The sequence below is a fragment of the Methylobacterium sp. UNC378MF genome, from assembly GCF_900103195.1.
Classification (GTDB): Bacteria; Pseudomonadota; Alphaproteobacteria; order Rhizobiales; family Beijerinckiaceae; genus Methylobacterium.
In genome coordinates this window covers 112,330-170,000 of record NZ_FMWU01000012.1, presented here as the reverse complement: position 1 = coordinate 170,000, position 57,671 = coordinate 112,330, and the positions used below count along the sequence as shown (strand labels likewise).

At 69.9% G+C, this 57,671-nt stretch carries 48 protein-coding genes (1 of these 48 running past the window's edge); 20 read left to right on the top strand and 28 right to left on the bottom strand.

Features of this window, described 5'->3' with window-relative positions; translation table 11 throughout:
- Positions 1–5: 5 nt before the first annotated feature.
- The 4 genes from BLT59_RS14615 to BLT59_RS32155 all read right to left on the bottom strand — a co-directional run bounded on the left by BLT59_RS14615 (position 6) and on the right by BLT59_RS32155 (position 8,600).
- Positions 6–746 carry a Crp/Fnr family transcriptional regulator gene (locus BLT59_RS14615; protein WP_091781389.1) on the bottom strand — a complete coding sequence of 247 codons (741 nt, stop codon included), beginning with the start codon at positions 744–746 and terminating at the stop codon, positions 6–8.
- 555 nt (positions 747–1,301) lie between these two features.
- Positions 1,302–1,433: a hypothetical protein gene (locus tag BLT59_RS32160; RefSeq protein WP_280141057.1), complete on the bottom strand. Its 132-nt coding sequence runs from the start codon at positions 1,431–1,433 to the stop codon at positions 1,302–1,304.
- Positions 1,424–1,822, bottom strand: a complete 399-nt coding sequence (locus BLT59_RS14610) for a hypothetical protein (protein ID WP_091781288.1) — start codon at positions 1,820–1,822, stop codon at positions 1,424–1,426. Before BLT59_RS14610 ends, BLT59_RS32160 begins: the two co-directional genes overlap by 10 nt.
- Positions 1,823–2,270: 448 nt before the next feature.
- Positions 2,271–8,600: an autotransporter outer membrane beta-barrel domain-containing protein gene (locus BLT59_RS32155; RefSeq protein ID WP_091781284.1), complete on the bottom strand. Its 6,330-nt coding sequence runs from the start codon at positions 8,598–8,600 to the stop codon at positions 2,271–2,273.
- Positions 8,601–9,370: 770 nt separating this feature from the next.
- Between BLT59_RS32155 and BLT59_RS14600 the strand changes: the two genes are divergently transcribed.
- Entirely contained in the window at positions 9,371–10,072 is a 702-nt protein-coding gene (locus tag BLT59_RS14600; RefSeq protein ID WP_091781281.1) for a GntR family transcriptional regulator, read from the top strand.
- Between the two features lie 10 nt (positions 10,073–10,082).
- Here BLT59_RS14600 and BLT59_RS14595 read toward each other — a convergent pair whose 3' ends face one another.
- Entirely contained in the window at positions 10,083–10,499 is a 417-nt protein-coding gene (locus BLT59_RS14595) for a nuclear transport factor 2 family protein (protein WP_091781278.1), read from the bottom strand.
- A gap of 198 nt (positions 10,500–10,697) precedes the next feature.
- Here BLT59_RS14595 and BLT59_RS14590 point away from each other — a divergent pair, with 198 nt between their 5' ends.
- From BLT59_RS14590 to BLT59_RS14575, 4 genes are read left to right on the top strand one after another with little or no spacing between them, the layout of a single operon-like run.
- A complete protein-coding gene (locus tag BLT59_RS14590) occupies positions 10,698–11,879 on the top strand; it encodes an ABC transporter substrate-binding protein (protein ID WP_091781275.1) in 1,182 nt (393 codons plus the stop codon).
- A gap of 8 nt (positions 11,880–11,887) precedes the next feature.
- Complete coding sequence (locus tag BLT59_RS14585) at positions 11,888–12,757, top strand: branched-chain amino acid ABC transporter permease (protein WP_091781272.1); 870 nt, start codon at positions 11,888–11,890, stop codon at positions 12,755–12,757.
- Positions 12,758–12,761: 4 nt separating this feature from the next.
- Positions 12,762–15,230: a branched-chain amino acid ABC transporter ATP-binding protein/permease gene (locus BLT59_RS14580; RefSeq protein ID WP_091781269.1), complete on the top strand. Its 2,469-nt coding sequence runs from the start codon at positions 12,762–12,764 to the stop codon at positions 15,228–15,230.
- Between the two features lie 11 nt (positions 15,231–15,241).
- Entirely contained in the window at positions 15,242–16,132 is an 891-nt protein-coding gene (locus BLT59_RS14575) for a polysaccharide deacetylase family protein (protein ID WP_091781265.1), read from the top strand.
- 16 nt (positions 16,133–16,148) lie between these two features.
- Here BLT59_RS14575 and BLT59_RS14570 read toward each other — a convergent pair whose 3' ends face one another.
- The 5 genes from BLT59_RS14570 to solA form a co-directional block, all read right to left on the bottom strand.
- Complete coding sequence (locus tag BLT59_RS14570) at positions 16,149–16,928, bottom strand: amino acid ABC transporter ATP-binding protein (protein WP_091781261.1); 780 nt, start codon at positions 16,926–16,928, stop codon at positions 16,149–16,151.
- Between the two features lie 4 nt (positions 16,929–16,932).
- Positions 16,933–17,784 carry an amino acid ABC transporter permease gene (locus BLT59_RS14565; RefSeq protein ID WP_091781258.1) on the bottom strand — a complete coding sequence of 284 codons (852 nt, stop codon included), beginning with the start codon at positions 17,782–17,784 and terminating at the stop codon, positions 16,933–16,935.
- A complete protein-coding gene (locus tag BLT59_RS14560) occupies positions 17,781–18,530 on the bottom strand; it encodes an amino acid ABC transporter permease (protein ID WP_091781255.1) in 750 nt (249 codons plus the stop codon). The genes BLT59_RS14565 and BLT59_RS14560 overlap by 4 nt, the downstream gene beginning before the upstream one ends.
- 37 nt (positions 18,531–18,567) lie before the next feature.
- Positions 18,568–19,410: a transporter substrate-binding domain-containing protein gene (locus BLT59_RS14555; protein WP_091781252.1), complete on the bottom strand. Its 843-nt coding sequence runs from the start codon at positions 19,408–19,410 to the stop codon at positions 18,568–18,570.
- 71 nt (positions 19,411–19,481) lie between these two features.
- A complete protein-coding gene (gene solA, locus BLT59_RS14550; RefSeq protein ID WP_091781387.1) occupies positions 19,482–20,645 on the bottom strand; it encodes an N-methyl-L-tryptophan oxidase in 1,164 nt (387 codons plus the stop codon).
- 203 nt (positions 20,646–20,848) lie between these two features.
- Between solA and BLT59_RS14545 the strand changes: the two genes are divergently transcribed.
- Positions 20,849–21,805 carry a GlxA family transcriptional regulator gene (locus tag BLT59_RS14545; RefSeq protein ID WP_091781249.1) on the top strand — a complete coding sequence of 319 codons (957 nt, stop codon included), beginning with the start codon at positions 20,849–20,851 and terminating at the stop codon, positions 21,803–21,805.
- Positions 21,806–21,829: 24 nt separating this feature from the next.
- On the opposite strand, the gene eutC is transcribed toward BLT59_RS14545, so the two are convergent.
- The 13 genes from eutC to uraH all read right to left on the bottom strand — a co-directional run bounded on the left by eutC (position 21,830) and on the right by uraH (position 34,134).
- Positions 21,830–22,618: an ethanolamine ammonia-lyase subunit EutC gene (gene eutC / locus BLT59_RS14540; RefSeq protein WP_091781245.1), complete on the bottom strand. Its 789-nt coding sequence runs from the start codon at positions 22,616–22,618 to the stop codon at positions 21,830–21,832.
- Positions 22,615–24,018, bottom strand: a complete 1,404-nt coding sequence (locus BLT59_RS14535; protein WP_091781242.1) for an ethanolamine ammonia-lyase subunit EutB — start codon at positions 24,016–24,018, stop codon at positions 22,615–22,617. The genes eutC and BLT59_RS14535 overlap by 4 nt, the downstream gene beginning before the upstream one ends.
- Positions 24,019–24,187: 169 nt before the next feature.
- Positions 24,188–24,892, bottom strand: a complete 705-nt coding sequence (locus BLT59_RS14530; RefSeq protein WP_091781239.1) for a L,D-transpeptidase — start codon at positions 24,890–24,892, stop codon at positions 24,188–24,190.
- Between the two features lie 263 nt (positions 24,893–25,155).
- Complete coding sequence (locus tag BLT59_RS14525) at positions 25,156–25,917, bottom strand: SDR family NAD(P)-dependent oxidoreductase (protein WP_091781236.1); 762 nt, start codon at positions 25,915–25,917, stop codon at positions 25,156–25,158.
- Positions 25,918–25,938: 21 nt separating this feature from the next.
- Positions 25,939–26,931 (bottom strand): acetamidase/formamidase family protein, encoded by a 993-nt coding sequence (locus BLT59_RS14520; protein ID WP_091781233.1) that lies wholly within the window; start codon positions 26,929–26,931, stop codon positions 25,939–25,941.
- 33 nt (positions 26,932–26,964) lie between these two features.
- Entirely contained in the window at positions 26,965–27,675 is a 711-nt protein-coding gene (locus BLT59_RS14515; protein ID WP_091781230.1) for an ABC transporter ATP-binding protein, read from the bottom strand.
- A complete protein-coding gene (locus BLT59_RS14510) occupies positions 27,668–28,411 on the bottom strand; it encodes an ABC transporter ATP-binding protein (protein WP_091781385.1) in 744 nt (247 codons plus the stop codon). Before BLT59_RS14510 ends, BLT59_RS14515 begins: the two co-directional genes overlap by 8 nt.
- Positions 28,411–29,475, bottom strand: a complete 1,065-nt coding sequence (locus tag BLT59_RS14505; protein WP_175544016.1) for a branched-chain amino acid ABC transporter permease — start codon at positions 29,473–29,475, stop codon at positions 28,411–28,413. The genes BLT59_RS14510 and BLT59_RS14505 overlap by 1 nt, the downstream gene beginning before the upstream one ends.
- Before the next feature lie 4 nt (positions 29,476–29,479).
- The gene (locus BLT59_RS14500; RefSeq protein ID WP_091781226.1) at positions 29,480–30,352 is read right to left on the bottom strand and encodes an ABC transporter permease subunit; all 873 of its coding nucleotides are present in this window, start codon (positions 30,350–30,352) and stop codon (positions 29,480–29,482) included.
- Between the two features lie 103 nt (positions 30,353–30,455).
- Positions 30,456–31,655 (bottom strand): urea ABC transporter substrate-binding protein, encoded by a 1,200-nt coding sequence (locus BLT59_RS14495; protein ID WP_244513992.1) that lies wholly within the window; start codon positions 31,653–31,655, stop codon positions 30,456–30,458.
- Positions 31,656–31,739: 84 nt separating this feature from the next.
- Positions 31,740–32,381, bottom strand: coding sequence for an ANTAR domain-containing response regulator (locus BLT59_RS14490; RefSeq protein ID WP_091781219.1), 642 nt, complete (start codon positions 32,379–32,381; stop codon positions 31,740–31,742).
- Positions 32,378–33,532, bottom strand: a complete 1,155-nt coding sequence (locus BLT59_RS14485; protein ID WP_091781217.1) for a transporter substrate-binding domain-containing protein — start codon at positions 33,530–33,532, stop codon at positions 32,378–32,380. The genes BLT59_RS14490 and BLT59_RS14485 overlap by 4 nt, the downstream gene beginning before the upstream one ends.
- A 248-nt stretch (positions 33,533–33,780) precedes the next feature.
- Complete coding sequence (uraH, locus tag BLT59_RS14480) at positions 33,781–34,134, bottom strand: hydroxyisourate hydrolase (protein WP_091781214.1); 354 nt, start codon at positions 34,132–34,134, stop codon at positions 33,781–33,783.
- A gap of 347 nt (positions 34,135–34,481) precedes the next feature.
- On the opposite strand from uraH, the gene BLT59_RS14475 reads away from it, so the two are divergent.
- The 6 genes from BLT59_RS14475 (at position 34,482) to BLT59_RS14450 (ending at position 40,831) form a co-directional block, all read left to right on the top strand.
- On the top strand, positions 34,482–35,099 hold the full coding sequence (locus tag BLT59_RS14475; protein ID WP_091781212.1) for a glutathione S-transferase family protein: 618 nt from the start codon (positions 34,482–34,484) through the stop codon (positions 35,097–35,099).
- Positions 35,100–35,155: 56 nt separating this feature from the next.
- Positions 35,156–37,219, top strand: coding sequence for a 2Fe-2S iron-sulfur cluster-binding protein (locus BLT59_RS14470; RefSeq protein ID WP_091781381.1), 2,064 nt, complete (start codon positions 35,156–35,158; stop codon positions 37,217–37,219).
- Between the two features lie 135 nt (positions 37,220–37,354).
- Entirely contained in the window at positions 37,355–37,819 is a 465-nt protein-coding gene (locus BLT59_RS14465) for a nuclear transport factor 2 family protein (protein WP_091781209.1), read from the top strand.
- Positions 37,820–37,899: 80 nt separating this feature from the next.
- Positions 37,900–38,790: a LysR family transcriptional regulator gene (locus BLT59_RS14460; protein ID WP_091781206.1), complete on the top strand. Its 891-nt coding sequence runs from the start codon at positions 37,900–37,902 to the stop codon at positions 38,788–38,790.
- A gap of 338 nt (positions 38,791–39,128) precedes the next feature.
- Positions 39,129–40,277 (top strand): acyl-CoA dehydrogenase family protein, encoded by a 1,149-nt coding sequence (locus BLT59_RS14455; protein ID WP_091781203.1) that lies wholly within the window; start codon positions 39,129–39,131, stop codon positions 40,275–40,277.
- On the top strand, positions 40,274–40,831 hold the full coding sequence (locus tag BLT59_RS14450) for a cytochrome b (protein ID WP_091781200.1): 558 nt from the start codon (positions 40,274–40,276) through the stop codon (positions 40,829–40,831). Before BLT59_RS14455 ends, BLT59_RS14450 begins: the two co-directional genes overlap by 4 nt.
- Before the next feature lie 28 nt (positions 40,832–40,859).
- On the opposite strand, the gene BLT59_RS14445 is transcribed toward BLT59_RS14450, so the two are convergent.
- A complete protein-coding gene (locus BLT59_RS14445; protein ID WP_091781196.1) occupies positions 40,860–42,341 on the bottom strand; it encodes an HWE histidine kinase domain-containing protein in 1,482 nt (493 codons plus the stop codon).
- 136 nt (positions 42,342–42,477) lie between these two features.
- Positions 42,478–43,818: an LLM class flavin-dependent oxidoreductase gene (locus BLT59_RS14440; protein WP_091781379.1), complete on the bottom strand. Its 1,341-nt coding sequence runs from the start codon at positions 43,816–43,818 to the stop codon at positions 42,478–42,480.
- Positions 43,819–44,719: 901 nt separating this feature from the next.
- Between BLT59_RS14440 and BLT59_RS14435 the strand changes: the two genes are divergently transcribed.
- From BLT59_RS14435 to BLT59_RS14420, 4 genes are all read left to right on the top strand, one after another.
- Positions 44,720–45,700, top strand: a complete 981-nt coding sequence (locus BLT59_RS14435) for an aliphatic sulfonate ABC transporter substrate-binding protein (protein WP_175544015.1) — start codon at positions 44,720–44,722, stop codon at positions 45,698–45,700.
- 8 nt (positions 45,701–45,708) lie between these two features.
- Positions 45,709–46,488, top strand: coding sequence for an ABC transporter permease (locus BLT59_RS14430; RefSeq protein WP_244513986.1), 780 nt, complete (start codon positions 45,709–45,711; stop codon positions 46,486–46,488).
- 86 nt (positions 46,489–46,574) lie between these two features.
- Complete coding sequence (locus BLT59_RS14425) at positions 46,575–47,357, top strand: ABC transporter ATP-binding protein (protein WP_091781374.1); 783 nt, start codon at positions 46,575–46,577, stop codon at positions 47,355–47,357.
- A gap of 39 nt (positions 47,358–47,396) precedes the next feature.
- A complete protein-coding gene (locus BLT59_RS14420; protein ID WP_091781190.1) occupies positions 47,397–48,353 on the top strand; it encodes an aliphatic sulfonate ABC transporter substrate-binding protein in 957 nt (318 codons plus the stop codon).
- 15 nt (positions 48,354–48,368) lie between these two features.
- Here BLT59_RS14420 and BLT59_RS14415 read toward each other — a convergent pair whose 3' ends face one another.
- The 3 genes from BLT59_RS14415 to BLT59_RS14405 form a co-directional block, all read right to left on the bottom strand.
- A complete protein-coding gene (locus BLT59_RS14415) occupies positions 48,369–51,536 on the bottom strand; it encodes an efflux RND transporter permease subunit (protein WP_091781187.1) in 3,168 nt (1,055 codons plus the stop codon).
- Positions 51,529–52,638 (bottom strand): efflux RND transporter periplasmic adaptor subunit, encoded by a 1,110-nt coding sequence (locus BLT59_RS14410; protein WP_175544014.1) that lies wholly within the window; start codon positions 52,636–52,638, stop codon positions 51,529–51,531. Before BLT59_RS14410 ends, BLT59_RS14415 begins: the two co-directional genes overlap by 8 nt.
- A 194-nt stretch (positions 52,639–52,832) precedes the next feature.
- Positions 52,833–53,231, bottom strand: coding sequence for an exopolysaccharide production protein YjbE (locus BLT59_RS14405; protein ID WP_091781180.1), 399 nt, complete (start codon positions 53,229–53,231; stop codon positions 52,833–52,835).
- A gap of 454 nt (positions 53,232–53,685) precedes the next feature.
- Between BLT59_RS14405 and BLT59_RS14400 the strand changes: the two genes are divergently transcribed.
- The 4 genes from BLT59_RS14400 to BLT59_RS14385 all read left to right on the top strand — a co-directional run.
- Positions 53,686–55,167 carry an oligosaccharide flippase family protein gene (locus BLT59_RS14400; RefSeq protein ID WP_244513985.1) on the top strand — a complete coding sequence of 494 codons (1,482 nt, stop codon included), beginning with the start codon at positions 53,686–53,688 and terminating at the stop codon, positions 55,165–55,167.
- 166 nt (positions 55,168–55,333) lie between these two features.
- A complete protein-coding gene (locus BLT59_RS14395) occupies positions 55,334–56,227 on the top strand; it encodes a LysR family transcriptional regulator (RefSeq protein WP_091781174.1) in 894 nt (297 codons plus the stop codon).
- A gap of 164 nt (positions 56,228–56,391) precedes the next feature.
- Positions 56,392–57,207, top strand: coding sequence for a putative hydro-lyase (locus BLT59_RS14390; RefSeq protein ID WP_091781171.1), 816 nt, complete (start codon positions 56,392–56,394; stop codon positions 57,205–57,207).
- 43 nt (positions 57,208–57,250) lie between these two features.
- Positions 57,251–57,671 carry the start of an MFS transporter gene (locus BLT59_RS14385; RefSeq protein ID WP_091781168.1) on the top strand. Its footprint extends 851 nt past the window's final position, so the window shows 421 of its 1,272 coding nt (coding positions 1–421); the start codon lies at positions 57,251–57,253; the stop codon falls past the right edge of the window.

The following is a 57,671-nucleotide window of genomic DNA, read 5'->3' as shown; positions in this document are numbered from 1 at the left end:
TCACGTCAGCTCGCCGCCAAGCGTTCGAGCCGGGCCGCATCGAGCAAGCGCACGCCGCCCGGAACAAGCAGGATGCTGTGAGCCCGGTCGAGCCGCGACAACATGCGGCTGACGGTCTCGATGGTCAGCCCGAGGTAATCTGCCATGTCCTGACGGCCCATCGGCAACTCGACGGTGACGGAGTTGTGCCCGATGCGCGCGAACCGGTCCCGCAGAGACAGGAGGAAGGATGCAACCTTCTCCTCCGCCGTCCGCCGTCCCAGCAGCAGCATCTGGTCCTGGGCGAGCGTCAGCTCGTACCGGACGCGGGCGTGGAGGCTCTTCAACAGATGCGGCTTCGCCTCGGTGATGGCGGCGAAGTCCTCGCGACCGAAGCGGCAGGTTTTGACTTGGCCGAGCGCCTCCGCGGAGACCGAGTGGCGTTCCTGCAGAGCCAATCCCAAGAAATCTCCCGGCAGAGCGAAGCCCATGACCTGCCGCCTGCCATCGGGCAGCAGTCGCGTGAGCCTCAGGCATCCCTCGATGACGTTGAAGACGGCGCTTGCCGGCTCGTCCTGGCCGAAGAGGGTTTGGCCCTTGTCGAGCGTCAGATGCTGGCTGAGTCCTTCCAGCTGCTCCAGTTCAACCAGGGAAAGCACGGAGCACACGCTGATCGGGCGCACTTTGCAGTCGCCACATCCATTGTCCGAACGCCTGTGATGGCAGACATGCGCGTTTCTCTCGCACGCCCCGGTGTCAACCAGCATGTCGCTCCTCGCGAAATCGGGACGCGTCTCCGGGCACATCCCGTCGTCCCGGCCCGTCCGCAAAATGGATCGAGGCTGCTGCCGCGCATTGATCCAACGCAAAGGGCCCGACTCGATCGGCGCGAAACTGGCGTTCGGATCGAAGCGAGCGCCGCAAAAGGGGCCGTCTTCATTTTTCAGAGTGCGAATATGCTCTCTGCTCGGCAATCGGCACCATGAAATGCATATTGACGAATATTATCGATCATCTGCAGAATTCTAACGATAATTAGTCATTATACATCCATCAATATTCGCGGAATGCTTTAGCTCTGTAATATTCAAACAAATCAAACATCAAAAATAAGGAAATTTGCGGTCCATCGTGGATTTATGAATATGCTGTTATGATCAAAAATAATCGCACGCCGCAATCGTCCACCAGCGCGCAGATCTTGCGGCGGGGCAGACTTGCCACGCAGCCGTTTCCGGAACAGGCAAACAGGCCAGGCGAGCCTCATTTGGCGGGCAAGCTACGCTTTGAACTGACCGCCGTCGTGACCGAGCCGGCGGCGCTCACCACTCGTACGAGAAGCTGCCCTTGACGGCGCGGTCCTGCGCCCGGGGGCCGACTTGGCCGTCATAGGCGAGGCCCGCCCGCGCGCCCGGCTCCACCTGCCAGTCCAGGCCGGCCGGGATCAGCGACACGTCCCGATCCAGTGGCGCCCCCGCCGCCGAACACCAGCCGCACGGCCGGCGCCACGTTCCCGAATGCGCGCCGGTAAGTTCAGAGCTTTCCGGCCCGTCGCGTTGATTGTCCCGGCGTTGTTCACCGTGATGACGCCGGCCGTCGGGTTGACATCGATGCGTACCGCGTCGTTGTCCCTGGCCCGAATATACCCGCCCTTCTTGTTCTTCAGCGTCAGCGTGCGGGCATTGTCGCTTCCGGTGGCATCGATCGCGCGGCTGAGCGACTCAAGCATTCCGGAATTGGTGATCTTCAGATCGGTCGACACACCGGTCCAGTTGATCGCCGCCCCGCGCGTGACGGAGAGCTTGCCGCCGGCCTCGACCGTGACGGTGTCCGCGCCGGACACCGTCTTGGCTGCGGCGTCCAGCGTGCTGCCGGCACCGTGTAGTCGGCTGCAGGCAGAGGTCCCGAAGTCCCATCGACACCATGCGTGCTTGACGCAGAGGCTACCCGGCCGACGGTCTCGTTATTTCCGGCATCGTCCCGCCGTGGCGAAGCGACGGGTGTCGGAGCCACGCAAAGGGGCGGACCAGCTCGGCCGGTTCTTTCGCATCAGGGATGGCTTGACGCACGATCCCGCCGATCCGTGCCGCCGCAAAACCACCGCTTCAGCGACATCGATCAACGAGCGCCTCACCATCCGGCAAGACCGGCATTCACTCAAAAATTTCGAGACTATTTATCGCCTTGTCATCAGGACCAAGTATTTTCGCTCGCCATATTGTAGCGTACCGCGACCGTCGTTCGACGGGATCACTCGGGTGTGGCGTCAGAATCGTCGGCGTCCGTCCTCTTCAGAAGCGCAGCTGCATCCGGGCTGTTCCGGCATGCGAGACGAAGTGGTCTCCGACCTGGCCCTGATACTCACCGGTGACCTCGATGCCGCCGCCGAGGCTGATCTGGAAGCCCAGGCCGATCTCACCGAGGCGATCGGGGATCGCCGATTCCGTGGCGAACAAGCCGAGCGCGCCGGTGCCCTGGAAACTCGCCCTGCCGGTGAAATGGTCGTCCGACAGGAGCGTCACGCCCAAGGTGCCGTAGGGCCGGATCCAGCGGCCCTCGTCGAGGTCGATCCGGCCGCCGATCTCCAGCATCGGGCTGAACGCCACCAGCGTCTTGGCAACCGGCCGCATGTCGAGGTTGAAGCCGGGGGCGCCGGTCTCGGAATAGGCGGGGCTGTAGCTGTAGAGCAGGTCCAGATCCGCGTAGGGCTTGAGGTACCAGTCCCCGAACAGAACCTGATAGCTGGCTCTCATCCGGCCGCCCGCGGTGAGAATGCCGGACTTGCTGCGCGCCGTTGCGGTCGCGCCGCCAAAGTCGATCAGGCGCTTGTTGTCGGCCCAGGAATAGCCGAGGTTGGCCGATGCCGCGAGGAGCCAGGGGCCGATCTGGTGCTTCAGCGCCGCTGAGACATCGGCGGCATCGCTGGTCGTCCCGGTGATCCGGTCGGGGTCGCTCTGGAGGGCCCGGGTATAGGCTCCGGTGAGGCCGAAGAACCAATCCGGCGCGAACTCGGTCTGCAGTCCGCTCTGATAGCTGAGGGCGGTCTGATGGTAGCCGCCATCATCCGCGGTCGCGGACTGGGTCGTGTGAGCGCTGGTGATCCGTCCCCAGACGCATTCGCCCTCGCGGAGCAGCGTGCCGGTGCCGGTGAAGGCCGGACAACTCATGGCGCGCTGGAGGCCCTTTCGGGTGTCGAGCGTCCGGTCGGTCAGGATGTCTTGGTTGGATTCAGGCTTCAACTCGTCCAGGGCAGCCGCATAGGCCTTCTGGCTGTCGACCGAGAGGAAACGCGCGTAGAGGGTGCCCAGCTTGGTGGTGTTCCCGTCCCAGGCATCCTGCAGGCCCTGCGCGACGTTGCGCTGATCCGAGGTGAGCGTCACGCCCACCGGCGCCGTGAAATGGGCCTGCGGCACCAGAGCGATGCTGTCCCCTGTCGCGACGATCGCCCAGGAAATCGGGATCGCCCCCGAATGGATGCTGCCCCCGGTGGCGACGGCGCTGGCATCCACGATCTGACCGGCTCTGAGGAAAGTGTAGCGGCCGGGCGAGAGGCCGTCGATCAAATGCGGCTCGACCACGCCCTTCAGCGAGGCGGTGCCGGTGACGGTCAGCAGATCGTTGCGCAGGGCGGAGTCCGGCGCCAGGGGTGCGATGTCGACGAGCAGACGGCCATATTCCGTCTGCTCGAAATTGCCGGTCACCGTCGCCCGCGCGACGGTGCCGACGCCGCCGATGTCGAGGATGGCGCTGTTGCGCAGGCGGCCGCCGGCTCCCAGCGCGACCACGCCTTCGGGCCCGGTGCGCAGGATCGCCGACGTCGAACCGGCATTGTAGAGACCACCGTTGTTGAAGACGACGCTTCCGGTCTGGCCGCCAGTCAGGTCCACGTCGCCGACCACGGTCCCATGATTGTTGATCTCGCCGGCCGTGAACGCACCGACGATGGCCCGGCCGGAGGCCGCGCTGACCACGGCGCGCGCATCGATATCGATCGTGTTGTAGCGTCCCCCGTCGATGCGGATCGCCGCTCCGGTGCCGCTGCCGCCTGTGACGAGGCCGTTCACCCGGACGGTGATCGTGCCGCCCCGCTCCCGGTCGGGCTCGAGGCTGCCGTCGGTGCGCTGGACTCCGGACTGGGCGAAGATCGCGTTCGCGTCGAGACCCGACGCGATGATCGATCCGGACGACTCGATGGTGATGTCACCGCCTTTGCCCGTGGAGCCGAGGCGGCTCTGGCCTGAAGCCGCAGTGGCTGGGGCGGCCGGATCGAGGAGCAGGCCGCCGCCTGCGCCGAGGCTCTGGGCCAGGATTCCATGGGATTGGGTGCCCGTCGTGCGGATCGCGGCGCCGTCGTCCAGCGTCACGCGGATGGCCCCGCCGTCGCCGTTTGACCCGTCGCGAAGCACATAGGGGACGGCGTAGCCCATCACCTGATGCGCACCACCGTATCCGCCCCCGCCGCCGATGGATTGCAGCAACAGGGCCGGCGCCGCGTCGCCTGCGGTGAAGACTTGCGCGCCCGCGGTCAGGCTCACCGTGACCGGGCCGCCATTCCCTGAAGCGCCGCCGGCGCCACCGATCCCGAACGTATATCGGTGGCCGCCCGGCCCGGCGGCAACGGAGGCGAGTCCGCCGCCGCCGCCGATGCTCTGGGCCAGCATGCCGACGGCCCCGAACCCGGTCGTCGTGATCGAACCGGATTGCACGATTGTCACGTCGCCGCCGTTGCCCGCCATGCGTCCGGAGCCGCCGAGCGTCAGGCTGCCGGATTTCTTCGACACACCGGTCGGATCCCCCGGAGGAGCGATCCGCTCGATATCGAGTGCACCCAGCAGGGCGTCCGCCAAAGCCTGGGCGTCGCTCCTGGTATCCTTCTTGGACTGCCCCGTCCCGGCGGCCGCACGCCCGTCCTCCGCGGAGGGCGAGGCGGGCTCGGCCTCGGCCATGGCGGCGGACGGCGCGGAGAAGCTTCCCCCGCCGCCGCCGATGCTCTGCGCGACCACGGCATGCGCCTCGGTGCCCGTGGTGGTCACCGTTCCGCGGTTCTCGACCCGAACCGATCCGCCATTCGACCCAGCCCCCCCGGACCCGCCGACGGTCAGGTTCAGGGTCAGGCCCTTGTTCGTGTCGCTGCTGGCGATGGTGGCGGCGACCCCGTTGCCGCCCCCGCCGCCGATGCTCTGCGCGTACAGGCCGTAGGCGGCATCCTCCACAGTCGCGACGCTGCCGGTGTTCTGGATCTCGACCGCGCCGCCGGTATTGCCGCTGCCGCCCACGCCGCCGAGCGTCGCCGACAGGTTGGTCCGGTTGGTCGCCTCCGCGAAGGCGAGGCCGCCCTGGCCGCCGCCGCCGCCAATGCTCTGCGCCATGATGCCGTGCGAGCCGATGCCCCGCGTCGTGATGGTGCCGGCATTCTCGATGGTGACGGTGCCGCCGCTCCCGCCCTGAGCCCCGTCGCCGCCGAGCGCCAGGGTCGCCGAGACGTCCGGCAGCTTGGCGGCGCCCTTCTTCTGCGCGTCGAGATAGCTCGAGACGCTGCCGCTGTAGGATTTGAGCGCCTTGCCGAAATCCGAATTCTTGAGCTTGTCGGCCAGATTCTTGTACGTATCGCTGCTCTTGATGTCCTTCACGAATTGATCAAGGGCTTGCTTGTCTTCCTTATTACTCTTGTCCTTCGCCCACTTCTCGTATTCGGCGGCACCGATCGTATCCTTGATCTGGCGCCATATCGTGCCGATCGTGTCCGGGTCGGTATCGTCGCGCGCCGCGATGCTGCCGCCCATACCGCCGCCGCCGCCGATGCTCTGGGCGACGATGCCGTGCGACCCGTCGCCCACGGTCTTGATCACGCCGGTGGCGGCATTGGACACGGCCACGTTCCCGCCGCTGCCGCCGACGCCCCCTGTTCCGCCGAGCGTGAGGCTGACGGCGAGCTTGCCCACGGCCGATCCGGACACGTCGCCACCATTGCCGCCGCCGCCGCCGATGCTCTGCGCCTCGATGGCGTGGGCATTCGATCCGCCGGTTGCAATCGCGCCCCGGTTCGTGACCATGACCAGGCCGCCGCGGTTGCCGTTGCCCGTCCCGCCCCCGATCGTCTCGGTCACCGCGAGCGCGTCGGCGATTGGCAACTTGCCGATGAGGCCGTTCAGGGTCTTGTCGAAGGAGAAACCGGTGGCCGCGAGGGTTGAGGCATTGCCGCCGTTGCCGCCGCCGCCGCCGACGCTCTGGGCGAGGATGCCGGCGGCATAGGCGCCCCCCGTGGTGATGCTGCCGGCCTGCGAGACCGTCACCGCGCCGCCGACCCCGCCGCCGCCCGCGGTCCCGCCGATACCCCGCGACACGGTGATATTCTGGCGCAGGCTCACGCTGTTGCTGGTCGCGGTGGCGCCGCCGCCATTGCCGCCGCCCCCGCCGATGCTCTGAGCCTCGATGCCGATGGCGCCGTCCCCCGATGTGCGGACCACACCGCTATTCTCGGCCGTCACGGTGCCGCCGTTGCCGCCGCCGCCGCCCCTGCCGCCGAGCGTCGAGGATGCGGATACGGCCGTCTGGCCGGGCGGCGCGACCGCCAGCGCGTAGGCGGCCGCGTCGCCGCCGATACCGCCGCCGCCGCCGACACTGAGGGCGAGAAGGCCGACGGCAGAGTCCCCGTAGGTGGTGACCGAACCGGAATTGAGGATGCCCGCCGCGCCGCCGTTGCCGCCCCCACCGCCCGAGCCGCCGATCGCGGTCGAGAAGGCGAAGCTCGGCAGCGCCGTACCGCTCGGCGTGACGAAGGGTGCCGTGATGGCCTTTGCACTGGCGAGGCCGCCGACTCCGCCGCCGCCGCCGATACTGAGGACGGACAGGCCATTCGCCCCGAAACCCGCGGTCGTCACGGTCGTGCTGCTGTCGATCCGGGCCTCGCCGCCGTTTCCGCCCAGGCCGCCGCGCCCCCCGATCGCCCAGGAGGCCGAGAGTACAACCCCGGCCGCAACGCTCTTGACGTCGCCGCCCACGCCGCCGCCGCCGCCGACGCTCTGCACCAGCACGGCCGTCGACCCAGCGCCGCTCGTCTCGATCGCGCCAGATCTGCCGGTGAAGCGGGCAAGACCGCCATCGCCGCCGCCGCCACCGCTCCCGCCCAGACCCACAGAGAAGAATGCTCCAGCCGGGAGGGCGCCGCCGCCGCTGCCGCCGCTGCCGCCGATGCTCTGCGCCAGAGCGCCGAAAGCGGTGTCGCCCTCGGTCGTGATCCGGCCGCCTTCGTTGATGATTGCAGCCGCGCCGCCTGCGCCGCCGGTACCGCCGGTGCCACCGCTGCCGAACCAGTACGACAAGCCGCCGGCACCGCCACCGGCGGTCTTCGGCGCCACGTCGAGGGCCGAGACCGGCAGGGCCGAGAGGGCGCTGCCGCCGCCGATGCTCTGCGCGACAAGTCCGCTCGCCCCTGTACCGGACGTCGTGACGGTGCCGCCGTTGATCACCGTCACCGAACCGCCCGTGGCGGCAGAGCCGCCGGTGCCGCCGCCGAAGACGCCGCCGCCGCCCCTGCCGCCCGAGCCGCCAACCGATTGCGCGACGAGGCCGAGGGCGTAATCGCCCTCGGTGACGATCGTGCCGCTCTGGGTCACGGTGACCGCACCACCGTCTCCGCCCCGCGCACCCGGCCGGCCGCCGGCATCGGGCTGGCTCCCACCGTCTCCGCCGATGCTCTGGACCAGCGCGCCGAGGGCATAGTCGCCGGAGGTCCTGATCGTGCCGGATGTGTGGAGTTGCGCCGTGCCGCCCGCGCCACCCGCCGTCACGAAGGGGTTGCTGTAGAATGTGCCGCTGCCGCGAACGGAGCCTGCGCCGCCGAGGGATTCGACGATCACCGCCGTCGCGCCGGTGCCGTCGGTGACGACCTGCCCGGATCGCGTCACGGTGAGCGCGGCGGTGCCGCCGGCGCCGCCGGTCCGCGACGCAGTCTGGTCCGCGTCGGTTCCGCCGCCGCCAGCGGCACCGCCGGCCGCGCTCACCCGCACGCCCAGGAAGGCCTGTCCCTCCGTGGAGATCCTGGAAGACAGAACCAGGCTGGCCGACCCGGCATCGCCGCCACCGCCGACATCGTGCTGTCCGTCGCCCCCGCGGCCGCCATTGGAGTAGACCCAGAACCGGGGGATCGGCTGAAATTGGAGCTGGGCGCCGCGGTTGCGCGTGGTGTAGCCGACCTGCTCGCCCTGCCCGGAGACATCCTCCTCCAGCGTCACCGCGACGGCACCGCCATTTCCCCCTCGGGCGCCGGGGACGGAGGCCAGCCCGATGACGGCATCGCCGCGACCTCCAGCCCCGCCCACCGACCCGATCCGAATCGTCGCGGCAGGGTCGTTCCCGGCGGCCGCGGCATCAACACCGATCAAGGACAGGTCACCGCCGGTCTCGCCGGGCGTCGCGGCGATGTTCGAAGAGAACACGTTGGCTTTCCCATCCCGGCCGTTTGCACCGGTCACCACCTGGGGCTCGGGCCGCTCGGCGGCGCGCAGGGGCACGTCAGGGATGACCACCAGGGCGGTGATGGCCGCGACCAGAAGCCGTCCGCCCTTGCGAAGCTTCTGCTCACGGGTCGGGACACATGGCTGACTTGGAAAGCACGGCATCTAAAACGGGTCTCTTTGCGCGCTTCGACCCGGGCATGCACGCGGCTGTCAGCGAGCACGTCAGGATCGTCGGCGCCTGGGCGCGGGGCGGCGAGATCACACACCGTGCTGTAAATTTTCCTTTAGGATGGTTAATGAATTCTTTATGACGAGAATGCCCCGCGATGATCTCGCAGTTATTTTTTAATCGGGCATAAACAGGATCATAGAAGCAGCGTCTTGTCAGTATTGATTTTTACTTGGCGACACGCCTTGCATGAAATCCTGGAAAGCCACGTCTGTTTATTGTTTTCGATACCTGGGGCTTCCATCCGCACACCGCCGTTGGGGCAGGTTCCGTACTCCTCGATGTTGATGCCAAGACGCCGCCTTCGACGGGGCCCATCCGTACGCGCGCGGGCGCCTGTATTCGTGACGAGGCTCCCTTCGGCTCCGTGCCCCGCGGACTCGCGTTCACACCCGAAGGCGAGCATCTTGTGGTGGCGCGGCCGGACGGCACCTTCATTCTCCCCGTCCTTGGCACCTCCGGCGTCCAGTGCCTGCCGGTTCATGTGCGCAACGATCGGCGGACGGGCGGTTCGAGCAGAGCACCCGACCCAGCCGCCCGCTCTCGACCTGATGCAGGTGGCGTGACCGTTGCACCCCCGGTCCTGCGTCTGCAAAGAGCCCACCCGACACATCTCCGGACGCGTCGCGGCGGATCGCGGCCGAGGGAGGATCATGACGGACCAATCCGCAGAGGTATCGGCAATGGGCCGCGGACGTCGTCGATGAGGGCGATGGAGGACGGCGATCGCGTCGGCGCGATCTGCCAAGCCCTGCGCCGGGCCATCGTCGAGCGGGCGCTCGCCCCCGGTGACCGCCTCCCGGAAGACGCCCTCGGCGAGCGGTTCGGGGTGAGCCGCACCATCGCGCGGCAGGCCCTCCTGCGGCTGGCCGGCGAAGGCCTGGTCGACCTCCGCCGCAACCGCATCGCCGTCGTGGCGACGCCGAGCTGGGAGGAGGCGCGCGACACCTTCGACGTGCGCCTCGGCCTGGAGCGGCTGGTGGTGCGCCGCCTCGCGGGGCAGCTCAGCCCGGAGCAGCGTCAGGTTCTGCTGGACCAGATCGCCCGCGAGGAGGCGGCTCGGGGCGGGCCGGAGGCGCTCTCCATCCGGCTCGCCACGGAGTTCCACCTGATGCTGGCCGAGATGACCGGCAGCGCCGTGCTGACGCGCTACGTCGCAGAACTCGGCTATCGCTGCGCCCTGATCCTGTCCCTCTACAGCCGTCCGCATTCCTCGGATTGCGCCGTGAGCGAGCACCGCGACATCGTCGCCGCCCTGGTGGCGGGCGATGCCGAGCGCGCCGCCGCGCTCATGGATCACCACCTCGACGCGGTCGCCGAGCGGGCGCGCATCGTGCCCCCGACCCCGCGCGAGCGCGATCTCGGGCGCCTGCTGGCGCCCTACGTCGCGGGCGGCGGGGCCTGAGCCTTCGGCGTCAGGCCGTGAGGCCGTGCTTGGTCAGCAGGCGCTCGGCGCTGTCGTTCCAGACCTCCATGCCGACGATCAGCCCGTCGCGCACGGTGAAGCGGTCGACGTAGCGGTTGCCCTCGAACGGCGTGCCGTCCGGCCACGCGCCGTACAGGGTGCCGAGGCTGTAGACCGTGGTGACGCCGTCGCCCGGCACCACGTCCAGCCGCTCCATCCGCTTCTTCACCCAGGCGTAGCGCCCGGCATTGAAGGCCGTGACCTCCGACGGATGGTTGAAGACCCGCGCGCCGGTGAACACGATCCGGGTGCCCGGCGCCATGTAGCGCGCGGCCGTCTCGGGATCCGGGACCATCGAGGCCTCGAGATAGGCGGTGACGTTGGCGGCGTCGCACGCGGTCGCCGCGCGGTGGGTCTCATCGGTCATGGCAGGCCTCCTGTCGGCCCTAACGTGCCGCAAAAGCCCGGTCCGTGCATGCAGGAAGTGTATGCACTTTGGCACGAGATTGAGCACAAAATGCTCGCTGAGGTGCACGCACGGTGGGCCCCTGGGCGGCGAAGCATCGGGCTTTCAGTGGCATGGAGGTTGCGGTCGGCTGGGGCGCCCCGCCCTCGGAGACACGCCATGGCCTCCTTCCTGCCCCCGACCCTGCGCCGCATCGCGGTGACGACGAGCGCCCTGCTCGGCCTCGCGGTCTCGACCGCGCAGGCGGCCGACACCATCAAGATCGGCCTCGTGACCGCCCTCAGCGGCCAGTCCGCGAAATCCGGCGAGGCGATCTCCCGCGGGATGAGTCTCGCCATCGACGAGATCAACGCCAAGGGCGGCGTCCTCGGCCGCCCCCTCGAGCTCGTGGCCCGCGACGACGAGGCCAACCCGTCCAAGGGCGTGCTGGCGACCCGCGAGCTGATCCAGCGGGTCGGCGTGGTCGCGGTGGTCGGCGGCCTCGACACGCCGGTCTCGATGGCGATCGTGCCGATCGCCAACCAGATGAAGGTGCCGTTCATCGGCCCCTGGGCGGCCGGCACCGGCATCACCCGCAACGGCGCCGCCGACAACTACGCCTTCCGGGTCTCGGCGGTCGACGCCCTCGTCGACGAGGCGCTGGTCGCCTACGCGGTGAAGACCTACGGGGCGAAGAAGCCCGGCATGATCCTCGTCAACAACGCCTGGGGCGAGTCGAACCAGAAGGGCCTCAAGGACGCCCTGCAGGCGGCCAACCTCCCGGCGGCGGGCATCGAGAAGTACGAGGCCAACGACGTCGACATGGTGCCCCAGCTGTCCCGGCTGAAGGAGGCCGGGGCCGACGCGCTGTTCCTCGTCGGCAATGTCGGGCCCTCGGCCCAGGTGGTGAAGTCTCTCGACCGGATGGGCTGGTCGGTGCCGGTCGTCTCGCACTGGGGCCCGGCGGGCGGCCGCTTCGACGAGCTCGCCGGCCCCAGCGCCGGCAAGGTCCACTTCATCCAGACCTTCACCTTCGCGGGCAACGCGTCGCCGAAGGCGAGCGCGGTGCTCGACGCGCTCAAGGCCAAGTACCCGGCGATCAAGTCGATGGCCGACGTCACCCCCGCCGTCGGCATCGCCAACGCCTACGATGCGACGCACCTGCTGGCTCTGGCCATCCAGGCCGCCGGCTCCGCCGAGGGCCCGAAGGTCCGCGACGGCTTCTACAAGATCGGCACCTATCCGGGCCTGATCAAAACCTACGAGAAGCCCTTCGCCCCCGGCCAGCACGACGCGCTCGGCCCGAACGATTACGTGTTCACCCGCTTCAAGGACGGTGAGATCGTCGCGGTGACCAACTGAGCCCGGCGATGCTGACCTCCATCCTCGTCAGCGGCCTCGGCCTCGGCAGCATGTACGGGCTCGTGGCCCTGGGCTTCCACGTGACCTACGCGGTGTCGGGGACCGTGAACTTCGCGCAAGGAAGCGTCGTCACCCTCGGCGCGGTCCTGGCCTACGCGCTCGGCGTCACCCTCGGCTGGCCAATGCCGGCCGCGATCATCCTGGCGCTCGCCGGCTGCGCCCTGTTCGGCCTCGTGGTCGAGCGGGCGCTGGTCCGCCCGTTCGTGGCGCGCGGCTCGGACGCGTGGCTCCTGGCGACCGTGGCGGGCGGCATCGTCCTCGACAACACCGTGCTGTTCACCTTCGGCAAGGAGCCGCGAAGCCTCCCCTCCCCGCTCGCGACAAGGCCGGTGGAGGTCCTCGGGACCGGCATCTACCCGCTGCAGCTCGTGATCCCGGTGGTCGGGATCGCCCTCGCCTTCGCGATCCGCACGGTGTTCCGCCGGACCGATCTCGGACGCGTCCTGCTGGCGGTGGCGCAGAACGCCGACGCTGCCCGCCTGATGGGGATCGACGTGCGCCGCACCGTGGCCTGCGCCTTCGCGCTCTCGGCGGTGCTGGCCGGCATCGCCGGCCTCCTGATCGCGCCGCTCTTCTCGGTCTCGGCCGAGCTCGGCACGCTGTTCGGCCTCAAGGCCTTCGCGGTCGCGATCCTCGGCGGCATCGGCTCCGCCACCGGGGTGATCCTGGCGGGGCTGCTCTACGGCCTCGTCGAGGCCGGCGTCACCGCGACCCTCGGCTCGACTTACACGCAGCTCGTGGTGTTCTCGGTAATCATCCTGGCCCTCACCCTGCGCCCCGACGGCCTGCTCGGCCGCGCCGCGGTCAACAAGGTCTGACGCGATGCCGTACCTGCGCTCGGCCCCGGCGATGCGGCTCGGCATCGCCGGCCTCACCGCCGCCGCGCTCGGCCTCGTCGCGCTGACCGCCGGCTACAGCCACTTCGTGATCGCCCTCGTGGCGCTGACCACGGTGGCGGGCGTCGGCCTCAACGTGCTCCTCGGCCTGACCGGGCTGATCTCCTTCGGCCAGGCCGGCTTCTACGCGATCGGCGCCTACGCCAGCGCGATCCTGACGCTCCACGGCGTCAGCTTCTGGCTGGCGCTCCCGGCGGCGGCCCTGATCGCGGCGCTCGTCGGCGGCCTCGTGGCGGTGCCGGCGATGCGGGTGAAGGGCCCCTACCTCGCCATGCTGACGATCGCCTTCGGCTTCATCGTCGAGCACGGCCTGATCGAGGGCGGCGAGCTGACCGGCGGCCAGAACGGCCTCGTCGTCACCGACGCGCCGACGCTTTTCGGCGAGCCGCTCTCGTCGGCCGGCCTCGCGGTGCTGGCGGTGCTCGCGGCCGGGGCGAGCCTCGTCGGATTCGACCTCCTCGCCCGCAGCCGCCTCGGCCGGGCGATGCGCGCCGTGCGCGACGCCGACGTCGCCGCCGCGGCTTTGGGCTTCGACCCGGTCCGGGTGAAGACCCTGGCCTTCGCGATCTCCGCGGCCCTGACCGGCCTCGCGGGGGCAATCCTGCCGCCGCTGATGCTGTTCATCGCGCCGAGCTCGTTCCCGTTCTCGCAGTCGATCCTGTTCGTCCTGTCGGTGATCGTCGGCGGCGCCGGCACGGTGCTCGGCCCGCTCCTCGGGGCCCTCGTCACCGTGCTGCTGCCGGAGGCGCTGTCGGGACTCGCCGAGTACCGCCTGCTGTTCTTCGGCGTCGCGACGCTGGCGGTGCTCTGGCTGGTGCCCTCGGGGCTGGTCGGCAGCCTCGCCCGCCTGCTGCCCCGCGGTCGGGACGCACCGGCCGGCGCGGACGACGGGGACGCGTCGTTGCCCGGCACGGCGGCGCGCGAGGCCCTCGTCCTCGACGGGATCGGCATCCGCTTCGGCGGCATCACGGCGGCGGAGGGCGTCGACCTCACCGCCCGGCCAGCGGCCGTCACCAGCGTGATCGGCCCGAACGGCGCCGGCAAGACCACCCTGCTCAACATGGTTTCGGGCTTCTACCGCCCGAGCGCCGGGACGATCCGGCTCGGCAACCGCGACCTCGCCGGCCGGCCGGCCTACGTCGTCGCCCGCGCCGGCATCGCGCGCACCTACCAGACCACGCGCCTGTTCGGCTCGCTGCCGGTGGTCGACAACGTCGCCCTCGGCCTCGCGCCGGGCCGGCTCTGGCGCCGCGCGCGGACGCAGGACCGTCAGACGGCAGCGTCGCTCCTCGCCTTCGTCGGCTACCGCGGCGCCCTCGACCGCCCGGCCGCCGAGCTGCCCCATGTCGACCGGCGCCTCGTGGAGATCGCCCGGGCACTCGCCGGCAGCCCCGCGGTGCTGCTCCTCGACGAGCCCGCCGCCGGCCTGTCGCGGGCCGACACCGACCGGCTGGCCGGCCTGATCCGCCGGATCGCCGACCAGGGCGTCGCGGTGGTGCTGGTCGAGCACGACATGCCGCTGGTGATGGGCATCTCCGACCACATCCTCGTCATGGATGCCGGGCGCCCGATCGCGCGGGGCACCCCCGCCGAGATCCGGCGCGACCCGGCGGTGCTGCGCGCCTATCTCGGCGGCGCCGACACGCCGGCCCGGCCGCGGAGCGCGCCGTGGCAGGGCCCGGCGGACGCGATCCTCTCGGTCCTCGACCTGACCGCCGGCTACGGCGCCGCGCCGGTCCTCGATAGCGTCCATCTCGACGTGCGGCCGGGCGAGACCGTCGCCCTGCTGGGCGCGAACGGCGCCGGCAAGTCCACGGCCATGCGGGCGCTGTCGGGTCTGCTGCGCCCGGTCGCGGGATCGGTCGTGTTCGACGACCGGCGCATCGATGCGCTGCCCGCGCACCGGATCGCCCGCGGCGGCCTCGTCCTGGTGCCGGAGGGCCGGCAGGTCTTCCCGGAGCTCACCGTCGTCGAGAACATCCGCCTCGGCGCCTTCGGGCGCGGGACGCCGATCGACCCGGCCGAGGTCGAGCGCCTGCTCGACCGGTTCCCGCGGCTGCGCGACCGCTCGGCAAGCCGGGCGGGCCTGCTCTCCGGCGGCGAGCAGCAGATGCTGGCCATCGCCCGCGGGTTGATGGCGCACCCGCGCATCCTGCTCCTCGACGAGCCGTCGCTCGGCCTTGCCCCCGCGATGATCAACGCCCTCTACGCTACCGTGGCCGAGCTGCGCGACGAGGGCGTCACCATCCTGATCGTCGACCAGATGGCGGCGCTGGCCCTCACGGTCGCCGATCGCGGCTACGTGCTGGAACAGGGCCGGGTCGTCGCGCGCGGAACCGCCGCGGAACTGTCGGCGGACAAGGGGCTGGAAGCGGCCTATCTCGGTGCGGCGTAACGGGGGCACTCATGGACACGAATGCCGGACACGGCCGCTACGGCTACAGCGCCCTGCCCGACCGGCCGGTCTACGACTGGCCGGAGGGCAAGCGCCTCGCCGTCTATATCGGGCTGAATCTCGAGACCTTCGCGTTCGGCGAGGGCCTGGGCGCCGAGCTGGCGCCGGGTGGCCCGCAGCCGGACGTGCTCAACTACGCGTGGCGCGACTGGGGCAACCGGGTCGGCGCGTGGCGGATCGCCGAGATGCTGGACGAACTGGCGATGCCGGCGAGCGTGCTGGTCAACAGCAACCTCTACCGGGACTGCCCCGGGCTGATCGAGGCGTTCCGGGCGCGGGGCGACGAGATTGTCGGTCACGGGCGGACCAACGCCGAGCGGCAGGGCACGCTCGACGAGGCCGCCGAGCGGGCGCTGATCGCCGAGACGACGCAGGTGATCGCCGCGCAGGAGGGCCGCCCGCCGGCCGGCTGGCTCGGGCCGTGGATCTCGCAGTCGTGGGTGACGCCCGATCTCCTCGCCGAGGCCGGCTACCGCTACCTGCTCGACTGGGACCACGACGACCAACCGACCTGGTTCGCGACCCGCGGCGGCGGCCGGATCCTGACGGTGCCCTACCCGCAGGAACTCAACGACATCCCCGCGATCGTCGCCCGCAAGGAGACGGGCCGCCAGTTCGCCGACGCCATCGTCGACGCCTTCGACGAGATGCTGGAGCAGGCGCAGGCCGCACCCTTGGTCATGGGCATCGCGCTCCATCCCTACATCGTCGGGCGCCCGCACCGATTGCGGCCCCTGCGACGGGCGCTCCAGCACATCGTCGACCGGCGCGACGACATCTGGCTCACCACGGCCGGGGCGATCGCCGACCACATCGTGGCGCGGGAGGCCGGGCCGCGCTGACGCGGCTCCGGCGATCTCAGAGCACCTGCGACAGGAACCGGCGCGTGCGCTCGTCCCGGGCGGAGGCGAAGAAGGTCGCGGGCGGCCCGTGCTCGACGATCACGCCGCGGTCGGTGAAGTAGATGTGGTCGGCGACGTCGCGGGCGAAGTTCATCTCGTGCGTGACGAGCATGCAGGTCATGCCCTCCTCGGCGAGTTCCCGGATCGTCACCAGCACCTCCTTGACCGTCTCCGGATCGAGGGCGGCGGTGACCTCGTCGAACAGCATCACGTCCGGCCGCATCGCCAGTGAGCGGGCGATCGCCACGCGCTGCTGCTGGCCGCCGGACAACTCACCCGGATAGGCGTTCTCCTTGCCGGCCAGCCGGACCTTGGCGAGGAGCGCCCGCGCCCGGGCCTCGACCTCGCGCTTCTCCTGCCCGAGGACGTGGATGGGGGCCATCATCACGTTCTGCAGCGCGGTCTTGTGCGGGAACAGGTTGTACTGCTGGAACACCATGCCGACCTTGCGGCGCAGCGCCAGCTTGTCGAGCCGGGGATCGGTGACGTCGATCCCCTCGACCTCGATCGAGCCCGCGCTGACCGGCACCAGCGCGTTGACGCAGCGGATCAGCGTCGACTTGCCCGAGCCCGAGGGGCCGATGATGCACACTACCTCGCCCTTGCGGACGTCGAAGCTGATCCCCTTCAGCACCTCGAACGTCCCGAACGACTTGTGCACGTCGACGACGCGGACGATCGGCTGATCGGGGGTCCAGCTCGGGGACGGGGTGGCGGCCAGGGTCGCGCGCGTCATGGTCTCAGCGGGTCTCGAAGCGGCGTTCCAGGGCGGCGGTGAACCGGTCGATCGGGTAGCAGTAGAGGAAGAAGCAGAGCAGCGCGAAGCCGTAGAGCGGCGCGAACAGCTCGGGGCGGCCGCCCTCGGCGGCGTGCACCTGCGCGGTCAGCGTCAGCATCTCGGTGACGCCGACGATGGAGGCCTGCACGGTCGCCATCGCGATGAGCGAGTAGACGTTCATCCAGGGCGGCAGCATGCGCTTCGCGCACTGGGGCAGGATGATGCGCCACATCGTCTGGCGCCGGGTGAAGGCCAGGGATTCGGCGGCCTCCCACTGGGTGTTGGGCACCGAGCGCACCGCGCCGCGGACGATCTCGGCGACGTTGGCCATGACCGGCAGGCTGAAGCCGAAGGTCGCCTTGACCCAGTCGGGCAGCGGCACGCGGACACCGAACACGGTGATTTGGAACGGCACCAGGAACATCACGAAGAACAGCAGGACCAGCCAGGGCACGTTGCGGAAGACCTGCGTGGCGCACCACGCGAGGCGGGGCAGGACGCGCCCCTCCGCCAGCATGGCCAGACCGAGCCCGATGCCCGCCACCGTCCCGATCGCCATCGCCATCAGCGAGATCGCGACGTTGAAGGCGAAGCCCGTGAGCAGGAGGGGTGCCCACTTGATCACGACCTCCAGCGGCGACAGCGCGGCGGCCCCGCCCTGTGCCCAGGCCGGGACGGCGACGAGGCCGAGGCCGGCCAGCAGCCAGAGATGGGCCGGGCGCAGGTGCGCCGCCGCGCGGTCCTTCGGGAGCGCGAAGGGCAGGAGGACCGGCAGGGCGCCCGGCCGTCCTCCCCGCGGATCGGCAGCTTTCATCGGCCGTATCCCGGGATCCGCAGGGCGCGCTCCCAGCGGTGCATCATCCAGACGAGCACGCCGACGAGGACCGCGTAGGTCGCCAGCAGCACGAGCATCATCTCCAGGACGTTCTGCGACTCGGACCAGATCTGCTTGACCGCGTACAGGGTCTCCGGGACCGCGATGGCGTAGGCCAGCGTCGTGGTCTTCAGGAGGTTGATCAGGTTGTTGTTCAGGGCCGGCAGACAGACGCGCAGGGCCAGCGGCAGGACGACGTACCGGTAGGCCTTGAAGCGCGTGTAGCCCAGGGCCTCGGCGGCCTCGACCGTGGTCCGCGGCACCGCCTCGATGCCGGAGCGGAAGATCTCGACGTTGAACGCGCCCGCGAACAGCGACAGCGAGATGACCGCCCACTGGACGTTGTTGAGGATCGGGGCGCGCAGCCCGTCCGCCGTGCGGATGTCCGGCAGCAGCGTCCCGAGGCCGAAATAGAAGAAGAAGATCTGCACGAGCGGCGGCGTGTTGCGGAACACCACCACGAACCCGTTGACCAGCGCCCGCAGGACGCGCGACGGCCCGCTCTGCAGGAGCGCCCCGACCGCGCCGATTACGAGGCTCACCAGGATCGTGCTGATCCCGAGGAGCAGCGTCATCCGCAGGCCGGCCACGTAGCGGTCCCAGTCGTAGGGATCGTAGAAGACCGTGAAGTTGAAGCCCGTGGTCTCGTAGAGTTGCTGGAACCACGCCTGGATCGTGGCGATCATCGCGGGCGAACGCCCGGCTTCGTCGTGCAGGCGCGCATCAGTTGGTTGCGTTCTTGTACTTCTCGTGCATCGCCTTCGAGTAAGCGGTCGGCTCGATGCCCCACTTCTTCTCCTCGTTGACAATGAAGCCGGTCTTCATCCAGTCCTTGGTGGCGTCCTCGACCGCGGCCTGGAGCGTGGTGTTGCCCTGCGCCACCGCCATCATCCACGGGGCGTCGAGGATGCCCTTGAGCGGCAGCGCGTAATTGGCCTTCCAGTCGTCGTCGAGCAGCTTACCCTGCAGCATGCTCTGGTCGTAGACATAGCCGATGCAGTTGCCCTGCTTGAGCGCGAAGAGCGGCTTCTCGGACCCGTCGAAGGCGACGATCTCGGCGCCGTAGGTCCGCGCGACGTCCTTGTTGTACCAGGCCCCTGACGTGGCGCAGAGCGGCTTGCCCTTCAGCTGCGCCCAGTCGGTGATGCCCGAGTTCTTGGGCAGCAGGACGTTCACGAAGTCGGAATAGTAGTTCGGGTCGATCGCCTGCACGACGCGGCGGCGCTCCGGCTTGTCCGACAGGGTAGCGATCAGCAGGTCGACCTTGCCCTGCTGCAGGAACTCGATCCGGTTGGCCGAGACGACCGGCACGAGCTCCAGCTTCACGCCCAGCCGTTTGGCGAGGTCGGCGGCGAGGTCGGGCTCCAGGCCGATGATCGCCCCGCTCGGGTCGCGGAAGCCGAACGGCTTGTAATCCGCCTTCACGCCGACGATCAGCGTCCCGCGCTTCTTGATCGCGTCGACGCCGTCGGCGGCCGCGGCCCGGCCGGGCAGCGCGACGGCCGAGAGCGCCGCGAGCGCGGCCATCGCACCGGTGGTCAGAAGGGTGCGGATCGTGAGGCGCATCGGTACTTTCCTGCTCGGGTCGGCTGATCTTGGCATGGTTTCAAGCAATCCACGAGCCATTAGCCGGCGCATCAACTGAAACGTGCCAGTGCGAAGGGCCTGAGATCGACCGTGACGCCCGTCCCGGCCAGATCCGCCGCGACGGCCTCGCCGATGCCGGCCGAGTGCTTGAAGCCGTGCCCCGAACAGGCGGAGACCACCGTGACCCGGTCCATCGCGGGATGCCGGTCGATGATGAAGCCGCGGTCGGGGGTCACCGTGTAGACGCAGGCCGCGGCCTGGACGACCTCCGGGGTCGCGCCGGCCAGCCGGTTCGCGACGCGCAGCCGGTACATTTCGTCGGATTCGGAGGGATCGACGCGACGCGCCACCCCGTTGGCGGTGGTGGTGGTGTCGTACTGCTCCGTCGCGACCTTGATGGAGCCGTCGAGCGGCGGGAAGCCGTAGAGGTATTCGGTGTCGCTCGTCCCGTACATCCAGATGAAGACCGGCGAATGCGGCCCGTAGGCGGTGTCATCCGCCAGCGCATACCAGTGCAGGAGCTGACGGCGGACGGTCAGCAGCCGGTCGAACGGGCTCCCGAGCAGCGGCGCCGTCCAGGCGCCCGCGGCCACGACGGCGCGGTGGGCCAGGATGGTCCCCTCCGCCGTCTCGATGCGGACGCCACTCCCGTCCTGCTGCAGCCCGACCACCGCGCAGTTCGTGCGGATCTCGGCACCCGCGGCCCCCGCGCGACCGAGCTGGGCCGCGAGGCAGCGCTCCGGAAAGACGTAGCCGCCGCCCGGCTCGTAATAGGCCTTCTCGTCGCCCGCGAGGTTCAGGAATTGCGGGAACCGGCGAGCCACGTCCGCGCCGGTGAGCACCTCGTGGACGATGCCGGCCCCCTCCGCGGCGCTGATGGAGCGTCCGACGAAGTCCGGCTTGCCGTGATGCGAGGAGACGCCGTGGCCCGGGGCCATGACGAGGGCGCCGCAGGCGTTCAGCAGGGTCTCGCCCGTCTCGGCCTCCAGCTCGCGCCAGATGCGGTGCGAGGCGGTGACGAAGGGCACGTAGTCGGCGCCCTCGCCGACCGCCTGCCGGGTGATCCGCGTCTCGCCGTGGCTGGACCCGAGCGCGTGGGGCGGGGCGAAGCGGTCGAGCCCGATCACCGCGACGCCCCGCTTCGCCAGCTGGTAGAGCGCGGCGCTGCCCATCGCGCCGAGTCCCAGGACGGCGACGTCGTAGCGGCGGCTCACGGCCGGCACTCCCGCTGGCTCACGAGACGGGACGCCGCCGCAGCGCGGCAGGGGAGCAGATCGGCAGGTCGAGGCATCCGGATGCGGTCTCGCGCGGCACGGGATAACGGCACACAGAATGATGGATGCCGGGCGGCAGGTTTGACTGTTACGGACGGTTTCCTGCACGTTTGAGCCATCGGGTGGCGGAGGGCGCGGGTGAGATGGATGCGGAGACCGGGGACCGGCCGCAGGAGATCGGTTTCATCCTCGTGCCCGGCTTCGCGCTGCTATCCTTCGCCTCGGGCTGCGAGCCGTTCCGCGCGGCCAACGAGCTCGCGGGGCGGCCGCTTTACCGCCTGCGCTATTTCGGCGAGGCGGAGGGCCGGGTGGCCGCCTCATCGGGTGCGGAGGTCCCCACCGAGGCGCTGCCGCGCCTGCGCGGCCACCTCCACACCCTCTTCGTCTGCGCGGGCGGCGAGCCGACCGAGTGGGACAGGCCTGAGATCCACGCGACCCTGCGGCGGATGGCCCGGCTCGGCGTCCGCATCGGCGGCATCTCGGGCGGTCCCTACCTGATGGCCGCGGCGGGCCTGCTGGCCGATCGCGCGTTCACGCTCCACTGGGAGTATGCCGGCGCCACGCTCGAGACCTTCCCGGAGGCGCGCCTGAGCCGCGCGCGCTACGTCGCCGACGGCGATCGCCTGACCTGCGGCGGCGGCGTCGCGCCGCTGGAGATGGCCCACGCTCTCATCGCCGAGCGCATGGGCGAGGCCTTCGCCCGCCGGGTGTCCGACTGGTTTCTCCACACCGCCATCGGCGCCGCCGACGACCCGCAGCGGGCCTCCGCGGTCGAGCGCTACGGGGTCCACCATCCGGCCCTGCTGGCGGTGCTGGAGACGATGGAGAAGACCGTGGAGGCTCCGCTCGGCCGCCTCGCCATGGCGCGCCTCGCGGCGATCAGCCCGCGCCACCTCGACCGGCTGTTCCTCGACAAGCTCGGGCTGAGCTTCTCGGCGCAGTACAGGGCTATCCGCCTCGCCCACGGACGGCGCCTGCTGCGCCAGAGCCCGCTCAGGATCGGGGAGATCGCGACGGCATGCGGCTTCTCGAGCGCCGCCCATTTCGCGCGCTGCTACCGGTCCCAGTTCGGCTGCAGCCCGTCCGCGGAGCGAGCGTGACGTCCGCCCGGGCAGTCCGAGCGGTCAGTTCCGGGCGCCCGGGAGAGCCGTCGGATCGGCGGGATCCTCCCGGCGCAGCGCGACGCCGCTGGTGCCCTGGACCAGCATCGCCCGCAGCAGCGCCTCCATCTGCCCGGCGGCCGCCTCGACCGCCAGGCCGTCCTGCCGGATGTTCGAGATGCAGTTGCGCCGCGAGTCGGGCAGGCCCGGCTCCGGGCCGAACGTGACGTAGCAGCCCAGGCTGTCCGAGGCCGACAGGCCCGGACGCTCCCCGATCAGCACCACGACGCAGCGCGCCCCGAGCCGCGCCCCGATCGGATCGCCGATCGCCACACGCCCCTGGCTCGCGACCACCACGGGCGCCAGCCTCCAGCCGGCCCGCCGCACCCGTGCCGCCAGCGCCGCGGCCGCCGGGACCGCGTTCAGCGCGACCGCCGTCGCCGACAGCCCGTCCGCGATCACGATGGCGACGTCGAAGCCCTGCCCGTGCCCGTCGAGCCCGGCGAGCAGCGCCGCGGACTCCGCATCGAGGCTGCGGCCCCGGTCCGGTCGACGCAGGTACTCCGCCCGGTCGGACACGGCCGAGCGGACCTCCACCGAGTCCAGGCCCTGCGCCCGCAGCCCTTCGCGGATCGCGGCCACGTCGAGGGGCGTCCACACCGCCTCGCGGGCGCGGGCATGGTCGAGGCCGAAGGCGAGCGCCGCGCCGGTCGGGAGGCCGGCGCCGTGCGCGCCCAGCGCGATGCGCGCCTGGGTCAGCCCGCGCAGGTCACGCAGCGTCGGGGGCCCTGGGCGGGCCGGCTCTTCGCTCACGCCGCTCTCCCCGGCAGGAGCCGGGACGCCTCGGCCAGCGCCGGGGGCAGCGCGCCCGTCGCGCTGGCCAGCCGGCCCTGCGCGTCCGTGATCCGCACATCCCGCAGCCACGCCTCGAATTCCGGGGCCGGACGGCGACCCAGGGTCTCGCGGGCGAAGACCGCGTCGTGGTGGGAGAGCGACTGGTAGTTCAGCATCACGTCGTCCGCCCCCGGCACGGTGATGACGAAGTTGACGCCGGCCGCGCACAGCAGGGTCAGAAGCGCGTCCATGTCCTCGCCGTCGGCATCGGCGTGGTTGGTGTAGCAGACGTCCACGCCCATCGGCAGGCCGAGAAGCTTGCCGCAGAAATGGTCCTCCAGCCCGGCGCGGATGATCTGCTTGCCGTTGTAGAGGTACTCGGGGCCGATGAAGCCGACGACCGTGTTGACGAGGAGCGGGTCGAACTCTCGCGCCACCGCGTAGGCGCGCGCCTCCATGGTCTGCTGGTCGACGCCCCAGTGGGCGTCCGCGGAGAGGGCCGAGCCCTGGCCGGTCTCGAAGTACATGAACTGACCGCCCGCCGGGCAGCGGCCGAGCGCGCGCGCCGCCTCGGCGGCCTCGCGCAGGACGGCGAGGTCGACGCCGAAGCCGGCATTGGCCTTCTGCGAGCCCGCCACCGACTGGAACACGAGGTCGACGGGCGCGCCCCGGGCCATGGCCTCGATCGCCACCGTGACGTGGCCGAGGCAGCAATGCTGGGTCGGCACGTCGAGACGCAGCCGCAGGGTCTCCAGCAGCTCGACGATGCGGATGTAGTCCGGCAGGGAATCGGTGGCCGGGTTCACGCCGATCACCGCGTCGCCCGAGCCCATCAGCAGGCCGTCGAGGGCCGAGATCAGGATGCCCTCGGACGAATCGGTCGGATGGTTCGGTTGGTTGCGTGTCGCGAGCCGGCCTGGCAGGCCGATCGTCGAGCGGAAGCGCGTCACCACCGGCCGCTTGGCGGCGACCGCGACGAGGTCCTGCAGCCGGCAGATCTTCGAGACCGCCGCGACCATCTCGGGCGTGAGTCCGGGCGATAGGGCGGCGAGCGCCTGCGCGTCGGCAGCGGGCGAGAGCAGCCACTCGCGGAAGGCGCCGACCGTGAGGGATGACACCGGCGCGAAGGCACCCGCATCGTGTCGGCGGGCGATCAGGTCCGAGACCTCGTCCTCATCGGAGGGGATCAGCTCCTCGGCCAGGAAGGTCCTCAGCGGCAGGTCGGCGAGGGCAATCTGCGCGGCCAGACGCTCCACCGGGCCCTCCGCGCAGAGGCCGGCGAGCTGGTCGCCCGAACGCTCCGGTGTCGCCTTGGCGAGCAGGCTGCGCAGGTCGGGAAAGGTGAAGCGTGTGCCTTCGATCGTCGTCGCGTAGGCCATGGCGGTCGCTCCCGGCGCGCTGTCGGACGTCAGGTAACCCGATCCTGCCGGATTTCGAGGCCGCCAGGGAGCGGGACCGGCGCAATCGGGGCGCAGTCGGCGAAACCGCCGCCCTCCGTCCGGGATCGTGCGCCGCCTCGCCTGCTTCGGGCGCGGCGCATGCCCGTCCTCAGGCCGGCAGCACCACCACCTTCGTCTTCACCGGGGTCCGAGCGTAGAGATGGATCATGTCCTGGCTGAGCAAGCCGACGCAGCCGCTGGTGATGCCCGTGCCGATCGATTCGGCGTCGCTGCTGGCGTAGATCGTATAGAGCGTGTAGGCGCCGTTCTGGTAGAGGTGGAGCGTGCGGGCGCCGAGCGGGTTGTCGAGGCCGCCGGGCATGCCGCGGGCGTATTTCGCGGCCTCGGGCTGGCGCCGGATCATCTCCTTGGGCGGCGTCCAGGTCGCCCATTCGGACTTGCGGCCGACATAGGCGTCGCCGTTCCACAGGAAGCCCTGGCGGCCGACATTGGCGCCGTAGCGCGTGGCGGTGCCGTCACCCTCGATGCGGTAGACGTAGTAATTGGCGGGATCGACCACGATCGTGCCTGGGGCTTCCGACGAGGCGTACTGGACGGTCCGCCGATAGTATTTCGGGTTGACCTTGCTGACGTCGACCGCCGGGATCGGGAACTTCTCGTTCGGCATCGGCCCGTAGGTCTTGGCCGCCTCGGCCATGAGCAGGGTGTCGGTCGTCCCGCACCCGCCAAGCGAGAGGGCGCCGATCCCGAGGGCCGAGCCGGCCAGGAATGACCGGCGGCTGAGAAGCTCCGCCTCGCGCCCGGGGCGCCCGCGCTCGTCGAGCCCGCCGGCCTTGCGATCGTCCGTCATCATCGCCCTGGACTTCCCTGTCCTGCAGCCTGGCGCGACCGCGCGGCGTGCCTGCGTCGCACGAACGGCCAAGCTTGAGAGTGCCGCGCGCCAGCGTGCCTGGCAAGCTTGTCTCTACAAAGCCGAGAGCAGCCGAAATGCGTCGCAAATGTGGTCGATTCTCGCGATCTCCAGACTTCGTCGCCGAACATTTGTGGCGAATGCGCTGGGCGTGCTGTGGCTGCCTGCGCGGGCGTCCCGGCGCAATCCGGGGCCGGCAGGCGGAGTCAGAACTGCACGCCGCGGGTCAGGCTGCCGTCCACCACGAGGTTGGTGCCGGTGATGAAACTCGCGGCCGGACTGGCCAGGAAGACGGCCGCGCGGGCCACTTCCTCCGGTCGCGCCATCCGTCCAGTCGGGTTCAGCCGGAGCGCCTCGGCGAACAGCGCCGGGTTGCCGGTCTCGATCTGGTGCCAGACGCCGCCCGCGAAGTAGGTGTTGCCGGGCGAGACCGAGTTGGACCGGATGTTCCGGGGCGCCAGCTGGAACGCCAGGCCCTGCGCGTAGTGGATCAGCGCTGCCTTGAAGGCACCGTAGGGACCGGCCGCGAAGTCGATCTCGCGCCCGGAGACGCTGGAGATGACGACGATCGCGCCGGCCTCGGAGCGCTCGAGATACGGCATGGCCGCCTCGACCGCCGAGACGGTGCCCATCATGTCGACCGCGAAGCCGCTGCGCCACGCCGCCTCGTCGCTGCCGACCGCCAGCGCGCTCACGTTCAGCACCACGATGTCGAGGCCGCCCAGCTCCTCCGCGGCCTCGGCGACCCAGCCGCGCAGGGCGGCGGAATCGGCGACGTCGACGGCGCGCCCGGTCGCCGCCACGCCCCTGGCGCGCAGGGCCTCCACCTTGGCGGCGACCTCCGCTCCGTTGCGGGCGCAGAGGGCGACCGCCGCCCCCTCGTCGGCCAGCAGGTCGACGATCGCCGCGCCGATCCCCTTGGTGCCGCCGGTCACCAGCGCCCGGCGGCCTCTGAGCCCGAGATCCATGCCATCCTCCTCCGTCGCCGATCAGGCGTGGGCGATCGCCTTCGTGATCGAGGCGCCGAGCGTGTATTTCGGATCGACCATGTTACCGAGCCGCACGCGCCCGCACTGCGTGAGCAGCATGTAGGCGTCGATCTCGTCGAAGCCGAAATCGGCCGCGAGCCAGCGGACCAGCTCGCGGTAGGCGATGCGCGCGGCGTCCTCCATCGGTCGGGACGAGCCGATCGTCATGTAGAAGTCGGCGGTCTCGAGCCGCGGCCAGCGGAAGGTCCAGCCCTTGATCAGGTCGATCTGCACCGTCGTGTGGGTCGGGTGCTCCACCGCGACGCCGCAGAGCTCGCCGTCGCCCTGCGCGGCGTGGCAGTCGCCGAGATAGAGGAGCGCGCCCTTGGCATTCACCGGCAAATAGATCACCGCGCCGACGCCGACGTCCGGCAGGTCCATGTTGCCGCCGTAATAGTCCGGCTGCAGCGACGAGATCGCCTCGATCTCCGGCGAGGTGCCGATCGTGCCGATGAACGGCTGGTAGGGCAGCGTGATCCGGTCGTTCCAGCGCACGCCGTTCTCGGCCGTGACCTCGAGCTTGCGCACCCGCTCGGGCAGGGACGGGTTGAGGAGCGCGGTGTCGCCGGTGGCGACGAGGCCGCCGAATTCCGGCATGATCAGCGTCGTGCCGCAGGGCTGCGGGCCGCGCGGCCGGATCGAGCGGATCGCCACCGCGAGGCAGTCGCCCTTCTCGGCGCCGTTGACGTAGATCGGCCCGTTCTGCGGGTTGAGGTAGGGGAAGTTCAGGATCTGCGTCGGGCTGTCGGTCTCGTGGCGGATCTTGCCCTCGAAGGCGTCATGCGTCTCGACGGTGACGACCGCGCCCGGATCGACGGTCAGCACCGGCTCCGCGAAGGGCCCGTAGACGTAGTGGTAGCGGCCCTGCTCGGCCTCGGTAATCGTGTGCTCCAGGCCGGGCTTGCCGCCGGCGACGCCCTTGCGGGCCATGATGGACTGGTCGAGCCACTGCATGGTCGTCTCTCCCTTGGTTGTCGGACTGTGGTGTCAGACGGCGAGGTGGCGCCGCACGAGGTCGCGGTCGTCGAGGTCCCGGGCCGTCAGCTCCGCGACGATCCGGCCCTTGTCCATGACGTAGCTGCGCTGGGCCATGGCGCGGATCAGGTCGAGGTTCTGCTCCACGAACACGATCGTCACCCCGGTGCGATGGTTGAGATCGACCAGGGTACGGCCGATCTGCTGCACCACCGAGGGCTGGATGCCCTCGGAGGGCTCGTCGAGCAGGATCAGCGCGGGTCCGCCGACGAGGACGCGGCCGATGGCGAGCTGCTGCTGCTGGCCGCCCGAGAGCGTCCCGGCCCGCTGCCCGCGCCGCTCCCGCAGGATCGGGAACGGCCCGAAGGCGCGCTCGTAATCCGGCCGCTCGCCCTTCGGCAGCAGCGACGCGCCGACCGTCAGGTTGTCGGCGACGCTCATGCGCGGGAAGACGTCGCGGCCCTGGGGCACGTAGCCGATGCCCAGGCGGGCGCGCCGGTGGGCGGCGAGCCCCTCCACGGCCGCGCCCCGGAACGCGATGCCGCCCGCGGAGGCGGGCAAGAGCCCGACGAGGCTGCGCATCAGCGTCGACTTGCCGACGCCGTTGCGGCCGATCACCGCCACGATCTCGCCGGGCCGGACCGCGAGGTCGACACCCTGCAGCACGGGCTTGCCGCCGTAGCCGGCGCGCAGGCCGGTCGTCGCGAGGAGCGGCTCAGGCATCGGCGACGCTCCGCAGCGGCGGCGCGTCCGCCTCCCCGAGATAGATCGCGGCGACCCGCTCATCCGCGATGATCGCGTCGGTGGTGCCCTGGGCGAAGATGCGCCCGACATGGAGCACGGTCACCCGCTGGGCGATCTGCCGGACGAAGGCCATGTCGTGCTCGATGGCCAGCACCGCGACGCCGTCGCGGTTGAGCGCCTGCACCATTTCGCCGGTGGCGAAGGTCTCATCCGGCGACATCCCGGCGGTGGGCTCGTCGAGGAGGAGCAGGCGCGGCTTGAGGCTGATCGCCATGCCGATCTCCAGCCACTGCTTCTGCCCGTGGCTGAGGTTGCCGGCGCGGTCGGAGGCCGCCGCGGTGAGGTTGAGGAAGGCGAGCAGCCGGCGGATCTCGGCGCCGAGCGAGGCGCCCTCCAGGTGGTGCTGCAGGGCGATCTCCAGGTTGTGGGCGACCGACAGGCTCGGGAAGATGCCCGGCACCTGGAACTTGACGCTCATGCCCCGCCGGATCCGCGCGAAGGGCTTGAGCGCAGTGATGTCCTCGCCGGCGTAGAGGATCTGCCCGCGCTCCGGCGTGTACTCGCCGAGCAGCAGGCGGAAGAAGGTGCTCTTGCCGGCGCCGTTCGGCCCGATCAGGCAGTGGATCTCCCCAGGCGCCAGGGCGAAGTTCACGTCGTTGGTGACGTGGAGACCGCCGAAATGCTTGCTGAGAGCGCGGGTCTCGAGGAGCGGAATCATCGGCTCGCCTCCCGGCGGCGCAGGCGGCCGAGCCCGCGCAGGCCCGCCACCACGAGGCCGTCCGGCGCCGCCAGCACCACCACGACGAGGAGCAGGCCCATCACCACCAGGGCGTACTGGCTGCCGTAGATCGTCAGCGCCTGGAAGCCGCCGAGGACCAAGAGCGTGCCGATGAGCGTGGCCGTCAGGTCGCCGCGGCCGCCGACTGCGACCCAGATCACCGGCAGCGCGGCGGCGGTGAGCCCCATGCTGGAGGGCGTGATGTACTGGCCCCAGGCCGTGTAGAGGGTGCCGCTCAGCCCCGCGAGGGCCGAGCCGATCACGAAGGCGGCGAGCTGGTAGCGCCGCACGTCGTAGCCGAGCATCTCGGCCCGCTCCGGGTTCTCGCGGATCGCCACCAGCACGTTGCCGAACCGGGCGTTCACCAGGATGCGCAGCGCGAGGTAGACGACGATCAGGAGAGCCAGCAGCCCGTAGTAGAGGGCGACGTCGGGAAACAGCACGACGTCGCCGTCGAACCACGGCACGGTCAGGGGCGGCATGCCGCTCATGCCGTTGTAGCCGTTGAGGCGCGCCGCCCCGATCTTCCAGTCCGGGCCGGCGGTCTGCGCCATGAAGCGCTCCAGGGCGAGCGTCACCGACAGGGTGATGATGCCGAGGAAGACGCCGCCGATGCGGCCGAAGAACAGGAAGTAGCCGAGGAGCGCCGCCATCACGGCCGAGAGGGCCACGGCCAGCACCAGCGCCGCCAGGGTGAAGCCGTAGGCGGCGCCGACATTGAGGGTGAGCACGCCGTAGGCGTAGCCCGACAGGCCGAAGAAGGCGGTCTGGCCGAAGCTGAGCGCGCCGCCGTAGCCCCAGATCAGGCACAGGCCGAGCGCCATGAAGACCCAGCAGAAGAAGTAGGCGGTGTTGCCGACCGTGTAGCCGTCCGCGAACCACGGGTAGGCGATGGCGGCGGCGACCACGAGGGCGAAGGCGGTCCAGAAGGCCGGGCCGCGCCCCAGGGTCTGCGGGCCTTCAAGGCGCCGGAGGAGGGTCATCGCCAGAGTCACCGCCATGGCCTCAGGCCCGCTCGCGCAGGATCAGGCCCGAGATGCCCCGCGGGAGCACCCGGATCACCAGGATCACCGCGACGAGGAGGCCGATCTGCCCGAAGAGCTGGCCCTGCCACGTGGTGAGCAGCGCCCGCACCGTGCCGAGCACGAGGGCCGCGGGCGCCGTGCCGAGGAAGATGTCGGCGCCCCCCACGACCACGGTGACGAAGGCCTCCATGATGAAGGTCGTCCCCATGGTCGGCACGATGGTCATGGTCGGCGCGTAGAGCCCGCCCGCGAGACCCGCCAACGCCGCGCCGAGGCCGAAGGTCAGGGCGTAGACCGTCCGGGTATCGACCCCGAGTGCCTCCGCCATGTGCGGCACCTGGATGGTGGCGCGGGCGAGGGTCCCGAAGCGGGTGGCGTTGAAGGCGAGGTAGAGCCCGGCCAGCACCGCGACGGCGGCGACCATCAGCACCACGCGGTAGGTCGAGTAGGAGTAGCCGCCGACCGTGAAGCTGCCGAGCGGCGTGCCGATCCCCGGCATGCTGGAGCCGAGCAGGATCAGCGTGCCCTGCGTCGCCGCGAGGCTGATGCCCCAGGTCGCCACGATCGTGTCGAGGGGCCGCCCGTAGAGGTGGCGGATGACGAGGCGCTCCATGACCATGCCGACGGCCCCGGCCGCGAGCGCGCCGGCAAGGATCCCCAGCGGCAGCGGCAGCCCCGCCCGCGTGCTCGCGGCCGTGACGTAGGCGCCGCACATGATCAGCTCGCCGTGCGCGAGGTTGATCACGCCCATCATGCCGAACACCACCGCGAGGCCGCAGGCGGAGAGGACCAGGAACGAGAACGCGTCGCCGATCTGGTAGAGGAACGTGAAGGCGTGAGTCAGCAGGTCCATCCGGAGGCCCGATCGTGATGGCTGTGGGCCGGGGCCTCGGCCCCGGCGATGTCGCGTCGTCTCCGGCCCGGGGCCGCGGCGCGCGGATTTCCGTCCCGGCGGCTCAGGGCTTCGGCGGGTTGCTCGGCGTATACTGCGCCATCGGATCCTTCTGGGTCAGATCGCAGCCGGCCTTCCCGAGCCAGTAGGGCTGGATGTTGTCCCAGGTCTTCGGGAAGGAGATCGCGTGCTTCTCGTCGACCTTCGCGAGGTAGATCGTGTGGGAGGCGTGCTGGCTCTTCGGGTCGATGCAGACCTTGCCCTCTGGCGCGTCCACGCAGACGTCGCCCGCCGCGATGACCTTGCGGAGATCGGCGCGCTTGGTCGAGCCGTTCGCCCGCTCGACCATCTGCTTGTAGAGGTAGACCGCGAGGTACGAGTTTTCGGCTTCCTGGTTGACGTAGGGCTCGTTCGGGAATTTCGCCTTCCACTTGGCGAGGAAGGCCTTGCTCGACGGGCTATCGACCTCCTCGATGTAGTTCGTGGTCACGTACATGTTGGCGAGGCTCGGGGGCTGGAAGCGTTTGTGCTCGTAGCCCTGGCCGATATTGACAGAGGAGCCCATCGGCACCTTCAGGTTCGCGGCCGCCGCCTGCTCGTAATAGGAGGCCTGCGCGGTGCCGACGAGCAGGGTCATCAGGATGTCGGGCTTGGCCTTCTGGATGTTCTGGATTGTCTGCGAGAATTGCGACACGCCGAGGGGGATGAACTCCTCCCCGACCATTTCGCCGCCGTTCTCCTTGACGATGTTGCGCACCCACTCGGCTGAGATCTGACCGAAATTGTAATCGGCCGCGATCGTGTAGACCCGCTTGCCGAATTTCTCCATCATCCACGGGATCAGCGTCGAGAATTGCTGCTCGGGCACCGCGCCGGTGACGACCATGTGTCCGTCGCAGACGCCGCCCTCGTACTGGTTGTTGTAGAAGGCGAAACCGTCGAGCTGGTCGACGATCGGCCGGTAGGCCTCGCGGGACGCGCTGGAGAAGCCCGCGAAGACGGCGTTGACCTTGTCGCGCTGGAGAACCCGGCGCATGAATTCCTGATAGCGCGTGTTGTCGGACTGCGTGTCGTAGATCACGAGTTCCAGCTTCCGCCCTGCGATGCCGCCCGCGGCGTTGATCTCGTCCGTGGCGAGCTGGATGCCGTGGACCTTGCCGATCGTGGCGAGCGCGAAGTCGCCGGACTGATCCTCGAGGACGCCGAGCTTGATCGGGTCGGCGGCGCGAGCCGCTGGGGCGGCCAGGGATGCGCTCGCGAGCATGGCGGCCGCGAGGGCGGACCGGCGGGATCCGCGGGGCATTCTCGGCATCGGGGCGTCCTCGTCTTCGTGGGGGGCAAAGAAACTTCAGGATCGGGCGAGGCGCGGCGTCACGGCGGCCGCCGCGATGGACGGACGGCCATGCACGAGCGCCTCGCAATAGGCTTCGAGGGGCTGGCGGGCGCGCATGGCGTCGCGGCGCAGGGCCTCGTAGGCCGCGTCGTCGTCGAGGCCGTGCTCCTGCATCAGCCTCAGGATCGCCTTCACGACGTGGCGCCGGCCGCGCCGCCGCTCCTCGTGGCGGGCCAAGCGCTCCTCCAGCAGGCGACGCCGGTTGTGCTCGTTCACCGCGAGGAACAGGGCCGCGTAGACCGAGGCGCCGTGGATCGGCTTTCGCAGGAGGCCGGTGGCGCCGAGCTGGAGCAGCCCCTTGAGGCGGCTCGGTGCCTCGACGCCCACCAGGCCAACCACAGGAACCGGCGGCAGGTCGGGGACCGCACTCGCCGCGAGGCCCGGCAGCGGCAGGTCGCCGTCCACGATGACGATGTGGTGCTCGGGGTTGAGGATCCCGAAATCGAGCCAGGGCGCCTCGCCGGCCGGGATCACCGAGGCCACGGTGAGCCCGAGTTTCATCAGGGTGCCGGCGAGAATATCCGTTACGGTGCTCGGCGGCACGATCAGCAGGGCCTGCGCACCGCTGAAATTCTGGATCAGGCGCGGATTCGTCATGGCACCACCCGCAGGCGCGGTCGCCGGCTCACAGGCACGACGCGCGGGTCGCTGCGTACCAGATAGGGATCCGGCGCCACCGGCTCTTCCGCCTGAGCCACGATGGTGAACCGGGAAGCCGCCGTCGACAGGCCGATCCGGGGCGTCAGGCAGGCGTGGAGCGTTGTCTCGTCGAGACGCACCGGTCCCTGCGGCGCGTCGAATCCGTCCGCGCAGGCCGCCCGACGCACGGTCGCGGCGTCCTGCGTGCCGGCCCGCGCCAGTGCCCGCGCCAGGAGATGGACCGCGATATACGAGGATTCGGTATCCGCCGAAGCAGTCGGTCCTTCGGGAAAACGCGCCGCATAGGCTGCCGTGAAGGCGCGGTTCCGGGGCGTGTCGATCGAGGTGAAATAGACGCTCGACGACAGATGGCCGTCCACCGCCTCCGGCCCGATCGCCTCGAGTTCCGGTTCGGCGAGGCTGCAACTCGCCACCGGCATCGTGCGGGGCTGGTCGATGCCGCGCGCGCGGCAGGTGCTGCGGAAGTCGCGGAGGAAGTGGTACGCCGACGTCCCGATCAGGGTGTTGAAGATGAAATCCGGCCTTGTGGCCAGGATCGCCTCGATCACCTGCTCGAAGGCGGTCTCGCCAACTGCGAGATAACGCTCGCCTGCAACCTGGCCGCCCGCGATCGCCAACGTCTCCCGCAGGATCCGGTTGTTCTCCCACGCCCAGATGTAGTTGGATCCGACGCAGAAGGCCGTGCGCCCGCCTCGTTCAAGCAGGTGCCGCACCAACGGGACGATGTGCTGATTCGGTGCCGCACCGGTGTAGACTACATTCGCCGAGGTCTCGAAACCCTCATAATGCGACGGATACCAGAGCAACGCATCCCGCTTCTCGAAGATCGGGATAATCTCCTTGCGGCTCGACGAGGTGTAGCAGCCGACGACGTGGCGGATGCCTGCGCCGAGGAGCTGTTCGGCGCCAGTGACGTAACCGCCGAGGACGCCGCGCGGGTCGCAGATCACAGGCTCGAGGATGAGTTCGCCCTCGGCATTCACCTCCTCGACCGCCAGAAGCGCGCCGTTCAGCATGGCGCGCCCTACGAGACCGTAGGGACCCTCCGCGGAGAACAGGATGCCGATGCGGTGATGGCTGAGGCCCATGCAATCCTTCAGAACGCAAAAAGCCCGCCAGTGCGTGAGCACTGCGGGCGGCATCGCCGGAAAAGATCGAGACGTATTGGCGCGAAACTGGGCAGCCTTGCCCCGCGCCTGAAAACTAGGCTCTTCGGTTATAGGGGCGGTGTCAAGTCCCAAACAGTTCTTTCAGACATCTGGCCTCGCGCATCACTTCGGCACGGTTCATCCGGCTCTCTCGGCCTGACCCCGATCATCTCCGTCCACGGAGCGCGTCAGCTGCCCCGATAGGTCGCGTAGCTCCACGGGGTGACGAGCAAGGGGACGTGATAGCGCCCGGTCGGGTCGGAGACCCCGAAGCGGACGGGGACGACATCGAGAAAGGGTGGCGATCCTTCCGGGCCTGATTGAGCGAAATAGGCGCCGACGTGAAACAGCAACTCGTAGGTGCCGGCCGATAACGTCGCGTCGTCCAGAAGCGGACCGTCTGTGCGCCCATCGGCATTGGTGACGGCCGAGGCGACACGCTCGGCCGTGCCGTCGGCAGCGAGGCGGCGCAGTTCGACGGCGACCCCTGCGGCCGGCTTGCCCGAGGTGGTGTCGAGCACATGCGTCGAGAGATGGCCCATGGTGATAAATCCTATCGGTGACCCCTCCGACGGCCCGCGCGCACGATGAGGGCGGGCGAGACGAGCACGCAGAACCCCGCAGGCGCAAGCCGAAAGAAGGCCGTCATCGCGCGAAGCCGTCGGGGGATTCCGCACCCTGACCGTCGAACACCGCATCGGTCCGTCTGCGCGGATGCGATGGCTGGCCGAGCCCCTGCGTCCCGAGAAATCTCGACCACAGGCCGGCCGATTATTCCGCGTTTCGGAATCATGAACTGCGCAGAACGGGCATTCCGCCGACACGGCGCCGGCGGCATTCTTCTGGAACGGCGCGGGGCAGTCCCGGCCCCTGAAGAAGTACCGCCATCATGAAGCTCTATCATCACCCACTCTCGGGCCATGCACACCGGGCTCGCCTGTTCCTGTCCCTGGTCGGCGCACCGCATGAACTGATCGAGATCGATCTGAAGGCTGGCGAGCACAAGAAGCCGGGTTTCCTCGCGATGAACCCGTTCGGCCAGGTGCCGGTGCTCGACGACGACGGCGTGATCGTCACCGATTCGAACGCCATCCTCGTCTACGTCGCGAAGCGGCTCGGCCGGTCCGATTGGCTGCCCGAAGATCCGCAAGGCGCGGCGGCGGTGCAGCGCTGGCTGTCGGTCGCGGCGGGCGAACTCGCCTATGGCCCAGCCGCCGCGCGGCTGATCACGGTCTTCGGCGCCACGTTCAATCCAGAGGAGGTGATCGCCCGTGCGCACACGCTTCTGGCGCGGCTCGAGGCGCACCTCGCCGGCCGGGAATGGCTCGCGGGCGGGCAGCCGACCATCGCGGATGTGGCGATCTACAGCTACCTGGCCCGCGCGCCGGAGGGAAATGTGGATCTGTCGGGCTACCCCAATGTCGGGACGTTCCTGCGCCGGATCGAAGACCTGCCGGGCTTCGTCCCCTTCGCCAAGACCCCAGCGGGCCTCACCGCCGCGGCGTGACCGGCCGGCCCGGGCGCACCCGCGCCCGCGAGCGGATTCGAATGGAGGGCGCAAAGATGGATGAGGGACAGACCTTTGCGAAGCTGCCGACATGGCATGCCGGCGAGACGACCATTCAGGAGACGGTCGGCGCCGCCGACCGGATGGAGATGATCGGCCAGAGGGTGGTGCGGGATTACATGCCCGATCAGCACCGCGCCTTCTACGCACAGATTCCCTTCATCGTGCTCGGCAGTGTCGATCAGCGCGGCGACGCCTGGGCCACGCTCGTGGCCGGCAGCCCCGGCTTCATCACCTCGCCCGCGCCCACGGTCCTCGACATCGCCGCCCGGCCGGGCCCAGGCGATCCCGCGGGCCAGGGGACACAGGACGGCGACGCAATCGGCCTCCTGGGGATCGAGCTTCACAGCCGCCGACGCAATCGCGTCAATGGGGTCGTCCGGTCCGGAACCGGCGGGATCCTGCGCCTCGACGTCGATCAGAGCTTCGGCAATTGCCCGCAGTACATCCAGCTCCGGGACATGACCTTCGTCGGAGACCCGACCGTGCCGGTCACGGCTTCGGTCGAGGAGAGCGTGGATCTCGACGAAGCGGCGCGCGGCCTGATCACGGCGGCCGACACGTTCTTCGTGGCGTCCTACGCCGAGCGCGAGGGCCGGCGCCAGGTCGACGTCTCGCATCGCGGCGGCAAGGCGGGATTTGTCCGCATCGCCGCCGACGGCACGCTGACCATTCCCGACTTCGCCGGCAACCTGTTCTTCGCCACCCTCGGCAACATCCTTCTCAACGGCAAGGCCGGCCTCGTCTTCGCGGATTTCGAGACGGGCGAACTTCTGCACCTGACCGGCGATGCCACGGTGATCCTGAACTCGCCCGAGATCGCCGCCTTCCAGGGCGCTGAGCGGCTCTGGAGCTTCAGGCCGCGCCGGGTCGTCCGCAGGCGCGGCGCCCTCCCCCTGCGCTGGTCGCTCCGGGCGGATGGCTGGTCGCCGAACGCTTTGATGACCGGCGACTGGGCAGAGGCCGCCGACCGAGTCCGGGCGGCCGCTCGCGCGGCCCAGTGGCGGCCATTTCGGGTGACGAAGATCGTCGACGAGAGCCGCTTCATCCGGTCCTTCCACCTGGTGCCGGATGACGGCGCCGGACGGCTTCCGCACCGGGCGGGCCAGCACCTCCCGATCCGCGTGACGCTGCCCGGAGCGGATGCGCCCGTCATCCGGACCTACACGCTCTCGGTCGCCCCCTCGGACACGAGCTACCGCATCAGCGTGAAGCGCGAGGGGATCGTGTCGGGCCATCTCCACGACCGCATCCGGGTCGGGGACATCATCGAGGCGCGCGCGCCCGACGGGGGCTTCACCCTCGATGCCCACGAGGGGCGCCCTGCGGTGCTGCTGGCCGGCGGCGTCGGGATCACGCCGCTCCTCGCGATGCTCCGGCACGTGGTCTACGAGGGACTGCGCACCCGCGACATTCGGCCGACCACGCTCATCTACGCCGCCCGCTCGCGGGCGGACCGCGCGTTCGACAGGGAGCTGTCCGAGCTGGCCGCGGCGGCGCAGGGCGCAGTCCGGATCGTGCGCGTCCTCAGCGACGTCTCGGATGCCCAGGCCGGCATCGACTACGAGGCCGCCGGCCGGATCGACATGGCCCTGCTCACGCGCATCCTGGCTTTCGCCGATTACGACTTCTACCTGTGCGGACCGTCGGCCTTCACCCAGGCGCTCTATGACGGGCTGCGCGGCTACAACGTGGCAGATGACCGGATCCACGCAGAGGCGTTCGGTCCCTCTGGGCTGGTCCGCAAGGGAACGCCCGGGATCGCCGCGCCACCTCGGCCGCCGGCCGCCACCGAGACCGTGCCGGTGACCTTCCTCGACACCGGCAAGGAGGCGCGCTGGACGCCGGATTCCGGCAGCCTCCTCGACCTCGCCGAAGCCCGCGGCCTCGCACCCGCATACAGCTGCCGCGCAGGAAGCTGCGGAACCTGCCGCACCAGGCTGCTCGCCGGCGCGGTGACCTATCGCAAGGAACCGAGCGCGGCCGTGGCCGAGGACGAGGTGTTGATCTGCTCGGCGGTGCCCGCTGAGGGAACGGACCGGGTGCAGCTCGCGCTGTGACGCCCCTGCGCGTCCGGTCCGCTTCACCCCGCTCCGGTTTGCACCTTCCTGGATCGTCGGCGGCAGATCATCCTGCGCTGCCTCGACATCAAGCCGGGGCCGTTCTCTTCACCCCGCAAAGCCAAGGAGTACCCCATGTCCCGTCCGCCGCTGCCGCCTTTCGACGAACAGAGCGCCATCGTAAAGGTCCGCCTCGCCGAAGATGGTTGGAACAGCCGCGACGCCGCCAAGGTCGCCCTCGCCTACACGACCGATACCCGCTGGCGGAACCGCGCCGAGTTCCTGAACGGGCGGCAGGAGGTGGAGGCGTTCCTGACCCGCAAGTGGAACCGCGAACTCGAATACCGCCTCATCAAGGAGCTCTGGGCCTTTACCGGCAACCGGATCGCCGTGCGCTACGCCTACGAGTATCACGATGACAGCGGCCATTGGTTCCGGGCCTACGGCAACGAGAACTGGGAGTTCGCCGACGACGGTCTGATGCGCTATCGGCACAGCAGCATCAACGAATTGCCGATCACGGAAGCGGACCGCAAGTTTCACTGGCCGCTCGGGCGCCGGCCGGACGATCATCCGGGCCTGAGTCAGTTCGGCTTCTGATCATCCGGCCACCAGGCCGGTGCGGGAGGCCAACCGGATGTCAGCGTCGCGTTGCGGCCTCAACAACCTGGAGCGAGGCCATGGATCGTTGGCAGGCCATGCGCATCTTCGCCAAGGTCGCCGAGACGGCGAGCTTCGCGCAGACTGCCCGCCTCCTGCACATGAGCCCGCCGGCCGTGACGCGCGCCGTGGCCGGGCTCGAAGAGGCCATCGGCGCCCGGCTCCTGATCCGGACGACCCGCTCCGTGAAGCTGACGGAGGCGGGTCGCCGCTATTACGAGGATTGCCGGCGGATCCTGGCCGACATCACCGAGGCGGAATCGGCGGCGGCCGGCTCGAACGCGACGCCGACGGGGACGCTCGCGGTCACGGCATCGGTGCTGTTCGGGAAGATGCACGTGCTCCCGATCGTGACCGATTACCTCGACACCTACCCGACGATGTCGGCGCGGGCGCTCTTCGTCGACCGGCCGGTCAACATCGTCGAAGAGGGGATCGACGTGGCAATCCGCATCGGTCACCTGACCGATTCCGGATTCGCGGCCGCCCGGGTCGGTTCAGTCCGCCACGTCATCTGCGGTGCGCCGGCCTATTTCGCGCGGCACGGCGTGCCGACGAGTCCGGCGGATCTGAAGCGGCACCGAATCGCGGTCTCCACCGGCGCCTGGGCGTCGCCGGAATGGCGATTCGCGCGGAATGAGCGAGTGGTCATCCACCCGACCCTGCAGGGAAACACCAACGAGATCTCGATCGGCGCTGCCCGATCAGGCTGGGGGCTGACCCGGGTCCTGCATTATCAGATTGGGCCGGACCTGCTCGAAGGCCGCCTCGAAATCGTGCTCGCCGAGTACGAGGAGGCGCCGCTGCCCGTCCACGTCCTGTACCCCGAAGGCCGGCACGCGCCCGCGAAGGTGCGGACCTTCGTCGACCTCGCGGTGTCACGCCTGCGCGCCAACCGGACGCTGAACTGAACCCGTGCGGCGCCGGATTCCAGCCTGGCCGAACGACAAGAGGTTCAACGGCCATTGTCGTCGGCCAAACCGCGGGACCGGCGATGCGCCGGCCGCGGTCGCATTGGTCGCAGCCCGTCGGCGGAAAGGATGGTTCTGTCTTAAGTTAAAGTTTCCGTGGCTCACGCATCTTCTGCGAGCAGCTGGAGCCGGCACGTGAAGACACCCGAACGCGCGAACGCACGCGGCGGCACTGCCTTGGCCGGTCGCCGGGATCTCGACGGCACGGGGCGTCCGGGCCGGCAGCATGGCATGGGCGCGAGGGCGCGCGTGGCGGCAGTCTGAGGGGAGACGGGCGCATGGACCAGTGGACCCGCCTGGACCCGATCTTCGATTCCGAGGCGGCGGCGCGGGACATCGCGGCCGCGGCCGCGCTGCGCGCGGATGCGCAGGATCACGACGCGGGCTTCCCGCAAGAGGACATTGCCGATCTCGCCCGGCTGGGCTTGCTCGCCGCCCCCGTCCCGGTGGAGCATGGCGGCGCCGGGCTCGGGACGGAGCCGGGTGCGGGAACCCTGGCGGAGGTCCTGCGGCTGGTCGGCTATGGGAGCCTCGCCCTTGGGCGGCTCTACGAGGGGCATGTCAACGCCCTCCAGCTCATCGCCCGATACGGCGCCCCCGACCAGCGGGATCGCCTGTTCGCCGACGCGCATGCCGGCCACCTCTTCGGGGTCTGGAACACGGAACCCCCTGAAGGCGGCCTGCGGGTCGAGGCCCAGGACACCGATGCACGTCTTCATGGCGTGAAGACCTTCGCGTCGGGTGCGGGGTCTGTCACCCGCGCCCTCGTCACCGTCGGGCATCCGAGCCAAGCCGGCACGGCGATGATGGTGGTGCCGCTTCAGGCCGGCACCCGGGCAGATCTCTCGGCCTGGCGGGCGCAGGGCATGCGCGCGTCGGCGACCGGCACCGTCGACTTCACCGGCCTCGCCTACGAGGCCGACGCCATTCTGGGCCAGCCCGATGACTATTTCCGCCAGCCCGCCTTCTCGGGCGGCGCGTGGCGCTTCGCGGCGGTGCAGCTCGGTGGCATCGAAGCGGTGTTCGATGCTTGGCGCGGGCATCTGGACCGCCTCGACCGGGGCGGCGACCCGCACCAGCTGGCGCGCCTCGGCGAGGGCGTGATCGCGGTCGAAGGCGCGCGGCTCTGGGTCGAGCGCGGGGCGAAGGTTGCATCGCAGGCCGCGCTGCCGCCCGAACGCGTCGTCGCCTACATCAACCTGGTCCGCCTCGCGGTCGAACGTGCCGGCCTCGACGTTCTTCAGCTGGCCCAGCGCTCGGTCGGCCTTCAGGGCTTCCTGCGCGGCCATCCGCTCGAGCGGCGCGCGCGCGACCTCGCCACCTACCTGCGCCAGCCCGGACCGGATCGTGCGCTCACCGGCGCGGCGTCTGAAATCCTGCGCATTGGCGGCATGGCGGGAGATCTGTGGACCGAGAACGCCGCATGATCAGGCCGCCGAGCCGCGAAACCGCACCGCGGGCCGCCTGGCTGGACACGCCGGAGCGGTACGGCCGCGTCAGCCGCGGCTTCCACTGGCTGATGGCCGCCCTGTTCGCCTGGCAGTTCGCGGGCGCGCTGCTCTACGTCACGATCGGCGACACGACACTTACGCGCCTCGTCGGCGGCAGCCACTTCACGCTCGGCTTCACGCTGTTCGTGCTCGTGCTCCTGCGCGGAGCCTGGGGGCTCGCCAATCGCCGCCGCCGGCACGGCGCCCCGGGACGCGCCGCGACGGCCGGCCACGCCCTGATCTATCTCCTGATGATCCTGATACCGAGCCTCGCTCTTCTGCGCCAATACGGGTCGGGCAAGCCCTTCGCGCCCTACGGCATCCCGCTGATGCCGGCGCGTGAAACGAAGATCGGGTGGATGATGCTTCCTGCCGATCTGTTCCATTACTGGCTGGGCTTCACTCTCCTGGCCGCCGTCATTGGCCACGCCGCGATAGCGGTGCTGCACCGCAGGCTCTGGAACGAGCCCGTCTTGCAGCGCATGACATGAACGGCCGCGCGCCCACGGCGTGAGATCGTCAGGCCTTGATCGGGCTGGCCGCCCGGTCGGGAAGTGGGGCGTCCAGCGTGAACACCACGCCGCGGGATCGGTACTCGATCTCCGCCGAGCCGCCCAACTCGGCAGACAGCGCGCGCTCGATGAGGCGGGTGCCGAAACCGCCGCGCGTCGGCGCCGTCACTGCCGGACCTCCGACCTCCTCCCACCGGAACCAGAGATGGGCCGGCTTGGCGCCATCCATCACATCCCAATTGAGGATGACCCGACCCTTGTCGTTCGAGAGGGCGCCGTACTTGACCGCGTTGGTCGCCAGCTCGTGGAGAGCCATCGTGAAGGCGAGGGTCAGGCGCGGCGTCAGCCAAACCTCCGGGCCATTGATCACGAACCGCTGCCCCGCGCCGCCGCGGAACGCCGTGAGGGTACCCTCCACGATCACGCTCAGCGTGGCGCCGATCCAGCTCTCGCGGGTCAGAACGTCGTGGGCGGCCGAGAGCGACTGCAGCCGCGCGTCGAGGGTCCTGTGGGCTTCCTCCAGGGAGGCGGCGTTGCGCAGGGTCTGGTGGGCGATCGACTGCATGGTCGCCATCGAGTTCTTCACCCGGTGGTTCAACTCGTCGGCCAGGAGGGTGCGGTGCTCCTCCGCGCGCTTGCGCTCGGTCACGTCGATGGAGACGCCGGCCATGCTGAGAGGCTGGCCGACCGCGTCGTAGAAGGTCTGGCCCCGGATCTGCAGCCACCGCATCTCGCCAGCGGGCGTGCGCGCCCGATACTCGATGTCATAGTCGCTGTGCTCGCGGATCGACGTCTGCACCGCCGCCTGCATGCGGGGTCGGTCCTCGGGATCGATCGCGGCGATCAGATCCTCGTAGCTGAACGGATCGCCCGCGGAACGTCCGAAATTCTCCTTGCAGGTCTCGGAGGCCGCCAGTCGCATCTCGGCGAGATCGAGGGTCCACGAACCGAAACGGCCGGCTTTCAGGATGAAGCGCAGCCGCTCCTCGCTGCGGGTGAGTTCGCTCGTGCGGCGCTCCACCTCCTGCTCGAGCACCGCACGATCACGCTGCATCCGCGTGAGCTTGTCGCGCTCCAGCGTCACGTCGGACTGAGAGGCGAAGAAATAGGTCAGCGCACCATCCCGATCGAAGACCGGCGAGATCAGGAGCCGATTCCAGAAGACCTCGCCGTCCTTCTTGTGGTTAAGCAGTTCGATCTCGACCGGAACTCGACCCTCGACGGCGGCTCTGATCTTCGCGATATCCGCCTTGCTGGTCTCCGGCCCTTGCAGGAAGCGGCAGTTCCGGCCGATGATCTCGTCGCGGTCGTAGCCGGTCAGACTCGAGAATGCGGCATTGACGAAGACGATGGGGTTATCGGGCTGACTGGGATCCGTGATCAGCATCGGCATCCGCGTGGCCCGCACGGCGGAGACGAAGGGATCGGTACTCGCGTCGCTCCGGGCGAACTCCGCTTCGACGCGCGAGCGTTCCTGCTGATCCGTCAAAGTCCCGTCGCCCTTGCCACGACCTGCACAAGGCGACCTTCGGCCGCGATGGGCACACGTATCATAGCGAGGTTCGCTTGTGCACAATCCTCATGGTGGCCAAGACGCCGCAGGCATGCGACGGCCGGTCGTACCGCTAAGCCACAGCCGGACCGGGACCAAATCCCGCGGGCGGGCGCGAGCCAAGATGATCGCGCAGAGTCCGGCCCTCGTACTCGGTCCGGAACAGGCCGCGCCGACGCAGTTCCGGCAGGACGAGCGCGATGAAGTCGTCGAGGCCGCCCGGTAGCGTCGGCGGCATGATGTTGAACCCGTCGGCCCCGCCGGACCGGAACCGCTCCTCCATCTCGTCCGCGATCTGGGCAGGCGTGCCGACGATCTGCGAGTGGCCCCGCGCGCCCGCGATGCGCAGGTAGAGCTGACGCAGGGTCAGACCTTCGCGACGGGCGAGGTCGACCATCAGCTGCTGGCGGGACTTGATGCCGTCCGTCTCGGGCAGTTCCGGGACCGGCCCGTCGGGATCGTATCCCGAGAGATCGTGGCCGCCGATCATGCGGCCGAGCAGAGCGAGGCCGACCACGGGATCGATCAGCTCCTGCAAGGCCTCGAACTTCGCCCGCGCCTCGGCCTCGCTGCGGCCGACGACGGGAAACAAGCCCGGCATGACCTTCAGGTCGCCGGGTGCGCGGCCAAAACGCGCCATGCGCTCCTTCAGGTCGCCATAGAAAGCCACCGCCTCCTCCAGCGTCTGATTGGCCGTGAACACGATCTCGGCGGTGCGCGCCGCCAGATCTTTGCCGGGCCCGGACGATCCCGCCTGCACCAGCACGGGCTGTCCCTGCGGCGTGCGCGAGATGTTGAGCGGTCCGCGGACCTCGAAATGCTTGCCGCGGTGGTTCAAGGGCCGAAATCCATCGGGCTTCGAGAACTGTCCGCTGGCGCGGTCGATGATCACCGCGCCGTCGTCCCACGTGTTCCACAGGCCGAGGACCACGTCCACGAACTCCTCGGCGCGCTCGTAGCGATCGGCGTGCCGGGCGATCCGGTCGCCGCCGAAATTCGCCGCCTCCGCGTCGGTCGCGGACGTGACGAGATTCCAGCCGGCCCGTCCGCCGCTGAGATGATCGAGGGACGCGAACCGGCGCGCGACGTTGTAGGGCTCGTTGAAGGTGGTGGAGGTGGTGGCCACGAGACCGATCCGGCGCGTCACCGCCGCGAGCGCCGACAGCAGCGTCAGGGGCTCGAAATGGGTCGAGCGCGCGGTGCGCTCGCTCGACCTCAGATCCAGGTCCCGGATACCGGTTCCATCCTCCAGGAAGATGAGGTCGAACTTCGCGGCTTCCGCCCGCTGCGCCCAGCCGACATACCGCTCGAGGACGAGGCCACCGTCGGCTTCGCTCGAAGGATGACGCCAGCCGGCGACGTGGTGCCCGGTCGCGTAGAAGAACGCGCCGAGGCGCAGGGTGTCCTGTCTCATCAAACCGACCGTCATCGAGCCTGATCCGCTCCGTGCCGCTTGCGCAGGCCGGAGTCTAGCCGAGCCGCCTCCACAGGCGAACTCAGGATCGCACGAGTGATGCACAACTCGCTCACGCTGTGACCACTCAGCGAATTGCCCGGAGCTGCGGCTCGGAGCGCGTCAGTGGGAACCGCAGGGGTCGGGCGCATTCTCGGATGGACGGTCGCGCAGGTCGGACGCGGCATGGCGCCCGTGTCGTGCCGCCAGGAAACGCCGCGCTTGCTGCATCGGCAGGAAGGCCGAAAAGGAGCCGGACCCTGTGCGGACGCGCTGCGAAAGCCACGATCGCGAGACCGGAACGTCGGCCGCCGACCATCGCGATCGTCGCGTCGAGGATCATGCCGCGCCCTCCCCCCTCCCGGGGCAGCCCGCCGCCACACAGCAGCCCTCGTGCCCCTCACGAGCGGCCCCTTCGCGCCGAGCAGAACATGATCGGACCTGGAGGACGGACGCCACCCGTCCGCGGATCGACGCGCAAATTATTCTCGTCCTACGCTTGACGGACGAATATTCTTGCCTCGAGGCCGGCAAGTAGAGAACGGCCTTTTATTGACTCCGCGACCGGCCGACAGGATCTTGTATTCACCGTCACGCGAAGGGCCGCACACGGAAGATGAAGACGCTGGCGCGGTCCGGTCGCGATTCCGGAGCGAGGAGTATGTCGACTCGGATCGACCTCTTGGCGCTATGCCGTCCCCGCACATCTTCGGAAGCGCCCGGCGGACCGATCCGCTGACCGCGCCGCGCCTCTGAACTCAGCCGGACGAGACCGCCCTGGACCGCGCCGCGGCGTGGATCGCCTGTCCCGCGAACATCGAACCCCGCTTCTCGCCTCTTCTCACGACGTCAGGCCCGACCCATGATCTCCACTCGCCGATCGATCCTGGCCGCCGGCCTCGCTTTGGCCGGCCTTGGCGTGCTCGCGACGCGCGAGGTCCGCGCCGAGGCCCCGAAAGAGATCCGCCTGGACTGGGCAACCTACAATCCGGTCGGCCTGCTCCTGAAGGAGAAGGGCTTCCTCGAGGAGGCGCTGGCGCCACAGGGAATCAAGGTCCGCTGGGTTCAGTCGCTCGGCTCCAACAAGGCGCTCGAATTCCTGAACGCCGGCGCGATCGATTTCGGCTCGGCCGCCGGCGCCGCAGCCCTCGTCGCGCGGATCAACGGCAACCCCATCAAGGCGATCTACGCCTATTCGCGTCCCGAATGGACGGCGCTCGTGACCCGTAGAGACAGCGGCATCACCAAGCCTGCCGACCTGAAGGGTAAGCGCGTCGCGGTCACGCGAGGCACCGATCCGCACATCTTCCTGATCCGCGCGCTGCAGGGCGCCGGGCTCACCGAGCGCGACGCCAAGCTCGTATTGCTGCAGCACCCGGACGGACGGACCGCCCTCGACCGTGGCGACGTCGATGCCTGGGCCGGCCTCGACCCGATGATGGCGGCGGCCGAGATCGAGAATGGCGACGTGCTGTTCTACCGCGACGCCGCCGCGAACACTTGGGGTCTGCTCGATGTCCGGGAAGACTTCGCGACGGCGCATCCGGATCTCGTCCGAACGGTGATTGCCGCGTACGAGCGGGCTCGCGCCTACGCGCTCGCCAACCCGCAGGCACTCACCGCGTCCCTCGTCGCGGCCACCAAATTGCCGGAGCCGGTAATTGCCCGCCAGATTGAGCGGACCGACCTGTCCCAGCCAGCGATCGGCGCCGCCCAGGCTGAGTCGATCAAGGCGGCCGGCACGGCCCTGCAGCAAGCCGGAGTAATCCCGGCGGGCACCGACGTGGCCGCGGCCGTTGATGGCCTGCTCGACGCGCGCTTCAATCCCGTCGCCGGACAGTGAGCGGCGGCGTGCCGCTGCTGCGGCGGGGCGGTCGCGCGGGCCTGGGGCTGCTTCTGCCGCTCGTTCTTGCGGCCGGTTGGGAGATCGCGGTCGCGACGGGCGCGGCATCGGGGCGGCTTCTGCCGCCGCCGAGCCGGATCGGCGCGACACTCTGGGCGCTCGCAGTGTCGGGGGATCTGTGGATGCATGTCGAGGCGACCCTCATCCGGGTCGGGCTCGGCTTCCTGTGCGGGGCGGCGGCCGGGATCGTCGCGGGCGCCCTCGTCGCGACCATCCCGGCGCTGCGCTGGCTCATCGATCCGAGCCTGCAGGCGCTGCGCGCCGTCCCGTCGCTCGCCTGGGTGCCGCTCTTCATCCTGTGGTTCGGCATCCTCGAGACACCGAAGGTGCTGCTGATCGCTGTGGGCGTGTTCTTCCCGGTCTATGTCGGCGTCTCGGGAGCGATTGCATCGGTGGACCGCAAGCTGGTCGAGGTCGGGCGGATCTTTCGGCTGTCCCGCTTCGCTCTCGCCCGCCGGATCCTCCTGCCGGCGGTGCTGCCGGCGACGCTGGTGGGCCTGCGCACCGGGCTCGGCCTCGGCTTCCTGTTCGTCGTGGCGGCGGAGCTGATGGGTGCCTCCGAGGGCCTCGGCTACCTGCTGGTCGACGGTCAGCAATTCAGCAAGCCCGATCAGATCGTGGCGGCGATCATCGCCTTCGCGCTGGTCGGCAAGGCGGCCGACATGGCCCTGGTCACGCTGACATCGCCGCTGACACGGTGGCAGGATACCGTGCGGGACAGCCTGTAATGGCCGGATCGGGGCTGAAGTGGCGTGCCGAACGCGGCATTGTCCGACGCCGCGATGCCCACGCCATGCCCGCGCGAGAGACACCCGTGCTGACCGTTGACGACCTGTCGAAGATCTACGCAGACGGCACGCAGGCCCTGTCGGGCATCACCCTGGCCGTGCGGCAGGGTGAAATCGTCGCGCTGATCGGCGGTTCGGGCTGCGGGAAGACCACGCTCCTCCGGCTGATCGCCGGCCTTGACCAGGCAACCCGCGGGGCGGTGCAGGTGGACGGCGAGACGATCCGCGCGCCCCATCCGAGCATCGGTGTCGTGTTCCAGGAACCGCGGCTGCTGCCCTGGCTCGACGTGGCCGGCAATGTCGGCTTCGGCCTCGCCGATCTGCCTCGATCCGAGCGCCGGACGCGCGTCTCGCGCGCGTTGGAGCGGGTCGGGCTCGCCGAGCATGGCGGCCGCTGGCCACGGGAACTGTCCGGCGGCCAGCAGCAGCGCGTCGCCATCGCTCGGGCTTTCGTGGCGCAGCCCCGGGTGCTGCTCCTCGACGAACCGTTCTCCGCGCTCGACGCGTTCACACGAAAGGGGCTGCACGATCAGCTCCTCGATCTCTGGGCCGAGTCGAAACCGACGATCCTGATCGTCACGCACGATGTCGGCGAGGCCGTCACTCTGGCCGACCGGGTCGTGGTGATGCGGCCGCGACCCGGACGCCTGGACGAAACGGTAGCGATTGGTCTCGCCCGCCCGCGCGAACCGGTGGCGGCGACCTACGAGGAGGCCGTGCGCCGCGTGCTGGCTGCCCTCGACCACTCCCTGCGCCCAGCCGCGACTAAGCCGCCGCCCACCCCCGAGACCCGCGCGAGCTGGTGGTAGGGCCGTCCGGGCTCGGCTGGCTCATTGATGGATGACACGATGCTCCTGCCTCGCCGAACCCTCCTCGCCGGCCTTTCGGCTTCCGCCCTGGCGGCGCTGCCCCGGGCGGCCGCTGCGGCCCGCGCGCTGCGCATCGGCTATCAGCGCTCCTCGACGCTGATCGCGTTGCTGCGTCAGGATGGCGGTCTGGAACGCGCGTTGGCGCCGCTCGACACGACCCTGTCCTGGCACGAATTCACCAGCGGCCTGCCGATCATGGAGGCGCTCAATGCCGGGCAGATCGACGTCTCGGCCGACGTCGCCGACACGGTTCCGATCTTCGCTCAGGCCGCCGGCGCCAGGATCAGTTACATCGCCCAGGAGGCGCCCTCCCCCGAGGCGCAGGCGATCCTCGTGCCCGCGGACTCGCCGGCCAAGTCCGTGGCGGACCTGCGCGGTCGTCGGGTGGCGGTGACCAAGGGCGCCGGCAGCCATTACCTGCTCCTCGCCGCCCTCGGCGAAGCGGGCCTGACCTTCAAAGACATCACTCCCGCCTACCTGACGCCGGCCGACGGGCGTGCTGCCCTGGCGAGCAGTGGGGTCGAAGCATGGGTCGCCTGGGACCCTTTCCTGTCCGCCGCCCGGCAGCAATCGGCGGCTCGCGTGCTCCGCGACGGTGTCGGCCTCTCGCTGTACAAGCGCTATTATCTCGCGGCCGATCCCTACGTCGCGGCCAACGGTCCGGTATTGGCGACCTTGTTCGCTCAGCTCGCCGAGACGGGCAATTGGGTGAAGGCCAATCCGGCCGAGGCGGCCGCCCGCCTCGCGCCCCTGTGGAAGATCGAACCCGAGGTGATCCTGCGCGCCAACGAGCGCCGCAGCTACCGGGTTGAGGCGGTCACCCGCGCCGGCCTGTCGGAGCAGCAGAAGATCGCCGACGCCTTTCGCGCGGAAGGGTTGCTGCCCCGGGCTGTCGACACCTCGACTCTCGGCATCTGGGCGCCGCAGGGCCGCTGAGCGGTTGCATCCGCTTCAGAATCGGATGGCGGTGAGCGCCTGATCCTCGGGCTCGTCCTGCTGGAACCGGGCGAATCGCAGCGCCATCACCGGCAGGATCAGGAGGTTCAGCACGGTCGAGGTGACGAGGCCGCCTAGGATCACCAGGGCCATCGGGCCCTCGATCTCGCGGCCGGGCTCACCGGCGCCGAGCGCCAGCGGCAACAAGCCCAGGCCCGTGACGAGGGAGGTCATCAGGATCGGCACCATCCGGTCCGCGGCGCCCTCCGCCGCGGTCGCCGCGTCCCAGGGGCGTCCGTCCCGGGTCACCATCTGCTCGTAATGGGCGATCATCATCACGCTGTTGCGCAGGGAGATGCCCGACAGCGTCACGAAGCCGACGATCGAGCCCAGCGACAGAACCCCGCCGGTGAGCGCCGCCGCGGCCACGCCGCCCACGAAGGCGAAGGGCAGGTTGACGAGGACCAGAAGCAGGTTCGCCGCCGAACCGGTCACGATGGCGAGGAGCACCACGATGCCGAAGCCGGCGAGCCCGGCATGGACCAGGAGGTCGCGGCGGGCCGCCGCCTGCGCTTCGGCGGCACCCGAGAAGGTGATGTAGACACCCTCGGGCAGCCGCACCTCGCGGGCGATCTTGCGCTTGGCCGCCGCCACGAAGCCCGCCATGTCGCGGTCACCGACGTTGGCGGTCACCGCCTGCACCCGCTGCGCGCCGAGATGCTGCACCTGGTACCGGCCGGCGCTCTCGTAGACGTCGGCGACCTGCGCCAGGCGGACGTAGCGTCCGCCGGGTGTCCGCAGGGGCATGTCGCCCACCGCGCTGAGACGGCCGCGGACGCGCGCGTCGAGGATCACCAGCACGTTGAACACGGCATTGCCGCGATAGGTTTGACCGACGGTGTCGCCCTGATAGGCGGTGCGCACCGCCTCCAGCACCTCCACGGGGTCGAGCCCCCAGTGGCGCAGATCCACCGGGCGCAGCGCCACTGTGACCTGCGGCAGCCCGGCCGGCGAGGCCTGCTGGACATCCCGGGCGCCCTTCACCTCCGAGAGCTCCTGCGCGACCGAACGGGCGGCCGCCTCGATCCGGTCGAGGTCGTTGCCGACGACATTGACCACGACCGGTGCGGTGAAGCCTGAAACCGTTTCCTCGATGCGCTCGGTGAGGAAGGTCTTGAGCGAGAAGGCCGCCCCCGGGAAGCCGGCGATCAGCTGTCGGATCCCGGTCTCGATCCGGCGCTGGGCAGCCCCATCGAGGCCTTGGTCGAGGTCGATGTGGATCTCGCTGTAATGCGGCCCGGCCGTATCCTCGGCAGCCTCGGCCCGACCGATCTGCGCCGCCACGGCGCGCACGCCCGGGATCGCCTTGAGGTCCTCGGTGATCAGCGTCCCGAGCCGCTGCGATTCCTGAAGGGAGGTGCCGGGAATGGCCACCATGTGCAGTATCATGTGCCCTTCCTTCAGGTCGGGGAGGAACACGGCTCCGAGCGTCGGCAGGATTGCGGCCCCTGCGAGGGTGATCAGCAGGGCGCCCGCCATAGCGGTCCGCGGCACCCGTCCGATCCCGGCGAGCAGCCGCAGATAGGCCGCCCGGCTCCAGCGCACCACCGGCGGGTCGGGCGGCGCTGTGCCTGGACCGCGCGCGATTCGGCCGCCGAGGAGCAGGAGCGTGAGGGCCGGCGTGACCGTGAGCGCCACGACGAGCGAGGCGATGACCGCCGCGATGTAGGCGAGCGCCAGCGGACCGAACAATCGGCCGGCAACGCCGGTCAGCGCCAGGACCGGCAGGAACATCAGGATCACCGCAAGAGTCGCGTAGGCGACCGAGGTCCGCACCTCCAGCATCGCGGCCAGCACCACATGGGCCGCACCGCGTGTGGTACCGCGCGCCTCCCGCAGGCGGCGGGAGACGTTCTCGACGCCGATCACCGCATCGTCGACCACCTCACCGATGGCGAGGGCCAGGCCGCCGAGCGTCATCGTGTTGAGGCTCTCGCCCCAGGCCTGGAGGGCCAGGGCGGCGGCGATCAGCGACAGCGGGATCGCCGCCGCGCTGATCACCGCAGCGCGCCAATCCGCCAGGAAGACGAGGAGCACGATCACGACCAGGACGCCGCCCAGCGCGAGTGCCTGCATCACATTTCCAGTGGCGACGTCGACGAAATTCGCCGGCCGGAACAGGTCGCTCCGCAGGTTCACGCCCTCGCGCTTCAGGACCGGGCGAAGTTCGTCGAGGGCGGCCTCCAGGCGGGTTGTCACGGCGCGGGTGTCGACGCCGGCCTGGGCGCCGACCATCAACAGAACGCCGGGCTTGCCGTCCACGAGCGCCGCGCTGATCGCCGGCTCCGGAGCGGTTGTGACGGTGGCCACGTCCGAGAGGACGACGCTTGCTCCGCCGTCGTTGTGGAGCACGATCTGTCCGAGCGCCTCCGGGGTGAGCGACTGCCCCTCGGTCCGAAGCAGGACACGCTGGTTCGGGGTATCGACGAAGCCCGCACCGCGGACGCCGGTGCCCTTTCGGGCGGCTGCCAGGACATCGTTGAGGCCGATCTGGAAGCGGATCAGGTCGTCGGGGCGGACCTGAACCTGCAGAGTGCGCACGCCGCCGCCGTAGATCGAGACCTGCGCAATGCCCGGGACCGCCTGGAGCCGCCGACGCACGGTCCATTCCGCGACTTGGCGCAGGTCCATGGCATCGCGGCTCTCGGAGGTGAGCCCGACAAGGAGCACGGTGAGCGTCGAGGAGGTCAGCGGAGTCATGGCGGGCGCAGCCACGCCGTCCGGCATGCGGCCGGCGAGCGCCGCCAGACGCTCGTTCACCCTCTGGCGAACACGGTCGACGTCGCTGCCGGGCCTGAACGCCGCGGTGATCACCGACAAGCCCTGGATCGAGGTGGAGCGCAGGGTCTCCAGGCCCGGCAGGCCGCCGACCGCCACCTCCACAAGCTGCGTGACCAGGACCTCGACCTGCTCCGAATCGAGGCCCGGCGCCTCGGTCTGGATCGTCACGGTCGGGGGCGCGAATTCCGGGAAGACGTCGTAGCGCGCGCCCGTCAGAGCGTAGAGGCCGAATACCAGGACTGCGCAGGCCAGCGCCAGGACCACCCGCGGCAGCCGGACGGCGAAGCCGACGAGGGCAGCCTGCAGACCGCGGGGGCCTACGGCAGGGGGCGGCTCAATCATCGTCGTCGCCCACGACGCGAATGCGGTTCTTCATCTCCTCCGACAGGAGCGCCTGTCCGCCGCGCAGAACGATCTCGCTACCGTCCGGCAAATCCCCGACCACGAAAGCGTCGGCCGACATCGGGGCATCCGGCCGGACCGGATGGCGCACGAAGGCCCCGTCGCCGGTGCCGCGATACACCCAGGTGCCGCCCTCACCGTGGACGACGGCATCCTCCGGCACGAGAACGCCCTTTACGGCACGGGGCGCCGCCAGGAAGGCCATCGTGCTGGTGCCCGGCAGGAGACCGCTGTCGCCGGATACGAGATAGAAGAAGCTCTGCCCCTGGATCCGCGGGTCGGTCCGCGTCGCGGGGGACACGAGCCGGAGGGGGACCCGCTCACTCTGGGGCGGAACCTCCGCAAAGGCGGCCTGTGGCGCCGCGGCGAGAGCCTCGCCCGGCGGCAACGTCACCTGCATGAGGAAATCGGCCCGCTCGATCAGCCGCGTCACCAGCGGCGACCGCTCGATGATCGCCTTGCCAAGCACCGCTCCCCATTCCTGGCGTGCGGTCGCCGCGAGGGTGCGCAGTTGCGACTCCGCAACCGTGACCGACGCCTGATCCGTCAGCAAGGTGCCCTCGGCGGTCTCGATCTGAGCGACCGCCACCACCCCGGCACCGAGAGTTCGGGCTCGGCGGGCGGCGCTGGCAGAGACCTCGACCCGTGCCCGGGCCGTCTGGAGCGCCGCCACGGCACCCGCGTAGCTGTTGGTGAGTTCGGTGATGCGGGCGAGGTCGAGGACGCTGCCATAGGCGGTCAGCTCCTGCCGGTGCAGCACCGCCGGCCGTGCCTCGGCGACGAGCCCGATCCGGGCGCGCTCCGCCATCGTCAGACGCACCAGTGTCCGGCCATCCTCGACGGCCGTGCGCGCCGCCGGAAGCTGCGCCGCTGCCGCCGGCTCGGTGCGCCGCTCCGGAAGGAGCGAGGCGAGCCGTTCCCGCATTCCCACAACGATTGGGTTCGCATCGGCCCGTAGGCGTTCGCCCATCGGTGTGACAGCGAGGCCGGCAAGCGCGAGCAGCATTCCCCCAATGAGCAGCATCGCCCGCCGGCCACCCACCTGGCGTCTCCTCTCCAGCCCCGATTGCCGAATCTACCCGGATTTGATGCCAGATACACCCGAACTTGGCTGGCTCAAACTGGTGGGGACCCGTGAGCCCCTGAGTTCGAGCGTAGGATGGTGTGGAAACACAGAAGCCCGTCTCGACTGCGCGAGACGGGCTTCCGGAAAGACGAGAACGATCTGGGCTCGGATCAGCAATCGTCGCCGGAAACCGGAGCGGTCTGCCGGTCGGCCGCAGCCTTGTTCATGGCGCCCACGGTGCCCGGCGAGGCAGGCTGGTTGCCGCCGGCGAGGTTCGCGGCAGCCGGATCGGTCGACTTCGACTTCGATCCCGAATCGGTCTGAGCCTGCCGATCCGCGGTCTGCGTCGCACCCGCATTGTTCATCGCGCCGACTGTGCCCGGCGAGGCCGGCTGATTACCGCCGGCCAGGTTCTTGCTCGACTTGTCGACGTCAGAACTCTGCGGGTTTGAAGCCTGCTGATCAGGTGTCTTCGACTTCGTGGTTCCGGTGCTGCACGGGGCCGCGAAGGCGGGACCGGCAGCGAGGGCCAGAAGCGCAATAGCGCCAGCCAGACGAGAGACCTTCATCAAACGCTCCTCCAGAATTTTACGCATTCCCAAGTGCCTAATCGTCCAATGAGTTCCGACGCCATTAGCCAGATCTTCCAAATGGCCCACTCCGTTTCGAATAGGTCCACGCATTCCACGAAGTCGGATTGTATGAGAATAGACAAGTTCCGAAGGGGTTAGTGGGGCGGTCGCCGCCTCGATCGCTGGGTTCGGGTGCGGCATCTCATCTCGCCATCTCTGCCGATGCAGGAGCGCGCTTCGGCCCGGTCGTCCGGAACCGCCCGCGGGGCGAGCCGGCGCTACTTCGTTTGGTCACGTTCCAAGTCTGGAGCGAGCGGGATAGCGTCGGCTCGCGAGGGGACTTGTCCGCGGCAGCCTCGAGCGGTGTGCGACCGCAGGACGAGAGAGCGGGCATTAAAGGCACGGCCCCGGATCCGAACGCCCCGTTCAACCCGACCTGGAGGGGCCGGAAGTGATCGCGCCGCCTGCGTTCTCGAAGCGCCGGAGTCTGGCCTGGATGGTCTTCTGCCAGAGTGGGCTGTTCCTGGCACAATTCGGCACCTCGCTGGCCCTGGCGCGCCTGCTCACGCCCCACGAGACCGGCATCTTCAGCCTCGCCGCCGCCATCGCGGGACTGCTGTCCACGCTGCGCTCCTGCGGCCTGTCGAGCTATATCATCCGGGCGGACCGGGTGGATGCGGCCTTGCTGGCGAGCGTCTTCACGGTGAACCTGATGCTGTCGGGCGCGGCGGCGATGCTGATCCTGGCCTTCAGTGCGTTCGGCAGCGTCTTCCTCGGTGAGCCGGAGGTCCGGCGCGCCCTGGCCATCCTCGCCGTGGTGCCGCTGATCGGCGCGCTGGAGTTCCGCCCGGCCGCCATGATCGAGCGGCACGGCAATTTCCGCGGCGTGGCCCTGGTCAACATGCTGCGCGGTCTCGTCGCCAGCGGCGCCATGCTGGCGATGGCGCTCCTCGGCTTCAGCTACATGAGCCAGGCCTACGGGCAGGCGGCGGGCGCCCTCGCGGCGGCGCTGGCGGCGAACAGCCTCGGCCTGCGCTACGTGTCGCTCCGCGTGGGTCTCGCCGGCTGGCGTGAGATCCTCGTCTACGGCGGCCGGCTCTTCGCCGTCGCGGGTGTCGCGAATCTCGCCGGGCGGACGGGCGAACTCGTCCTCGGGTGGATGCTCGGACTCAACGCCCTCGGCCTGTATTCCCGCGCGGCGAGCCTCAATGCCCTGATGTGGGACCACCTCCACGTAATGATCACGCGCATCACCTTCGTGGACCTCGCGAACCAGCAGCGAAACGGGCAATCCCTGCGCACAGGCTACCTCAACACGCTGCGGATGATCACCGTCCTGCTCTGGCCGGCCTTCGCGGGAGCGGCCGTCCTGGCCGGCCCGATCGTTCGGATCCTGCTCGGGCCGGGCTGGGAGGGCGCGGCGCTGCCCTTCTGCCTGTTGTCGCTGGCCGCGATCGTCCTGAGTTCGCTCATCATGACCTGGGAGGTGTTCCTGATCCGGGATCAGACCGCCCTGCAGGCGCGGTTCGAGTTCCTGCGCCACGGCGCCGGCCTCGTGATGCTCAGCATCGGCTGCCTGTTCGGCCTCGGCGGCGCCGGCGCGGCCCGGGTCGGCGAGGCGCTCCTGGCCGTCGCCCTCTACCGGCCGCATCTCGAGCGGATGACCGACACGTTCGGGCGCGACTACGCCCCGATCTACCTCCACGCCGCCGCCCTGACCGTCATTGCCGTCGCCCCAGCCATCCTGGTCATGTCGGCCTGGGGATGGTCGGCCGAGACGCCGCTGCCGAGCCTCGCGGCCGGGATCGCCGCCGGGATCGCGGGCTGGGCCTGCGGCCTCTGGTACCTGCACCATCCCCTGGTGACGGAGGCGCGCCTGCTGCTCGCGAACATGCGGCCGGCCCGACCGGGCACGACCGTGTCGGACCTCTAGCGGCGTGCCGCGGCGGCGCGGGCGCTTGGTCGCCGTGCGAGGCCGGGCGCAGCCGCCCGCTCGGGGCAACGCGCTTGAGACCCCGCGTTCGCGACCGCACGCTTGCGCTTCCGCGCGGCGGGGCGCGATATGACCGGACACGAGGGCGGCGCGGGACGATCGCGGGATGGCGGATTTCCGCAGCTTGGAGGTGTTCTACTGGGTCGCGAAACTCTCGAGCTTCCGGCGCGCCAGCGAGAAGGTGAACACCACCCAGCCGGCGGTCTCCCAGCGCATCGCGGCCCTGGAGCATGAGTACGGGACGCTGTTCGAGCGCCGCAGCCGCGATGTCGCGCTGACGGAGCGGGGACGTCTCCTCCTCGGTTTCGCGGAGCGGTTCCTGGCGCTCCAGACCGAGATGAGCGCGGCCCTGCACGAGACCGGCCGGACGCGCGGCACCCTGCGGCTCGGCGTGTCCGAGACGATCGTCCACCTGTGGCTGTCGCGCTTCATCGAGCGCATGCGCGCCACCCATCCCGGGATCGGCGTCGACATCACGGTGGACATCTCGCCGAACATGCAGGCGGCCCTCGTCGCCGACGAGATCGATCTGGCCTTCCTCGTCGGCCCGATCACCCTGCCGAGCTTCGCCAACAGGCCCCTGTTCAGCACGCCTGTCGCGTGGATCGCCGCGCCCGGCCTGCTGCCGGGCGACGAACCCCTGAGCCTCGGCGCCCTGCTGCACCATCCGCTCATCACCTACCCGCGCAACACCAGCCCCTACGTCGAGCTGCGCGACCTCGTCCTGCAGGAGAACCTCCTGCCGAGCCAGATCCACACGAGCGCCTCGCTGGCCACCATCGTGAAGATGGGCGTCGAGGGCCTCGGGATCTGCGTGATCCCGCCGGCCGTGGTCGAGGCCGAACTCCGTGCCGGCGCCCTGCGGGTCCTATCGGCCGAGCCTCTGCTCTCGGACCTCACCTTCACGGCGATGCACACGAAGCGGCCGGCCCACCACTTCGTGGCAGACGCGGCCCGTTTGGCCCAGGACGTCGCCGAAACCTGGGCCGCCGGCCGATAAGACGGCTTTATCGCGCCCCATTCGCAATCACGATTGGCGTGGCCCGCGGCGCGATGGGATCGTTGCCGCAGGAAATGAATCGCTGAAGCGATCGCGATCTTGCGGAATCCGGCGGCCGGCGAGGCCGGCCCGGCGCACGACAACCAGCCAGGGAGATCAACGCGGTGAGCCAGCATCCGGGCGCCGACGGCGCCGCACCTGTCTTCGCCGACGCCGCGGACGCGCGGCGCGCGATCCGGGCGGGCCGGTTCCGGGGCCACACCTCGGGTCTCGTGCCCGCCCACGCGCAGGGCAACCTGATGATCCTGCCGCGGGCCATGGCGGAGGATTTCCACCGCTTCTGCCAGCAGAACCCGAAGCCCTGCCCGATCCTCGGCGTCTCGCGGCCCGGCGCCCGCGCCCTTCCGACGCTCGGGACCGATCTCGACCTCGCCACCGACGTCCCGGGCTACCGCGTCTACGAGGGCGGCGCGCTCGTGGCGGAGCTGCCCGACCTGACCGGCGTGTGGCGGGACGACCTCGTCACCTTCGTCCTCGGCTGCTCCTTCTCGTTCGAGGCCGGCCTGATCGAGGCGGGCATCCCGCTCCGGCACGTCGCCCTCGGCCGCAACGTCGCGATGTACCGGACCTCCATCGCCACCCAGCCCTCGGGCCCGTTCCACGGCCCGCTCGTGGTCTCCATGCGGCCGATGAGGGCGGCCGACGCCATTAAGGCCGTGCAGGTGACGGCGCGGTTGCCGGCGGTCCACGGGGCGCCGATCCATCTCGGTGACCCGAGCCTCATCGGCATCCGCGACATCGCCCGGCCGGATTTCGGCGACCCCGTCCCGATCGAGCCCGACGAACTCCCGGTCTTCTGGGCCTGCGGGGTCACCCCGCAGGCGGTGGCGATGGCGGCGCGGCTGCCGCTCTGCATCACCCACGCGCCCGGTCACATGCTGATCACCGACCTCCTCAACCGCGACCTGCCATTCCTGTGACCCTCCCGGCCGCGGGGCGGCCCGTCCGCAAAGGAGTTGCGCCATGTGGGTGAAAGACACGAGTCCGGCGGAACGCCGGGTCCTGGGCGCGGCCTTCGCGGGCTACGGCGTCGATGCGTTTGACTACATGGTCTACACCTTCCTGATCCCGACGCTGGTCGTGGTCTGGGGCCTGACCAAGGTCGAGGCGGGCAACATCGCCACCGCCGCGCTGGTGACCTCGGCGATCGGCGGCTGGGCGGCCGGCGTCTTGGCGGACCGCTACGGCCGGGTGGTCGTCCTGCAGGGCACCGTCGCGTGGTTCACCCTGTTCACGGTGCTCAGCGGCTTCACCCAATCCTACGAGCAGCTCCTCGTGACCCGCGCGCTGCAAGGCTTCGGCTTCGGCGGCGAGTGGTCGGTGGGCTCCGTGCTGATCGCCGAGACGATCCAGGCCCGCTACCGCGGCAAGGCGGTGGGGCTCG

Coding starts and splice junctions, on each gene's coding strand:
- BLT59_RS14615 (WP_091781389.1), bottom strand. CDS start 746: ATGCTGGTTGACACCGGGGCGTGCGAGAGAAACGCGCATGTCTGCCAT.
- BLT59_RS32155 (WP_091781284.1), bottom strand. CDS start 8,600: ATGCCGTGCTTTCCAAGTCAGCCATGTGTCCCGACCCGTGAGCAGAAG.
- BLT59_RS14600 (WP_091781281.1), top strand. CDS start 9,371: ATGAGGGCGATGGAGGACGGCGATCGCGTCGGCGCGATCTGCCAAGCC.
- BLT59_RS14595 (WP_091781278.1), bottom strand. CDS start 10,499: ATGACCGATGAGACCCACCGCGCGGCGACCGCGTGCGACGCCGCCAAC.
- BLT59_RS14590 (WP_091781275.1), top strand. CDS start 10,698: ATGGCCTCCTTCCTGCCCCCGACCCTGCGCCGCATCGCGGTGACGACG.
- BLT59_RS14585 (WP_091781272.1), top strand. CDS start 11,888: ATGCTGACCTCCATCCTCGTCAGCGGCCTCGGCCTCGGCAGCATGTAC.
- BLT59_RS14580 (WP_091781269.1), top strand. CDS start 12,762: ATGCCGTACCTGCGCTCGGCCCCGGCGATGCGGCTCGGCATCGCCGGC.
- BLT59_RS14575 (WP_091781265.1), top strand. CDS start 15,242: ATGGACACGAATGCCGGACACGGCCGCTACGGCTACAGCGCCCTGCCC.
- BLT59_RS14570 (WP_091781261.1), bottom strand. CDS start 16,928: ATGACGCGCGCGACCCTGGCCGCCACCCCGTCCCCGAGCTGGACCCCC.
- BLT59_RS14565 (WP_091781258.1), bottom strand. CDS start 17,784: ATGAAAGCTGCCGATCCGCGGGGAGGACGGCCGGGCGCCCTGCCGGTC.
- BLT59_RS14560 (WP_091781255.1), bottom strand. CDS start 18,530: ATGATCGCCACGATCCAGGCGTGGTTCCAGCAACTCTACGAGACCACG.
- BLT59_RS14555 (WP_091781252.1), bottom strand. CDS start 19,410: ATGCGCCTCACGATCCGCACCCTTCTGACCACCGGTGCGATGGCCGCG.
- BLT59_RS14545 (WP_091781249.1), top strand. CDS start 20,849: ATGGATGCGGAGACCGGGGACCGGCCGCAGGAGATCGGTTTCATCCTC.
- BLT59_RS14535 (WP_091781242.1), bottom strand. CDS start 24,018: ATGGCCTACGCGACGACGATCGAAGGCACACGCTTCACCTTTCCCGAC.
- BLT59_RS14530 (WP_091781239.1), bottom strand. CDS start 24,892: ATGATGACGGACGATCGCAAGGCCGGCGGGCTCGACGAGCGCGGGCGC.
- BLT59_RS14525 (WP_091781236.1), bottom strand. CDS start 25,917: ATGGATCTCGGGCTCAGAGGCCGCCGGGCGCTGGTGACCGGCGGCACC.
- BLT59_RS14520 (WP_091781233.1), bottom strand. CDS start 26,931: ATGCAGTGGCTCGACCAGTCCATCATGGCCCGCAAGGGCGTCGCCGGC.
- BLT59_RS14515 (WP_091781230.1), bottom strand. CDS start 27,675: ATGCCTGAGCCGCTCCTCGCGACGACCGGCCTGCGCGCCGGCTACGGC.
- BLT59_RS14505 (WP_175544016.1), bottom strand. CDS start 29,475: ATGGCGGTGACTCTGGCGATGACCCTCCTCCGGCGCCTTGAAGGCCCG.
- BLT59_RS14500 (WP_091781226.1), bottom strand. CDS start 30,352: ATGGACCTGCTGACTCACGCCTTCACGTTCCTCTACCAGATCGGCGAC.
- BLT59_RS14495 (WP_244513992.1), bottom strand. CDS start 31,655: ATGCTCGCGAGCGCATCCCTGGCCGCCCCAGCGGCTCGCGCCGCCGAC.
- BLT59_RS14490 (WP_091781219.1), bottom strand. CDS start 32,381: ATGACGAATCCGCGCCTGATCCAGAATTTCAGCGGTGCGCAGGCCCTG.
- BLT59_RS14485 (WP_091781217.1), bottom strand. CDS start 33,532: ATGGGCCTCAGCCATCACCGCATCGGCATCCTGTTCTCCGCGGAGGGT.
- uraH (WP_091781214.1), bottom strand. CDS start 34,134: ATGGGCCATCTCTCGACGCATGTGCTCGACACCACCTCGGGCAAGCCG.
- BLT59_RS14475 (WP_091781212.1), top strand. CDS start 34,482: ATGAAGCTCTATCATCACCCACTCTCGGGCCATGCACACCGGGCTCGC.
- BLT59_RS14470 (WP_091781381.1), top strand. CDS start 35,156: ATGGATGAGGGACAGACCTTTGCGAAGCTGCCGACATGGCATGCCGGC.
- BLT59_RS14465 (WP_091781209.1), top strand. CDS start 37,355: ATGTCCCGTCCGCCGCTGCCGCCTTTCGACGAACAGAGCGCCATCGTA.
- BLT59_RS14460 (WP_091781206.1), top strand. CDS start 37,900: ATGGATCGTTGGCAGGCCATGCGCATCTTCGCCAAGGTCGCCGAGACG.
- BLT59_RS14455 (WP_091781203.1), top strand. CDS start 39,129: ATGGACCAGTGGACCCGCCTGGACCCGATCTTCGATTCCGAGGCGGCG.
- BLT59_RS14450 (WP_091781200.1), top strand. CDS start 40,274: ATGATCAGGCCGCCGAGCCGCGAAACCGCACCGCGGGCCGCCTGGCTG.
- BLT59_RS14440 (WP_091781379.1), bottom strand. CDS start 43,818: ATGAGACAGGACACCCTGCGCCTCGGCGCGTTCTTCTACGCGACCGGG.
- BLT59_RS14435 (WP_175544015.1), top strand. CDS start 44,720: ATGATCTCCACTCGCCGATCGATCCTGGCCGCCGGCCTCGCTTTGGCC.
- BLT59_RS14420 (WP_091781190.1), top strand. CDS start 47,397: ATGCTCCTGCCTCGCCGAACCCTCCTCGCCGGCCTTTCGGCTTCCGCC.
- BLT59_RS14415 (WP_091781187.1), bottom strand. CDS start 51,536: ATGATTGAGCCGCCCCCTGCCGTAGGCCCCCGCGGTCTGCAGGCTGCC.
- BLT59_RS14405 (WP_091781180.1), bottom strand. CDS start 53,231: ATGAAGGTCTCTCGTCTGGCTGGCGCTATTGCGCTTCTGGCCCTCGCT.
- BLT59_RS14395 (WP_091781174.1), top strand. CDS start 55,334: ATGGCGGATTTCCGCAGCTTGGAGGTGTTCTACTGGGTCGCGAAACTC.